Raw genomic sequence first — 44,813 nt, forward strand, 5'->3', positions numbered from 1 at the left:
CTGCCCGACCCCCGATCGCTCCACCAGCCCCACGGCGTCCACGGCCCCAGCCGCGTTTACGACCACGCCGTCTTCGCCTGGACCGACGCCGCCTGGACCGGGCGTCCCCTCGCGGGCGCCGTCGTCTACGAACTCCACGTGGGCACCTTCACCCCCCAGGGCACCCTCGCCGCCGTCGCCGACCGCCTCGACCACCTGGTCGACCTCGGCGTCACCCACGTCGAACTCATGCCGGTCAACGCCTTCGACGGAACCCACGGCTGGGGCTACGACGGCGTCCTGTGGGCGGCCGTCCACGACCCCTACGGCGGCCCCGACGCCCTCAAGGCCCTCGTCGACGCCTGCCACCGCCGCGGCCTGGCCGTCCTGCTCGACGTGGTCTACAACCACCTGGGCCCCTCGGGTGCCTACATGCCCCGTTTCGGCCCCTACTTCCGCGGCGAGAACGCCTGGGGGCCCTCCCTCAACCTGGACGGCCCCGACTCCGACCCGGTCCGCCGCACGGTCCTGGACAACGCCCTGGACTGGATGCGCCACTACCACCTGGACGGACTGCGCCTGGACGCCGTGCACGCCCTGCGCGACGACCGCGCCACCCCGCTGCTGGCCGAACTCGCCGAGGAGGTGCAAGCCCTCGCCGCCGCCCTGAACCGGCCGCTGTCCCTGGTCGCCGAGTCCGACCGCAACGACCCCCGCACCGTCCTGCCCCGGGAGGCGGGCGGCCTGGGCATGACCGCCCAGTGGTCCGACGACCTCCACCACGCCCTGCACGTCGCCCTCACCGGGGAGGCGCACGGCTACTACGCCGACTTCGCTGACCCCGGGGCTCTGCCCGCCGCGCTCACCCGCGCGTTCTGGCACACGGGCACCCGCTCCAGCTTCCGCGGCCGCACCCACGGCGCGCCCGTGGACACCGCGCGCGTCCCCGGCAGCCGCTTCCTGGCCTATCTGAGCACCCACGACCAGATCGGCAACCGGGCCCGGGGCGACCGCATGGGCGAACACCTCTCCCCGGGCCTGCTGGCCTGCGGCGCCGCGCTGGTGCTGTGCTCCCCCTACACCCCCATGATCTTCATGGGGGAGGAGTGGGGGGCCGCCACGCCCTGGCCGTTCTTCGCCTCCTTCACCGACCCCGAACTGGTCAGGGGCGTGCGCGAGGGCCGCCGCCGCGAGTTCGCGGAGCTGGGGTGGGCCGAGGAGGAGATCCCCGACCCCATGGCCCCGGCCACCCGCGACGGCGCCGTCCTGGACTGGTCCGAGCCCGGACGCGAACCGCACGGGCTGGTCCTGGACACCTACCGGGCGCTCATCGCCCTGCGGCGCGTGGAACCGGAGCTGTCCGACCCTCGTCTGGACCGCTCCGCGGTCCAGACGGGGGGCGGCGGGCGCCAGCTCGTCCTGGTCCGGGGGGACCTGCGGGTGGTGTGCAACCTGGACGCCGAGGGCGCCGAGGTGGAGCTGGACGCGGCCCCGCGCGAACTCCTGCTCGCCAATGGCGAGCCCAGGACCGCGGGGACCACCGTCACCGTGCCGGGGGAGTGCTTCGCCGTCCTGAGGGTGTGAGCAGTGCGCGGCGGGGCCGCCCCGCGCGCGAACCCGCCCCGGAGCACCGGAACGTCACCGCGGCCCCCTAGCCTCGGTACGGCCCGCGACCCCGTGACGGAAAGGCACCACATGAGCGGCGACGCCTGGACACTCGACCGGAGCTTCGAAGCGCCCAACGGAACCGTGCGCTGGGCCCGGTTCGGGGACGGGGACCCGGTCGTGCTGCTGCACGGCACGCCCTTCTCCTCCCACGTCTGGCGCCACGTCGCCCGCGCCCTGAGCTCCCGGTTCACCGTCCACGTGTGGGACATGCCCGGCTACGGGGCCTCGGCCAAGCACGAGGGGCAGGACGTGTCGCTGGCCGCCCAGCAGGCCGCGTTCACCGCCCTGCTCGACCACTGGGGGCTGGAGCGCCCGGCCGTGGTGGCGCACGACTTCGGCGGCGCGGTGGCCCTGCGCTCGGCCGTCCTGGACGGGGCCGCCTACGACCGCCTCGCCCTGGTCGACGCGGTCAGCGTCCGACCCTGGGGAAGCGACTTCTTCCGCCTCGTCAACGCCAACGCTGACGTCTTCGCCGCGCTGCCCCCGCACCTGCACGAGGCGCTGGTGCGCGCCTACGTCTCCTCGGCGGCGCACCGCGCGCCCCGCACCGACGTCCTGGACGCGCTCGTGCGCCCCTGGCTGGGCGAGGACGGGCAGCCCGCGTTCTACCGGCAGATCGCCCAGGCCGACGAGCGCTACACCGCCGAGGTCGAGGACGCCTACGCCGAACTGGACCTGCCGGTGCTGGTGGTGTGGGGCGAGGAGGACACCTGGCTCCCCCTGGACCGGGGTCGACGGCTCGCCGCCGCGATCCCCGGGGCGCGGTTGCGCGTCCTGCCCGGGGCCGGGCACCTCGTCCAGGAGGACGCACCGGCCGAGCTGACCGCCGCCCTCCTGGACTTCCTGGGCTGAGGGCGCCCGGGCCGGTCAGCCGACCGGCCCGGTGGACACCGTCTCCTCGCCGTCGTGGCGGTCGCGTGACGCGCGGGCTCAGCCCTCCAGCGCCCGGAAGACCTCCAGCCACTGCCCCGGGTCCACGTGACCGACGGGGGCATTCGGCGCGATCCCGGCCCGGGCCAGCGCCCGGTCCACCCGCCGGACGGGGTGGGCGCGGCGCAGCGACGCGCCCAGCGATCCGCCCGCGCCCCCGAAGCCCAGCTCGACCAGGCGCCGGTAGCCGCTCATCCGCACCGGATCCACCAGGGGCGTCCGCCGCCTGCGCAGCACCAGGATGCCCGAATCCACCCGGGGCACCGGACGGAACCGCTGCCGGTCGATCCGCCCGGCCAGCGACCACGACCACTCCGGCCAGGTCATCACCGTCAACCGGCTCCACCGCCCGAACCCGCCGGTGCGCTTGCGCGCGTACTCCAGCTGGGTGACGAGGGTGGCCGAGGCCAGGCCCCGCGCGCCCAGGCACCAGCGCACGATGTCCGCGGTGCGCGCGTAGGGGATGTTGCCCACCAGGTGGAACTCGCCCCGCGGCGGGCGCACCCGGGTGAAGTCGGCCCGCACCACCCGCACCCCGCTCGCGGGGTCGCGGTAGCGCGCGGAGAGCCGTTCGGCCAGGCGCGGGTCGATCTCGTAGGCCAGGACCCGGCGGGCGGCCGGGGCCAGGAAGCGGGTGAGGGCGCCCTCACCCTGTCCCACCTCCACCACCAGGTCGGCGGGGCCGATCCCGGCCGCCGCCACCACGCGGCGTGCTGAGCCCGGGTCGGCGAGGAAGTTCTGGGAGAAGCGGCGCCGGTTGTCACCGGCACCCGTGCGACGGGAGCGTTCGGTACGTGCCACGGAAGGTCCGTTCCAGCCACCATGCGGTGGCCGACGAGGACGGGCGGCACGGACGGGCGCGCGCCACAAGGCGCGCGACAGCGCGAAAGGAGGTCCGGGCAGCCCGTCCGAGGGAAGAAGGGACGCGACTGTGCCTGGACCGGAGGGTCACACGGGGAGGAAGAGGTGTCGTCCGCGGTCGTCGCCGGGCCGACCGCCGTGCGGGCGCGCACGGGCGCGCCCGCGCCGAAGGCGGCGGCGGGCGGCGCACCCCTCCCGGGCCGTCCGGGCACGCCGTGGGGACACGCGCGCGAAGCGGAGGACGGGGAGGGGCTGGGCCCCCGGCGGGCCGGACGGACCCCGCGGGCGGGGTCTGCCGGCTGCCGGGACGGCGGACTACCGGCCCAGGCGCGGGGACCGGGGCCGGACGACGTGGGTGTGGCAGCTCACCGGCCAGGCGTGGGCCCGGCGGATGATGGCCTGGAAGCAGCACATGGCGACCAACCTAGGAGTCCCCACGCGTCAACGGCAACCGGTTTTCCCGGCCGCTGGCCCGTGCCAAAAAGGGCTCGCCGCCCCCGGGCCGACCACGCCATACTCGCCCCCATGCCCGACTTCGCGGACTTCGACACCCGCCACTACCGCACCGTCGACGTGGCCACCGGCTACGACGGCTGGTCCAGCACCTATGAGGACTCCGTCCTGGACGCCATGGACCTCGCCCTCCTGGACGGCCTGGCCGTCCCCGACTGGCCGGCCGTCGCCCGCGCCGCCGACCTGGGCTGCGGCACCGGCCGCACCGGTTCGTGGCTGCGCGGACGCGGGGCCGGGAGAGTGGACGGAGTCGACCTCAGCCCCGGCATGCTGGCGCTGGCCGACAGGCGCGGCGCCCACGACAGCCTCACCCGGGGCGACGTGCGCGACACGGGCCTGCCCGGCGCCGCCTACGACCTGGTCATCGCCTCCCTGATCGACGAGCACCTGCCGGACCTGGCGCCCTTCTACGCCGAGGCCCGGCGGCTGGTCCGGCTCGGGGGGACGTGCGTGCTGGTCGCCTACCACCCGCAGTTCTCGATGGTCTCGGGGATGCCGACCCACTACACCGACACCTCCGGCGAGGACATCGCCATCGCCACCCACGTCCACCTCATCAGCGACCACGTGCGCGCCGCCTCGGCCGCGGGGTGGCGACTGGCCGAGATGGCGGAGGGCACCGTGGACGACACCTGGGTGGCGGCCAAGCCCAAGTGGGAGAGGTTCCGGGGCCACCCGATCTCGGCGGCCTTCGTGTGGAGCGCGCCCTAGGTTCCGGTTCCGGCCGGTCCGGGAGGCCTGTGCGCCCGCCGTGTCCCGGAGCGCGTCGGGGGCCCGCTCGCGTCGACGAGGCGCGAGGCGGCGCGCGGGTCCTCCGTCAGCGCAGCAGCGCCTCCCGCCACGGCTCGCGGTTGCGCTCGACGTACTCCGACGCCGGGCCCCAGTGGTCGGCGTGCCCCTCCGAGTGCAGGCGCGCCCACGGCTGCTCGCCCCTCCGCGCGCCCTCCGTCAGCAGGTCGTACATACCGTGCACGCGCTCCAGGACAGCGTCGGGCAGCTCACGGCGCTGGGCCCCGTCGCACCCGTACCCGTCCGCCAGGGCGCGCAGACGCCGCGCGTCGCGCCGGGGGTCCCCGCCCTCGTGCAGCGGCACGAACCCGTGCGCGGCGTACCCGAGGTCGCCCATGCGCGTGCCCGGACCGGCTCCGTCCCAGTCGATGAAGGTCCAGGCGTCGCCGTCGCGCACCAGGTTCCACGGCGCCAGGTCGTTGTGGCAGACGAGGTCCTCGCGCTCGTGGGGGATGGGCACCTCCCACACCGGCTCCTCCCGGGGCCGGTACACGGCGGTCAGGTCGTGGAGGCGGCGGATCGTCCCGCCCAGCCGGTGCAGTTCCTGCTCCGTCAGCGGAGCCGTCCGGTCCGCCAACGTCCCGGGCACGTACCCGAGCACCTGGCGGCCCCGCCCGTCCCTGCCGACCGCGGCAGGGGACGCCTCGTAGCCGCTGGCGTGCAGGTACGTGAGCAGGTGCAGCACGGAAGGGGAGGAGCGCCGCCACGGTTTGCGCACGGTCCGGCCCACGCGCACCACCTGGTCGGCGACGTTGCCGCCCTCCAGCACCTCTTCCTCGGGTGGGGTCATGGTTCCCCATGCTCCACCGCGCGTCCGGGGGAGTCCACCGGTTTTCACCGGCCCCCGAGGGTTTCCCGGTCCTCGTCGGCCCGGCGCTCCGCCGCGGCCAGGGCCGCGTCGTCCAACCTGGCCAGCCCGGCGAGCAGCCCCAGGCACAGCAGCCCCATGGACGCGAACACCCAGGTCAGGCCGAGGAACTGCGCGAGGAGGCCGCCCGTGGCGGCGCCCAGCGGCATGGTGCCCCAGGCCAGCAGCCGGTAGGCGCTGTTCACCCGGCCGAGCAGGGGGTCGGGGGTGATCCGCTGGCGCAGCGACACCGTGACCACGTTCCACACCGCGATCCCCACCCCGCCCGCGAAGAGGCCCGCCGCGACCGGGACGGGTTCGGCGGTCAGCGCGGGCAGGCCCACGAGCACGGCGAAGGTCAGCACGCAGGTCCGCAGCGCCCGGGTGCGTCCCACCAGTCGCTCGATCCGCCCGGCGCACAGGGCGCCGATCACGCTGCCCGCGGCGACGGCGGTCATGAGCAGGCCGTAGGCGGGCTCGGACAGGCCCATGGGCGAGTCGGGGCCCACCGCGAAGAGCACGAAGACGGTGAAGGCCGCGTTGCTGGCGAAGTTGCTGGCTCCCACCATCGCCGCGAACGAGCGCAGGATTCGGTCGCGCCACAGGAAGCGCAGCCCCTCGGCGATGTCGTCGCGCAGGGCGGCGGGCACGGCCCGCCCGGTCCGGAACCGGCCGCGCACCAGCAGCAGCGCGCCCACGGCGGCCAGCCACAGCGACGCCGGGGCGGTGAAGGCCGCCGCCGCGCCCACCGCCACCAGCAGGCCGCCGAGAGGAGGCCCGAGGAACTGGTTCGCGGTCAGCTCGGCGGCGTGCAGCCGCCCGTTGGCCCGGGGGAGCCGGTCGCGGCCGACCACCTGCGGCAGGATCGACTGGGCCGAGGTGTCGTAGAGGGTCTCGGTGACCCCGACGCACAGCGCCACCGCGTACAGCAGCCAGACCGAGCCCAGGTCCAGGGCCAGGGACAGCGCAAGGCCGCCGAGCAGCAGCGCCCGGGCCAGGTTGGCGCCGAGCATCGTCCGGCGCCGGTCGAGCCGGTCGGCCAGGGCACCCGCCGGGAGCGCGAAGAACAGCCACGGAAGGGTCAGCGCGAACGTCACCCCGGCGATGAGGGCGGGGGAGTCGGTGAAGCGCAGCGCCACCAGCGGCAGAGCCGTCTTCAGCACGCCGTCGGCGAGGTTGGACAGGGCGGAGGAGGTCCACAGGTTCCAGAAGGCGGCGCCCATCGGCGCGGGGCGCGGGCGCGGTACCGGAGGGGGAGGGATGTGCGGGGGGTCGGCTTCCGTCATGCGGTCGAGAATGGCAGATCGATTGATAAAACTCAATCGATCGCCGGAAACCGACCGTTGTTACCCTCGGGACATGGGAGAACCGGAACAGAGCGGGACCGCCCGCCGCCCGCGCACGCGACGACCGGCCACGGTCCAGGAGGCCAAGGCCCTGGCCCACCCGCTGCGGGTCCGCATCCTGCGGCTCTGCCTGACCCGGGAACTCACCAACAAGGAGCTGGCCGACCGTCTGGAGGTCACCCCGGGCACGGTCCTGTACCACGTCCGCCAGCTCGTGGACGCGGGCCTGCTACTGGCCGCGCCCGTGCGCACCGGGGCCAGCGGCGCGCTGGAGAAGCCCTACCGCGCCACCGGGGAGACCTGGTGGCTGGACAGCCCTCTGGCGGAGGCCGACCCCGCCTCCGCCTCCGCTCCGGTGGAGGCCTTCCAGCAGGAGCTGAGCGAGGCCGGACCGGACTCGGTGCGCAGCTACGCGCGCTTCGCGCTGCACCTGTCCGACGAGGACGTGTCGGAGCTGGACCGCCGCATCGTCGCCGTCCTGGACGAGTACGTGGCCACCGAGGACCAGCGCGCGGACCAGCCCCTCTACTCAGGGGTGTTCCTGCTGCACCGACCCGCCGACTGACCGCTGCGCGGCGGCGGGTGCCGTGCCCGGCCCGGTGCCCGTCGGGTCCTGTGACGGTCCCCGAACCCCTCCGGGCCGGGCCGCCGGGTCAGCGCCGGTGGATCTGCCGTCCGCTCAGCCTGCCGGGCGTGATCCTCAGGACCTGGTCGCGCGTCCCCTCCGCCCAGGGCCGGGGCAGACCGCCCTGCGGCAGGCGCGCCAGCCGGGCGGCGTCGCGGATCCACGCGCACGGCCCGCTGGCCAGCACGCTCCACCCCTCGCGGCGCTCCTCGTCGAGGCTGTCCACCTGGAAGGCTGCGTACCCGCGCGCGTGGCGCATGATGGCCCCGGCCAGTGTGGAGCGGAACACGATGCCGTCGTCGACCATCGTGTAGTTCACCGGCAGAACCGTGGGTGCCGCGTCCCCCTCGATGGTGAAGGCCACGCGCCCGAGGTCGCGCGTGGCCAGCAGGTTCAAGCAGGTCTGGCGCTCCAGGACGGTGAAGCTGGCCCCGTCGTCGCCTTCGATGATGTCCGCGCCCTCCAGCAGCTCCTGCTCGTCGGCGAGGCGGTCGGTCCCCGCGTACTCGTCCGTCGGACCCCGCTGCTCCGGCGGCGCGGCCGGTCCCGTGACCGACACCGGCGGCGGTTCCATGCGGTCTGCGCCCTCTGATCCAGCCATCGCTAGCCCCCCGAGAAGAGTGTCCCCGTGTCCTTCCTCCGCCGTCGGCGAGGTTCGCGGGCCCGGGGACGCGGCCCGCGCGTCGTCGGCGAAGGTCCCCGCTCTCCGACTACCCCCCGGGGCGAGCAGCGCAAACAGGTCGTCGGCCCCTCCAGGGCCGGGGCGCTGGCGGGGACGGAACCGGATGTTTGATCCCCTTGGGTAGTGGTCAACTTACTTAGGGTGAGCGCCAGGCGCCTGTCAGGAGGCATGACGTGCCCGTTCGACACACCGACGCCGAAACCCGGCGCCCCCTGATCCTGGACGTCACCCTGCGCGACGGCGGCTACCTCAACGACTGGCGCTTCAGCGGAGCCACGGTGCGCGAGCACGCCAAGGTACTCGGCGAGGTCGGCGTTCCCTACGTGGAGGTCGGCTACATCAGCGACGACCCCGGGCGCGAACCCACGCTCCGGTGCCCGCCCGAACTGCTGCGCCGGGTCGGCGAGGACGCCGGACCGGCCCGCGTCGTCGCCATGCTCGCCGTGAACGGCAGGAGCCCCGGCGAGGTCGCCGCCCTGCTGCGGCCCCGTGCCGAGGTACTCGACGTGGTCCGCCTGACCTGCCTCCTGGAGAGGCTGGACCACGTGCTTCCCGCGGCGGAGGCGGTGCGCGCCACCGGCGTCACCTGCTCCCTCAACCTCATCAGCGTCACCGCCTACGAACCCGGCGAACTGGCCGAGGCGGCCGAGCGCGTCGCACGGGCGGGCGTCGCCGACTGGCTCTACCTGGCCGACTCGCGCGGCGCGCTGCTGCCCGAGCACGCCGCCGAGCTCTTCGCCGGGGTGCGGGCCGCCTGGCCCGGACCGGCGGGCTTCCACGGCCACGACAACCTCGGCCACGCCGTCGCCAACTCCCGGATCGCGCTGGAGGCGGGCTTCGACCTCGTGGACGGCTCCCTCCACGGGTACGGCCTGGGCGGCGGCAACACCGACCTGGCCGAGGCCCTGGCACTGGTCGGTGAGGTGGACCGCCCGCGCCTGGCCTCCCTGGCCGAGCGCGTGGCGGCTGAGATGCCCCCGCCGCCGCCCTTCCAGCACCTGTATCCCCTGACCGGCTGGCGCAACCTGGAACAGGAGTGGGCTCCCGACGTCTGGGAGGCACACGGTGAGGGATCCGGGGAGTTCCTGCGCGGCTTGGCCTGGAAACGTTACAAGGAGGTCGGGGAGGTCCTGGGCGATGCGTCGGCTCCCCGGCCCTGAACACCCTGTCGGCGGCGGGGGCCCGGCCCGGGCCGCGGCCGCGCATTCCACCACCCCCTGGAGGAACGGTTTGACCCGGCCCGTCCGCTGTCTCGTGCTCAACGACCGGCACCCCCTCCCCACTGACACCCTGGACCACCTGTCCGACGCGCTGGAGGCGCACTGGGTCCAGACCGCCGACGGCGGCCTGGACCCGGCCGAGGAGTTCCGGCGCCGCCCGGACACGCGGGTCCTGGTCACCACCTACGCCGACCTGGGCGCACGGAACCTGAGCCTGCTGCCCGACCTGGAGCTGGTGGTGGCCACCACCACGGCCGTGGAGTACGTGGACCTGGAGTACTGCCGCGAGCGCGGCGTGGCCGTGTGCAACACCGCCGGGTACACCGGCCCCGCGGTGGCCGAGCACGCCGTCGCGCTGATGATGGCCGCGGCCAAGAGGATCGTGCCCGTCCACGCACGCGTCCGGTCGGGCGACCTGCTCTGCGCGGGGGAGCAGGGAATGGAACTCGCGGGCGGCACCGCGGGGATCGTGGGCATGGGCGGCATCGGCGCGCGGGTGGCGCGCATGGTGCGCGGCCTGGGCATGGAGGCCGTCCACGCCAACCGCAGCCCGCGTCGGGCCGAGGGCTCGGTCCAGGTGGAGCTGGACGAGCTCCTGGCGGTGTCCGACGCGGTCTTCCTCACCCTGCCGCTGGACACCGCGACCCGCGGCCTGCTGGGCGCGGCCGAACTCGCCCTGATGAGGCCCTCGGCGGTCCTGGTGAGCATCTCACCCAACGAGGTCATCGATTCCGGGGCGCTGACGGAGGCGCTGCGAGCGGGGCGCCTGCGCGGCGCGGGGCTGGACCTGGTAGGCGAGCGCAACCCCTATCCGCCGCTGGACAACCTGGTGCTCAGCTCACGGTTCGCCGCCAACACCCGCGAGTGCCAGGAACGGCGCCGGGGGGTGTGGGCGGCCGCGGTGGCGGCCTTCGTCGAAGGCCGGGAGCCGCCGAACCGGATCGTGTGAGGACGGGGACGGGCCGGGCGGCACGCGCTCGCCCGACCCGTCCCCCGGGGACAGACCCCCTAGCGCCCGGTCACCCGCACCGGGGTGTCGTCCAGGGAGTCGTCGCGCGTCTCACGGCTGATCAGCAGCGCCACCAGGGTGATCACGCCGACCAGGACCAGGTAGCCGCCGACCCAGTTCAGTCCCAGGGTGCCCGCCAGCCACGTCGCGATGTAGGGGGCGAACGAGGCGCCCAGCAGGCCGGCCAGGTTGTAGGCCACCGAGGCGCCGGTGTAGCGCACCTTGGTCGGGAACAGCTCCGGCAGCACGGAGGCCATCGGGCCGAAGGTCAGGCCCATCAGGCTCAGCCCCACGATGAGGAAGGCCAGCACGCCGACCGTGCCGCCGCCGCCCATCAGCGGGCCCATGGCGAAGCCGAAGACGATGATCGCGACGGTGACCCAGACCAGGACCGGCTTGCGGCCGAACCGGTCGGCGAGCAGGCCCGCGACGGGGGTGAAAACCCCGAAGAACACCACGCCCACCAGCAGGAACACCAGGAACTGCGACCGGTCGTAGCCCAGGCCCGCCACCGGGTCGGTGCCGAAGCCCAGGGAGAACACGGTCATCAGGTAGAACAGCACGTAGGTGGCGAGCATGATCAGCGTGCCCAGCACCACGGCGGGCCAGTTGGTGCGCAACACCTCCGCCATCGGAGACTTCACCCGCTCGCCTGAGGCGACGATCTTGGCGAAGGCCGGGGTCTCGTGCAGGGTCAGGCGGACCCACAGGCCGATCACGATCAGCAGGGTCGAGAGCAGGAACGGCACGCGCCAGCCCCAGGCCAGGAAGGTCTCGTCACTCATGAACTGGCTCAGGGCCAGGAACACGCCGTTGGCGAGGAAGAACCCGATCGGCGCGCCCAACTGGGGGAACGAGCCGTAGAAGCCGCGCTTCCCCGGAGGTGCGTTCTCGGTGGCCAGCAGGGCCGCGCCGCCCCACTCCCCGCCCAGTCCCAGGCCCTGGCCGAAGCGGCACACCGCCAGCAGCAGCGGGGCCAGGACGCCCACCTGCGCGTAGGTGGGCAGCACGCCGATGCCGACGGTGGCGATGCCCATGGTCAGCAGGGACGCCACCAGGGTGGCCTTGCGCCCGACGCGGTCGCCGAAGTGGCCGAACACCCAGGAGCCGATGGGGCGGGCGACGAAGGCGATGGCGAAGGTGGCCAGCGACTGCAGCCGCGCCGCCAGCATGTCGCCCTCGGGGAAGAACAGCGCGGGGAAGACCAGGACCGCGGCCGTCGCGTAGATGTAGAAGTCGTAGAACTCGATGGACGTCCCCACGAGGCTGGCCGCGAGGACCTTCCTCTTGGGATTGGCCGGTGGCTCGGCCTCTTCTGGTGCGCGTGGGGCGACGTCCGTCATGGGACTTCTTTCCAGGTCAGCGGGTGCGGATGGCTGGATGCTAGCTCCGCTCGCCACTGCATGAAACATTTGTCTCACTATGTGGACATGTGTGATCTCTGTGTCCTTCTGGGGTTTTCCCGGGCCGAGGAGCCCGGAACCCGCGCGCACGCGGGCCTCCGCGTCCCCGGGCCCCGCGCACCCGGGCCCGGCCGCGTGCGGTGGCGATGCGCACACCGCGACCGGCGGGCAGGGCGAGGCCTCTGGTGCAGGGGCGGCGGTACGCGGCCGTGCGCGGGACGGCGCGCTGGCGGATCTCAGCCCTCGGGAAGAGTGCCCGGGCGCACCACCCGCGTGCAGTTGTCCCGGAAGCGCTTGACCAGCTCCCCGTTGGGGCGGTCGCTGCGCTCCACCCACTCCCGGGCGGCCTCCGCGGTCGCCCCGACCGCGAGCTGGCGCCGGTGCAGCCTGCGCTCGCGCAGGTCGTCGTCGGCCTCCACGTACCATAGCTGCGCGAACAGCCCGCGCAGCCCGGCCCAGGGCTCCTCGTCACCGGCCAGGTAGTTGCCCTCGGTCACCACCAGCCGTGTGTGCGGCTCGATGACGTGCCGCGCGGCGACGGGTTCGTGCAGCACGCGGTCGTAGTCGGGCACGTAGACGGGGTGGTCGGTCTCGGCGAGCAGGCGGCGCACCAGGGCCGCGTAGCCGTGCGCGTCGAAGGTGTCCGGCGCGCCCTTGCGGTCGCGCCGCCCCAGCCGGTCGAGCTGGGCGTTGGACAGGTGGAAGCCGTCCATGGGCAGGTACCCGGCCGCGCCCGGGCCCAGCGCGGCGTCGACCCCGGCCACCAGGTGGCGGGCGAGCGTGGACTTGCCCGCGGCGGGTGCGCCGACCAGGCCGAGCACGCGACGGCGGTGCGGGCCGGTGGCGGCGGCCAGGGCCAGGGCGAGGGCGTCGGCGACGAGCGGTTCGGACATGGCACGAGCCTACGCACCCCGGGGCGCCCGCGCCGGGGCGGTGCCGGGTCCGCCCCGCCGGGCCCGCCGGAGCGGACCCGGCGGGCGCGGAGGTCCCGGTCAGGGGACGTGGCCCACGTGGGCCAGCGCCTGGCGCAGCAGCACGTCCTGCCCGCCCGTCATCTCCGCGCGCAGGTGTGCGCCGGCCGCCTCCTCCGGGGTGAACCACACCAGGTCCAGGGCGTCCTGGCGGGGCTGGCAGTCCCCCGAGACCGGGACGATGTAGGCCATGGCCACCGCGTGCTGGCGGGAGTCGTGGAACGGGGTGACCCCCGGTGTGGGGAAGTACTCGGCCACCGTGAACGGCTGCGGCGAGACGGGGACGCGGGGCAGGGCCACCGGGCCCAGGTCCTTCTCCAGGTGGCGCAGGAGGGCGTCGCGGATCCGCTCGTGGTAGAGCACGCGGCCCGAGACCACCGAGCGGTTGAAGCTGCCGTCGGGCGCGGCCCGCATGAGCAGGCCGACATGGGTCACCTGGCCCACCTCGTCCACCCGTACGGGAACCGCCTGGACGTAGAGGACTGGCATGCGGCCGCGGATGCTCTCCAGCTCCTCGGGGGAGAACCAGCCGGGCTGGGTGTCGGCGGTTTCGGTCATCGGGTGCGCGGCGGAGCGCCGCGGCCGTCGGCCGGGGCCCGCCGCTCCCTCCCTTCTCGTGGGCTGTCCCTGGGGTCGGCCCCGGGCCCGGCCCGTGGGCGCGGGCACACGGGGGTGCCACCTGTACCGCTTCTACCGCACTCGGGCGCGGAAGGCCACGGGCGGGGGTGCGCCCGGAGTGTCCGAGAGGAGAAGTGAGGGGTTCGGGCCGCGGTCGCGCGCGGCGCGTCCCGCCGCCCGCCGGACGGGGTGACACGGGACTGTCCCCACGGTCACATCGGCGAGATTTCGCGGGTTTTTCTCACGAAAAACCCCCACGGTCTCTCTGCAGAGGTTACGATCTCCTACGCGGTTGCGTAGTGGAAAGGTTACGTCCGGTGAGAGGTGGCCCGCGTGGCGAGGAATGCCCGGTTCTCTGCCCAGGAGCGTTTCCCCTGTACGGGTGTGACGGTGGTGCCCGTCCACGGCGAGGTTGACCTCGCCACCGCCGACCGCCTGCGCGATCGGCTGCTCCAGGCCGCGCACGCCTCACGCTGCGACTGCCTGGTGGTGGACATGTCCGGGCTCGACTTCTTCGACGCGAGCGGTGTCAGCGCCCTGGTCGCGGTCTACAAGAGCCTCACCCGCGAGGGGCGGCACGTGGTCCTGGCCGAGCCCGCGCCCATCGCCGCGCGTGTGCTGGAGGCGCTGGGCATGGGGCGCGTGTTCGAGATCTACCCGTTCCTGGAGATGGCGCTCACGCACACCAGCGGCCTGCGGGTGGACGGCGATCCGATCCGCAACACGGTGCCCGAACTCCCGTGACCGGGTCCCGGCCCCCGCCCCGCGAGGGGGAGGGGGCCGGGACCGCGCGGCCCGCACGAGCCCCCCGCTTCAGGGGCGGAACGCCCCGCCTTCGCGCTCCTGCCCGTCGCGCACCAGGAAGGGCGCCAGCAGCTCGGGGACGGCCTCGTCCGCCCAGGCCAGGCCCTGGCCCAGCCCCACGTCCCTGGCCGCGTACATCCCCTGCCCCGCCGCCGTCGTGGCGGCCACGTCGGCCAGACCCAGCCTGCGCTGGAACGGTGAGCGGTTGATGCGCCAGCCGATCACCGCCGACCGCTCCAGGGTCACCGTGTCGCGTACCGCCATCCCCTTGCGCACCACCAGGTAGCGCGGGTGCAGCCCGTGGCCCAGGCCCCGGTAGGAGCCCACGGCGTACCAGAACGCCGCCGCCGCGATCGCCGCCGCCAGCACCGCCCACGCCCAGCTCGGCGTGACCTCCACCGTGCTCGTGGCCAGCGGCACCGGGATGATCTCGCGCTCCACCTCGTGCACCACGTCCCACCAGGCCTGGGCGATCAGCGTGTGCAGCCAGGCCAGCGCCCCGGAGAGCACCGCGCCCAGCACGGTGACCACGGCGGCCCGCGTGAAGCGGCGGCGCAGCGCGGTCCGGGGGTGCACGGCCAGGGCCGCGTCCAGGGGTGAGTCCGGCGTGCCCATCAGGTCGGCGGCCAGCCTCCTGGCCCGGTCCCGCGGCATGCCCGGGGACAGGCGGCTCTTGGCGCTGGTCTTCTGGTCGTCGGCCGCGGCCAGCCCGGTGGCCACCGCGCGCACGTCCGCTCCGCCCGACAGCCGCAGCACGTACGGCTCGTGCAGCGTGACCCCGTTGAGGCGGCGCCCCTCCACCGACAGCGACACGCTGGTCAGCAGGCCCCGGCGCAGCCGCACGGTCCCGTCTGCCTCCCGGGTGAGGCGGTAGTTCCACCAGGTCTCCACGGCCACGGCGGTCGTGACCACCACACCGGACACCAACAGACCCAGCAGCATCAGGGGCACCACGATCAGGATCTGCCCCATTACGAACGAGGACATCTCCTCCACGCTGGGCAGGCCGGCCTGCTCGGAGAGCCAGTCCCATCCCACGCCGCCGGTCTGGGCGTTCAGCCCCAGAAGACCGGCGATGGCGCCCAGGCCCACGCCCAGGGTCGCGGTGGTCGCGGGGGCGTAGGCGAACCAGCGGCGGTCGAGGCGGGCCAGTTCGGTCTCGCCCTCCTCGCCCGCGCCGTCCTCGGCGGCCCCGTCGGCACCGGACACGGCGCCGCCGGCGGGCGCGCCCCGGCGCAGCAGGTCGCGGCGCAGCCACTCTCCCTGCCCCGCGGTGACGTAGAGCAGTTGGAGCTGGTCGGCCCCGGCCCCCACCTTCTCGCCGGTGCCGACCGTGACCGAGCACAGTCCGAAGACCCGCACGTAGATCGGCGCCGCCACGTCGACGCTGCGCACGCGTTCGCGCGGGATGGAGCGGTAGGACTTGGCGATGACGCCCGAGCGCATCTCCATGCGCTCGTCGGTGACCCGGTAGCGGGTCGCGCGCAGGCGCAGCAGGTCGATGTAGGTCATGAGCGCCACGAAGGCCAGCGCGGCGGGGACCGGGAGCAGGGCCCACGCGGCCTGCCCGGCCACCACGAGCACGACGCTGGCCACGACCGCGCTCGGGACGAGGAACAGCCCGATGACGAGGGCGCTCGCCCACACGCTGAGCGGGTGCGGCCGCTGCCAGTCGGTGACCGGGTCCTCCCCGGCGGGGACGCCCCCCTGCGCGGGAGCCGTCCGGGGTCCGGCGTCCGCCGGGACGGGGCCCGGGTCGGCCGGACCGGCCGGGACGCCCTCCGCACGCGCGGCGGGCGGTCCGCTCCGCCCGGGCGCCGGAGGGGACTCCTCGGGGCCGGGCCGGTGTCCGTCGCTCATTCCGTCGCTCATGTCGCGTCCCCCGGGGTCGCCTGGGTGGTGTCGGTGAGCTGGTCGGCCACGCGCGTGGCCAGTTCGTGGTCCAAGCCGGTGATCTCGATCGGGCCGGCGGCGGAGGCGGTGGTCACGGTGACGCTGGAGAGCCCGAACGCCCGCTGGAGGGGGCCGCGCGCGGTGTCCACGGTCTGGATGCGCGACATCGGGGCCACCCGCCACTCCTGCCAGAGCCAGCCGCTGGAGGTGTAGACGGCCGTGTCGGTGACCTCCCAGCGGTGGACGCGGTAGCGCCACTGCGGCATGACCGCGGTGACCAGCAGTCCGATCCCGCCGATCACCCCGGCGGCGGCCAGGAACCAGGCGCGCGGCGGCTCCCAGATGATCGCGGGCACCACGGGGACGGCGGTGAGGAGGACCGTCACGGTCAGGGACCGGGTCGTCCACCAGCGGACGGCACGTCCGTCCACCCGGTTGCGGGGCGGGCGCAGGCGGGGGGTGTCGGCGCTCATCGCGTCCACTCCTCCTTCGGTTCGGGGCCCTGGCGGGCCGGGTGTCTTTTAAAAGTGATATCACAATGCTATTCTCGCGTCATCACCCGACAGAGAACGGAAACCTCAGATGACCGCCACCGGCCAGGCCCCCGCTCCTGCTCCCCAGTACAGAGAACACCCCGCCGCCAGCATCAACGGCATGGTGATGGCGGTGGTCAGCGTCCTGCTCTTCCTGCTCGGCGTCGCCGTCGCGCTGTCGCCCGTCGTAGGACTGCCCGTGCCCCTGGTGGCGGTCGGCGCCGTCCTCGCAGTGGTCGGCTTCCTGCTCTTCATCGGGCTGGAGATGGTCGCGCCCAACGAGGCCAAGGTCGTCCAGCTCTTCGGCCGCTACGTCGGCAGCGTCCGCACCGACGGCCTGCGCTGGGTCAACCCCTTCACCGTCCGCAAGGGCGTGTCCACCCGCATCCGCAACCACGAGACCTCCGTGATGAAGGTCAACGACGCCTCCGGCAGCCCCATCGAGATCGCCGCCGTCATCGTCTGGCAGGTGGAGGACACCGCCCGCGCCTCCTTCGAGGTGGACGACTTCGTGGAGTTCGTCTCCATCCAGACCGAGGCCGCCGTACGCCACATCGCGGGCAACTACCCCTACGACTCCTACGACACCGACACCAGCCGCTCCCTGCGCGGCAGCGCCGACCTCATCACCGAGCAGCTGTCCCGGGAGGTCGGCGAGCGGGTCGAGGCGGCGGGCGTGCGGATCGTGGAGACGCGCTTCACCCACCTGGCCTACGCCTCCGAGGTCGCCCAGGCCATGCTCCAGCGCCAGCAGGCCAGCGCGCTGATCGCCGCCCGCCAGGAGATCGTCGAGGGCGCCGTGGGCATGGTCGACCGCGCGCTCGCCCGCCTGTCGGAGGAGGACGTGGTGGAACTGGACGAGGAGCGCAAGGCCGCCATGGTCAGCAACCTGCTCGTGGTGCTGTGCTCCGACCGCCCCGCCAGCCCCGTCGTCAACGCCGGAACCCTGTACCAGTGACCGCGTGAGGTGGCAGTGCCCGAGCGCAAGAAGGTGCTGCTGCGGCTCGACCCCGCCGTCCACGACGCGCTCGCGCGGTGGGCCGGGCAGGAGTTGCGCAGCACCAACGCCCAGATCGAGTTCCTGCTGCGCCGCGCGCTGGACGACGCGGGGCGGATGCCCAACGAGGCGGGGGCCATCCCCCGCCGAGGCCGACCGCGCAGACCCGAGCCGGAACAGCCGGAGCCCGAGCAGGAGGACGAGGGCCCGGGGAAGTGACGGCGCCGCCGGAGCCGCGGAGCCCGGGCGGGGGGACGAAGTCCACCCCGCCCGGGAGGGCATGCGCTAGCCCAGAGCCGCCGCGGCGGCCCGACCGGCCGTGCGGCCCGAGAAAAGGCAGCCGCCCAGGAAGGTGCCCTCCAGCGCCCGGTAGCCGTGCACCCCGCCGCCGCCGAACCCCGCGACCTCGCCCGCGGCGTACACCCCCGGCAGCGGTGTGCCGTCCGCGCGCAGCACGCGGGCGTCCAGGTCGGTGTGCAGGCCGCCCAGGGACTTGCGGGTGAGCACGTGCAGGCGCACCGCGATCAGCGGGCCCGCCTTGGGGTCCAGGATCTGGTGCGGGGCCGCCACCCTGGCCAGGCGGTCGCCCCGGTAGTTGCGCGCCCCGTGGATCGCCGTCACCTGGAGGTCCTTGGTGAAGGTGTTGACCATCTCCCGGTCGCGGGCCACCACCTCGCGGGTGACGGTGTCGGCGTCGAGCACGCCGTCGCCCGCGATCTCCTTCATCCGCCGGATCAGCTCGGGCAGCCGGTCGGCCACGGCGAAGTCCGCGCCGTTGCTCTTGAAGGCCTCCACCGGCCCCGGCGCGCCCGGCAGCACACGCTTGAGGACGAGACCGAGGTCCTTCCCGGTCAGGTCGGGGTTCTGCTCCGACCCCGACAGGGCGAACTCCTTCTCGATGATCCTCTGCGAGAGCACGAACCACGTGTACTCGTGGCCGCCGCGCATGATGTGCTCCAGGGTTCCCAGGGTGTCGAACCCGGGGAAGTAGGGCGCGGGCAGCCGTTTGCCGGTCGCGTCCAGCCACAGCGAGGAGGGCCCCGGCAGGATGCGGATGCCGTGCCGGGCCCAGACGGGGTCCCAGTTCCGGATGCCCTCGGTGTAGTGCCACATGCGGTCGGGGTTGACGATCCGCCCGCCCGCCCGCTCGGTGATGGCCAGCATGCGCCCGTCCACGTGCTCGGGCACACCCGAGAGCATGTGCCGCGGCGGGGTGCCCAGGCGCTCGGGCCAGTTGCGGCGCACCAGGTCGTGGTCGCCGCCGATCCCGCCGGAGGTGACGATCACGGCCTGGGCGGAGAACTCGAAGTCGCCCACCGCTTCGCGTCCGCTGGCCTCGCCCCGCCTGACGTCGCTGGGGGCCAGGACCGCGCCGCGCACGCCGGTGACCGTCCCGCCCGCGACCACCAGCTCGTCCACCCGGTGGCGGAAGCGCAGCGAGACCAGGCCGCGCTCGGCCGCCGCGCGCACCCGCCGCTCGAACGGCGCGACCACGCCCGGGCCGGTGCCCCAGGTGATGTGGAACCGGGGCACGGAGTTGCCGTGGCCGTCGGCCAGGTAGCCGCCGCGCTCGGCCCAGCCCACGATGGGGAAGAACCGTATCCCCTGCCGGTGGAGCCAGGAGCGCTTCTCCCCGGCTGCGAAGTCCACGTAGGCCTCGGCCCACCGGCGGGGCCAGGCGTCCTCGGGACGGTCGAACCCCGCGGTGCCCGACCAGTCCTGCATGGCCAGCTCAGCGGAGTCCCTGACGCCCATGCGCCGCTGCTCCGGGGAGTCCACGAGGAACAGCCCGCCGAAGGACCAGAACGCCTGCCCGCCCAGTGACTGCTCGGGCTCCTGGTCCAGCAGGAGCACGTGCCTGCCCGCGTCCGCGAGCTCGGCCGCCGCGGTCAGGCCCGCCAACCCGGCGCCGACGACGATGACGTCGGCGCGGTCGTCTCCGCTACCACCCATGCTGTTCCCTCCGGTCGGCCGTGCCCGGGGCACGGCGTGCGCGTCGGTGACGACTGTGCCGCCGTCGCGGCGGCACGGCAAGGGCAGAGTGTGTCTTGCGCCACAGGATTTATCAGGAGGTGACAAACCCTTCCAGTTCGCCCGGAATCGTGCGACCCATGCGCGCCGGACCCCTCCGGCCCCGTTCGCGCTGTTCACACCGTGTTCAAGGCGAAGGACTCCGCGTGTGCTTCCATCCCCCGACCCTCGCCCCCGGCTGCCTCGCCGCACTCATCGGGCTCGCGACCCTCACACCACGGGCTCCGGCGGTACCGCGCCAGCACGGCGCCGCCGGAGCCCGCCGGGTTCAGCCCCCGAAGCGCACCAGCGACCGGCCGCCCCGACCTCCGGCCATGCGCTCGAAGGCCTCGGGCACGCCTTCGAGCGGGATCTCGTCGGTGACCATGGCCGCCAGCTTCAGATCCCCCGACCGCACCCGCTCGGCGATGAGCGGGACGTCGCGCACCGGGTCGCTGGAGCCGTACACGCATCCGCGCAGAGTGCGCGCCTGGTGGAACAGCTCCAGCGCGTTGAAGGAGACCTCGTCGCCCACCCCGCCCACGCCCACCACCGTGACCGTGCCGCCTCGCCGAGTCACGTCCCAGGCCGAGCGCACCGCCTTCGCCGACCCCACCACCTCGAAGGCGTGGTCGGCGCCGCGCCCGCCCGTCAGCGCGCGCACGGCCCTGACCAGGGTCTCGTCGGCGAGCAGGAACTCGGTGGCGCCGAGCGAGCGGGCCAGCTCCTCCTTGGCGGGGGAGACGTCCACCGCGACCACCGGGTCGGCCCCGGCCAGGTGCGCGGCCTGGAGCACCGACAGGCCCACCCCGCCCAGGCCCAGCACGACGGCGGACTGGCCCCCGCGCACGCCCGCGGAGTTGTTGACCGCGCCCCAGCCGGTGAGCACCGCGCAGCCCAGCACGGCGGCCGCCGCCGGGTCGATCCCGTCGGGCAGCGGCACGAGGGCGGAGGCGGGCACCACGGTGGCCTCGGCGAACGCGCCGCACCCCAGCCCGGGGTAGACGGGCGTGCCGTCGGCGAGCTCGGCGTAGGGCTGCGCGGTGCGGTCCAGCGCGTGCTCGCACAGGTACGGCTCGCCCTGGCGGCAGAACCAGCACTCGCGGCAGGAGGGGGCCCAGTTCAGGATCACCTGCTGGCCGGGGACCACCTCCGTGACGCCCCCGCCGACGGCGTCGACGGTTCCGGCTCCCTCGTGGCCCAGCACGGCCGGCCACTTCTGCGCCAGGGTGCCGTCGGACAGGGACAGGTCGGAGTGGCACACCCCGGCCGCGGCCAGGCGCACCCGCACCTGGCCGGGGCCGGGGTCGGGCAGGACCAGGTCGCGGATGCGGGGAGGGGCGCCGCGCTCGGAGAAGACGGCGGCCCTGACGGTCGTACTCATGGGAGGCTCCAATCACGGACTGCCGCGACAGTAGCAATACCGACTGGTCGGTCAAGGGCCCGGGGTGCGCGGACCCGTGTTCTCCCGGACGGGCGCGCTCCTTTCCGCCTTGGGGGTCCTTTGCCGTCGTCTGCCGACATTTTGCCTGGTAACGGTAAGGATGGGGGCAGAGGGAGGGGTCATGGTCAATCCGGTCTGGGTGGGAACCCTCATGTTCGGCAGGGTGCCCGTCGGCGTGCGCCTCTACAGCGCGCGCGAACGCAGGGGTCCCGTGCTGCACCAGTTCGAGCGGGGCACGGCCGACCGCGTCCGCTACGTCCGCGTCAACGAGCGCACCGGTGAGGAGGTCGCCAGCGAGGACGTCGTGCGCGGGGCGCGCACCGGGGTCGAGGACGAGTACGTGGTCCTGGAACCGGAGGAGCTGGAGGAGATCCTCCCGCACGGCTCGCGCACCATGGAGCTGACCGGCTTCCTGTCCCAGGGCGCCGTCGACGCGCTGTGGTACGCCTCCACCTACTACGTCGCGCCCCGGGCCGCGGTCGACGCCAAGGCCTACCAGCTTCTGTACACGGCCCTGGAGCAGACCCGCCGCGCGGGCGTGGCCACCATCGTCCTGCGCGACCGCGAGTACCCCGTCCTGATCGAGCCGAACCGGGGCGTGCTGTCGGCCTCCACCCTGTGGTGGCCCGACGAGGTCCGCGAACCCGACGACGTGATGCCGCCCGTGGCCCGCGCCGCGCTGTCCAAGAGCGAACTCGAACTGGCCCGCGAGCTGGTCGGGTCCCTGTCCATCGAGTGGGACCCCGAGGACTACTCCGACAGCTACGGCCAGCGCCTGACCGAACTGGTGCGCGCCAAGGCCGGGGGCGGGACGTTCACCCACCGGCCAGAGCAGACCGCGCCCCCAGAGGACGCGGACGGCCTCGGCGAGGCCCTGCGCCAGAGCCTGCCCGCCCAGCGCACCCGGGGTACGCGGTCGCGGGGCCCGCGCGCGTCCACCGGCGCGGAGGGGGCCCGGCGGGCCGCAGCACGCGGTACCCGGGTCGAGCGGCGGAGCGAGGGCAGGGTCACCAAGCGCGAACTGCTCCAGCGGGCCTCGGAACTGGACGTGCCGGGCCGGTCCAAGATGAGCCGGGACCAGTTGGAGGAGGCCGTGGGGCTGAGCGGTTCCGAAGCCCGCCGCTGAGGACCGGGCCGGACGGGCCCTCCGCCGCCGCCCGGCCGCTCGTGCCGCGCCGCCGACGCCCCCGCCGCTCCGCCGCCGGAGGGCTCACCGGGTTGACGGACGGCCCGTGCGGCCGGACGGTGTTGGGACCGCTCCCGACACAGGCGGCGACACCGCCCCAGCGCTCGTGCCCTTCGGCTGCTTCGCCACCACCCACGGCTCCGGTTGGAACAACGCCTGCTCCACAGGCGCGATCGACCGCACTTCGCGGGAGCGGTGCGGCCTGGTCCGCGCCTCCCACCCCGGTTACACCGGACCGCTGCTCCGCATGCAGTTGTGGCACGGGACCGAGGAGATCGAACAGTGGACCGAAGTCCACGGCCTCGGCCGGACACCCGCTTCCACCGACCAGCCCCAGCCCGGCTGGACCCGCACCCGCCACGGCGCCACCGGCGGCCGTGCCCCGGTGGAGGCCGTCAGCATGCGCGGCGTGGGCCACACCCCGTGGCCGACGGCATGGCGGCCCACGCCATCATCTTCACGGAAGGGCCGCGCCGCGTTGCACTCGCGCCGTAGAGGGGTATGTCCCTTTTCGTCCGTGCGGACCCGAGGCGCGGTGAACCCACGCGCAACCGGGGCCGCCCAGTGTCCCGCGCGGTGTACGGGAGGTCCCATGGCTCGACCGGTCGGTCCGGCGGCGGTTCCGCGGCACTACCTCATGTGCCGCCCCACCTACTTCGCGGTCGAGTACGCGATCAACCCCTGGATGGACCCGGCGGCGGGCGTCGACCGCGCACGCGCCATCCGCCAGTGGGAGGGGCTGCGCGACCTCTACCTCTCACTGGGGCACCGCGTAAGCGAGATCGCCCCGGTCGACGGTCTGCCCGACATGGTCTTCGCCGCCAACGGCGCCCTGGTCGTGGACGGCAGGGTCTACGGGGCGCGCTTCGCCAGCGCCGAGCGAACCCCGGAGGGCCCGGCCTACCTCGACTGGTTCCGCCAGGCGGGCTACACCGAGACCCGCGAGCCCAAGTACGTCAACGAGGGTGAGGGCGACTTCCTCACCCTGGACGAGATGGTTCTGGCGGGCACGGGGTTCCGGACCGAGGCCGCCGCGCACCAGGAGGCCGAGCGCTTCCTGGGCCGCCCCGTCGTCACCCTCCAGCTGACCGACCCGCGCTTCTACCACCTGGACACCGCGCTGTTCGCCCTCTCCGGTGACCGGATCGCCTACTACCCCGGTGCCTTCTCGGCCGGAAGCCGACGGGTTCTGCGCTCGCTCTTCCCTGACGCGCTCCTGGCCACAGAGGAGGACGCCGCCGTGCTCGGCCTCAACGCCGTGTGCGACGGCCGCAACGTCGTCATCGCCGCCGAGGCCACCGCCCTGGCCGACCGCCTGCGGGCCCTGGGCTACGCCGTCCACCCCGTGGAGCTGGACGAGCTGCGCCGGGCCGGGGGCGGCGCCAAGTGCTGCACCCTGGTGCTGCGCGACGCCCCCGTGTGAGGGAGCCCCGGGCCCCGGCCCGCCGATGCTCGAACCCGTCGCGGTCCGCTCCGCTCCGACGCCGGAAGGATGTGGGAAATACCACCGCGAAGCGGACCCGCCGGGCCGACGCCACAGGTCACGTGCGCGCGCCCGCCCCGGACCGAGCGCGGGCCCGCGTACGGGGGACCAGCGCCCCTGGCCGGACACCGCCGCCGCAATAAAGTCTGGATGCGTGAAGAGCACACAGCGCAGACTCCCGCGTCAGCTCAGGGAAGAGCAGATGATCGACGCCGCCGTCACCGCGTTCTCGCGCGGCGGTTACCACACCGTGAGCGTCGAGGAGATCGCCGAGGCGGCCGGGACCTCCAAGCCCACCGTGTACCAGTACCTGGGCTCCAAGGAACGGATCTTCACCGCCTGCGTGCGCCGTGAGACCGACCGGCTCATCGAGGCCGTGCGCGCCGCGGCGCACGACCCGCACGCCCCGAAGGGGGAGGACCCCCTGCACCGGGGCATGCGCGCCTTCTTCGTCTTCGTCACCGGCAACCGGGCGAGCTGGACCGTGCTGTACCGGCACGCGGACCTGCGGGGCGAGCCCTTCGCCGGGGAGGCCGTGCGGCTCAGGAACCGCGTGACGGCCGAGGTGGCCGACCTCGTCACCGAGTGCACGCGCCGGGGTTGCGGCGACCTCGACCCCAGGGACGCCCAGTTGTTGGCGCGCATCGCGGTCAGCACCGCCGACGCCTTCGCCGACTGGTTCCTGGAGCACCCCGAGGAGAGCCCCGAGACCATGGCCCGGCACGTCACCGACCTGACCTGGGCCCACCTGCGAGCCCGCCGGGAGGGCGCCGAGGTCTGAACCCCGGCGCCCCGGGCGCCGCCCCGCCGCGGCGCGCGGGATCAGCGCCCGTGGTTCAGCGCCAGGACGCTGACCAGGTCGTAGGCCACGTGCGAGGCGGCGGTCGCGGTGATCTGCGCGTGGTCGTAGGCCGGGGCGACCTCCACCACGTCGGCGCCCACCAGGTTGCAGGAGGCCAGTCCGCGCAGGATCTCCAGCAGTTCGCGGCTGGTCAGACCGCCCGCCTCCGGGGTGCCGGTGCCGGGCGCGTGCGCCGGGTCGAGCACGTCGATGTCCACCGACACGTACAGCGGGCGGCGGCCGATGCGCTGGCGCAGCGCGTCGGCGACCTCGTCCACGCCCCTGCGCATGACGTCGGCGGAGGTGACGATGCCGAAGCCGAAGCGGCGGTCCTCCTCCAGGTCCTTCTTGCCGTACAGCGGGCCGCGGGTGCCCACGTGGCACAGGGCCTCGGTGTCCAGGATCCCCTCCTCCACGGCGCGGCGGAACGGGGTGCCGTGGGTGTAGGGCTCGCCGAAGTAGGTGTCCCAGGTGTCCAGGTGGGCGTCGAAGTGCAGCAGGGCGATCGGCCCGTGCCGGCGGTACAGCGAGCGCAGCAGCGGCAGCGCGATGGTGTGGTCGCCGCCCAGGGTGACCAGGCGGGTGCCCGCCCGCACGAACTCGGAAGCGCATTGGTCCAGGGTCTCCACCGCGTCGCCGATCGAGAAGGGGTTGACCGCGACGTCGCCGCCGTCGACGACCTGGGCGGAGGCGAACGGGGACACGTCCAGGCCCGGGTTGTAGGGGCGCAGCAGGCGGCTGGCCTCGCGGATGGCCGAGGGGCCGAAGCGCGCGCCGGGACGGTAGGACACGCCGGTGTCGAAGGGTACGCCGACCACGGCGATGTCGGCGTGCCCGACCTGGTCGATGCGCGGCAGCCGGGCGAAGGTGGCCGGTCCGGCGAAGCGCGGTACGAGGCTGGAGTCGGTGGGGCCGATCGGTGCGTTCACGGGTGTCCTTCTCGTCGTCGGTGCGGTGTTCGGTGCGGTCCGCGGGCGGGGAGGCGCTGTGGGACGAAAGCGGCCGCGTCGGTGCGGATGACACGAGCCCCGGTCAGGTTAGGCAGCCGACGCGGTCTCCTCCAGTGGACGAACCGTCCACAAAAGTGCGTTGTACTGGATGAGGTATCCAAAACACGCGGTCAGCGCGCCCGCACGGGGACAACCGTCCTCTCCGATCCGCCGGGCGGGGGCGCGGGCCGGTTCGAGAAGGGGGTCCCCGGGTTGGCGGGACAGAGCCGGGCACAGGGACACACGGTCCCGTTGAGCACCGTCGTGGGCCGCCGCGACCTGGGACTGACCGCCCTCGTGGACGCCGGGGACCCGGGGATCGGCTGGGCGGTGGCCAGCGAGCTTGCCGACCCGGCCGCCTACCTGCGCGGCGGCGAACTGCTGCTCACCGCGGGCGTCAACCTGCCCGCGGCCCCCGCCGGTCTGCGCGGCTACGTGGCCTCCCTGGTCGGCGCGGGGGTCAGCGCCCTCGGCTTCGGCGTCACCCCGGTGCACGACACCGTCCCCGCCGGGCTTGTCGAGCAGTGCCGCGCGCGGGGGCTGCCCCTGGTGCAGGTGCCCCGCCCCACGCCCTTCGCCGCCGTCAGCCAGGCCGTGGGCGCCGAACTCCAGGAGCTGCACCTGCGCGACCTGCGCCGCCTGGGCGAGGCGCACCAGGCCCTGGCCCTGGCCGTCACCGCCGACGCCCCCGTGGACCGGGTCCTGCGCGTCCTGGCCGAGGCCCTGGGCGGCTGGGCGGTCCTGAACCGCCCGTCGCCCGCCGTGCCGGGCGGCGCCCACCGCACGGCGGGCGCCCCGGCGGAGCTGGACCCCGAACTGCACGGGCTCGCGGACCGGCTCACCCGACCGCACGGCCCGCGCAGCGCCAAGGCCCGGGTGCGGGGCGAGGAGGTCTTCCTGCACACCGTCGGCGCCCCGCCGCGCGAGCACGGCGTGGTCCTGGTCGGCCGCCCCGAACCGCTGGGCGTCACCGACCGGGCCGTCCTGCGCACCGCCACCGCCCTGTTGGAGCTGCTCGCCCGCGCCTCCCGGGGCGCCCCGCCCGCCCCGGGCCGCCTGATCACCGGCCTGCTCCTGGACGGCGGGCTCACCGACGCGGCCGTGCCGCTGCTGGCCGAACTCACCGCCCCGACGCACGCCCCCGCCGGGACGGCGCTCCCCGGCGCCTACCGGGTCCTGCGCGCCAGGCCCGCAGGGCGGGGCCGCCACACCGCCCCCGCCGCGCTGCCCCTGGGCACCAGGCTGCTGGACGCGGGCCCCGGTGAGGACCTTCGCGCAGTCCTCGCCGACCGGGGCGAGGACGCGCACCGGGCCCACCTGGAACGGCTGCTCGACCACGGCTGGATCGCTGTGCTGAGCGGATCGGCGGACCCGGCGGAGCTGGCCGCCGCGGACCGCCGGGCCGCCGCCCTGCTCACCCGCGCCCGCGCGGTCGGCGGGCCGCTGCTGGAGGAGGAGGCCGACCCCTTCGACGCCCTCCTGGCGCCGGGGGCAGGCGAGGACCTGGCCCGGAGCGTCCTGGGACCGCTGGCCGAGGACACCGACTCCGCGCGCACGCTGCGCCGCACACTGCTGGTCTGGCTCACCCGGCACGGCAACTGGGACCGGGCCGCCGCCGACCTGGGCGCCCACCGCAACAGCGTCCGCTACCGGATCGGACGCGTCGAGCGCGACCTGGGCGTGGACCTGGCCGACGCCGAGCAGCGCATGCGGCTGTGGTTCGCGCTCACCCGCTGGCGGCACTGACCCGGCCCCCGGCGGCCCCGCGCGGCCCGCGCGTGGCGCGGACATGTGTCCGGGAAAGTGTCGTTGCGGCATTACCGGCCGTTTTCGGCAATTCCGCTGTTCCGTTCGAACCCGGCCCCCTTTTCGAAGACGTGTCCACGGCCTTTCGGCGGTCGCCGAGCCGGGCGCCGCGTCGGATACGCGCGGACGCCAAGGGGTTTGCGGCTTCCCCGCGCCCACGAGATCCCCGTCCTCCCCTGGGTGCGGGATGGGGCATAATCCGGTGATGAAACGGAAGCGGAAGCGAGAGCGGCCTCCGAAACATGGGTGTATTTCCGTTCCCTCAACCCTGTCGAAGTCGAACCGAGAAAATTGATGAACGCCGTTGCGAACGCGAGCTCAGGGGACCGCATGTCTTTTCCGTCGCTGGACACGGCCCTGCCGGCCGGGGCCGACGCCCGTGAGCACGCCCGCCTGCTCCGGCGCGTGCACGAGGCCTCGCTCTCCGGCCGCCCGGCGCCGGCCGCCCTGCGACCGGTCATCGAGGACTCCTGGTCCCGCAGCCGACGATTCGGGATCGATCCCGACAGCGCCCCGCCGCCCCGCACCGCCCGCCCGGACGAGCTCCAACGGCACCGGGACGCCTCCCCGATCGCCGAGGTCATGCCGCTGATCCGCCGCTCCCTCGTCTCGGTCGCGGACGAGGCCGACCACATCATGCTGGTCACCGACGCCTCCGGCCAGATCCTGTGGCGCGACGGCTCCCACCGCATCCGCTCCCTCGGCGACCGCGTAGGGCTCGTCGAGGGCGCCTTCTGGAACGAGGGCAGCACCGGCACCAACGCCATCGGCACCGCCCTGGCAGTGGGACGGCCCGTGCAGGTCTACTCCGCCGAGCACTTCGTGCGCAACCTGCACGCCCTCACCTGCGCCTGCGCCCCCATCCACGACCCCCGCGACGGCCGCCTGCTCGGCGCCGTCGACGTCACCGGCCCGGTCTCCACCATCCACCCCTCCACTCTGGCCCTGGTCAGCGCGGTGTCCCAGCTGGCCGAGGCCCACCTGCAGAGCATCCACCACACCCACCTGGAGCGGCTGCGCTCGGTGGCCGCGCCCCTGCTGGCCGGGATGAGCGAGCGGGCACTGGTGGTGGACGAGGCCGGGTGGACCGCCGCGGCCGTCCACATGGAGCCGGTCCGCAGGGTGCTGCTGCCCAAACAGCGCGAGAGCGGCACCGCCTGGCTGCCCGCCCTTGGGGAGTGCGCCCTGGAGCCCCTGCCCGGCGGATGGCTGCTGCGCCCGCGTCCGGCGTCGGAGAGCGCGCCCTCCACGGTCACCCTGGACCTGACCCGGCCCTCGCCCAGGATGGTGGTCGCCGGGCCCAGCGGGGAGTGGGCGCACCGGCTCACCCCGCGCCATGCGGAGCTGCTGCTGCTGTTGGCCGTGCACCGGGGCGGGCGCACCGGCGCTCAGCTGTCCCAGGACGTGTTCGGCGCGGGCGGGCACGTGGTGACGGTGCGGGCCGAGCTCTCGCGCGTGCGCCGCCATCTGGGCGGCATCATCCAGAGCCGCCCCTACCGGTTCAGCGGTGAGGTGCGGGTGCGGGTGGTGCGGCCACCCTCGCCGGTGGACCTGCTGCCCGGGTCGGTGGCCCCCGGGGTGCGCGCGGTGCGGGACGCGCTCCGCGACGGAGACTGCCCCATGGCACTGTGCGACGGAACCGCAACCTAGTGCAACCGTTGCCGTGTCGTGCGGCGTGCGATGGACTGTGCGTGCGCGGCCCAGAGTCGGCGGCCGCCGCGGGGCGAGAGAGGGCCCGGCGGCGGACCGCGGACGGAACGCGTGGCGCGTCCACGGCCTTGGGACCTTGAGGGGGGTTCCGGGGGAGAGTAACGCAGAGGCGCCACCGGGCTCGGATGGCCGACCACGGGGATTCGGGGGAACCCCCTGGTGCCATCGCGCCGACGGTACGCCCCTCGCGGGAGTTCGGCTCCCCGGGGCGTGCCGATGCGTGGGGGACGGGTTCAGGGGGACCCGCCCCCACGCCGTGTTCCCCGAGGTGAGCCGCCGTCCCGGCGGGCGGACGGGGCTTCACCGGGGCGGTCCTGCGGGAGTCCGCCTCCAGCGGCCCGTGCGACCCGCTCCGCGCCGCGACCCCGTTCCTCGGGCGCCGACCGACGACAGGGGAAAGAACGGACCATGTTCTGTCCCCCTCTCCGTGAACTCCGCCGCGGACGGGTAGTCCAGCGGAAGAGACGGGACGAGGGGAGCGGATGTGACCGGTGTGGCGAACAGCACGCGCAGGCCCGTTCCGTGCCCGTCCTCCGACGCTGGGCTAGACTCGGTGCATTTACCGGGTCGTGTTCACCCGCGACCCAGCCCACCCGACCGCCCCGTCCACGACCCAGGGCAGCGCGCCCGCTCCCGTGGACGGGGTGTGAACCGCGGGGACGGCGAGGGCGTCGAACCCGGGAGCGCCGAGAGTTCCCGGACGGCCCCCCGTCCTGCCCCACAGAACGACCTTCCTTCGGAGGTGGACCGTGTCCGCTGACCACCGAGAGCAGCAGCCCAGTCAACAGGGTTCGCGTATCGACCCGCACTTCGGCCGCTACGCACGCCGAGCACAGGGCATGGTCGCATCGGAGGTCCGCGCACTGTTCGCCGTCGCCTCGCGCCCCGAGGTGGTCTCCCTCGCCGGGGGCATGCCCAACGTCGCGGCGCTGCCCCTGGAGCAGATCGGCGAACTGGTCAAGGACGTCGTCTCCGAGGAGGGCGCGGCGGCCCTCCAGTACGGTTCCGCCCAGGGCGACCCCGTGCTGCGCGAACAGATCTGCGACTACATGACGCTGGAGGGCATCACCTCCAGCCCCGACGACGTCATCGTCACGGTCGGCTCCCAGCAGGCCCTGGACCTGATCACCCGCGTCTTCGTCGACCCGGGCGACATCGTGTTGACCGAGGCCCCCACCTACGTCACCGCGATCAACACCTTCGCCGCATTCCAGGCCGACATCCGCCACGTCGGCATGGACGAGCAGGGCGTGATCCCCGAGGAGCTTGAGGAGGCGCTCGTCCGCGCCGAGCTGGACGGGCGTCCGGTGAAGTTCTTCTACACCGTCCCCAACTTCCAGAACCCCGCCGGGATCACCATGACCGCAGAGCGGCGCGCGCGGGTCACGGAGGCCTGCGAGCGCCACGACGTGCTCATCGTCGAGGACAACCCCTACGGCCTGCTGCGCTACGACGGCGACCCCGAGCCCACCCTCTACTCCCAGAGCGAGGGCAACGTCATCTACCTGGGATCGCTGTCCAAGACCCTCTCCCCGGGTCTGCGCATCGGCTGGGCGCTCGCACCCGCCGCGGTGCGCGCCAAGCTCGTCCTGGCCGCCGAGTCGGCGATGCTCAGCCACTCCACCTTCAACCAGCTGGTGGTGCGCCGCTACCTCAACACCTTCCCCTGGCGCGAGCAGATCAAGTCGTTCAACACGATGTACGGCGAACGCCGCGACGCGATGCTCAACGCGCTGACCGCGATGATGCCCGCGGGCTGCACCTGGACCCGCCCCCAGGGCGGATTCTTCGTCTGGGCCACCCTGCCCGAGGGCATCGACTCCAAGGCCATGCTCCCCCGGGCCGTCACCGAACGGGTCGCCTACGTGCCCGGTACCGGCTTCTACGCCGACGGACGCGGCCGGGCCGACATGCGCCTGAGCTTCTGCTACCCCACACCCGAGCAGATCCGTGAGGGCGTGCGCCGCCTCGTCGGAGCCATCGAGGGTGAGATCGACCTGCGTGATACGTTCGGCACCACCCTGGCCCCGAGCACCGACGGCCCACAGGCCCCCGCTCCGGACCTGCCCTGACACCCCATGAGGGCACCCCATCATGACAGCAGCACAGAAGGAGGTCCGCGCCGTGGCAGACCTTGACCGGGTTCTCGTCCTGGCCGGGGGCCTGTCCCCCGAACACGAGGTGAGCGTCCACTCCGGGCGCGGCGTCGCCGAGGCGCTGCGCAGGCTCGGCGTGGAGGTCCAGGTCGCCGACGTGGACTCCACCCTGCTGGACCGCCTCGTCCAGGACCCGCCGCAGGTGGTCTTCCCCGTCCTTCACGGGGCCGCGGGCGAGGACGGCGCCATCCGGGAGGTCCTGGAACTGGTCGGGGTGCCCTACGTGGGCGCCCGGCCGGGGGGCTGCCGCCTGGCCTACTCCAAGCCCGCCGCCAAGGCGCTGCTGGCCGCCGAGGGCGTGCGGGTGCCGCGCGGCGCCGCCCTGCCCAAGTCGGCCTTCCACGACTTGGGCGCTCCGGCGCTGATGGACCGGCTCGCCGACCGACTGGGCCTGCCGCTGTTCGTCAAGCCCGACCGGGGCGGCTCCGCGTTCGGCGCGGCGCCGGTCGGCTCGGTGCAGGAGCTGTCGGCGGCCCTGGTGTCCTGCTTCGCCTACAGCGACTCGGCCCTGGTCGAGGAGCAGGTGCAGGGCACCGAGCTGGCAGTGGGCGTCCTCGACACCGGCGACGGGCCGACGGCGCTGCCGCCGGTGGAGATCGTCCCCGACGGCGGGGTGTACGACTACGCCGCCCGCTACACCGCCGGGCGCACCGAGTTCTTCTGCCCGGCGCGCCTGGACCCCGCCACTGTCGCCGAGGCCACCGAGGTGGCGCTGACCGCGCACCGCGTCCTGGGGCTGCGGGACCTGTCCCGCACCGACGTCATCGTGGGGGCCGACGGCCGCGTCACCTTCCTGGAGACCAACGTGGCCCCGGGCCTGACCGAGACCTCCACCTTCCCGATGGGGGCAGCCGCCGCGGGGCTGGACTTCGCGGTCGCGTGCCGGGAGCTGGCCCACCAGGCGCTGCTGCGCGGCTGACCCCGCCGACGCGTCCGGGCCGGACGCCGCCGTTCCCGGCGGCCCCGGCCCGGCCCCGTTCCCGGGGTGTCCACCACCGGCCTCAGCCGCCCGGGGCGTCCAGGGCACGCTCCAGGGCGTCGCGCACGGTGGCGCCCAGCAGCTCCACCTTGTACCCGGTCGCGGGCAGCGGCGAGCACAGGTCGGCCAGGCCCTCCAGGGCCTCGGCCACGCCCCCGTCCAGCGCCAGGCCCGCACGCGCTCCCACCAGGGCGGACTCCACCTCCGGCAGCCGCAGCGGGGTGCGGGCCACCCCGCCCACGGACACCGCCGCCGAGGTCACCGCGCCCCCGTCCCCCATGGCCAGGCGTACCACCGCCTCCACCAGCGGCCACTCCGCGCGTGAGCGCCCGGTGGCACGGCGGTAGGCGTACCGCTCACCCGGGGTCGGGACCGGCAGCCCGACCGACACCAGCACCCGGCCCGGTTCCAGCACGTGGTCGCGGGTCGGGTCGGCGGCGTCGTACAGGTCCGCCACCGCAGTCTCGGTCCGCTCCCCGCCCGCCACGAGCACCGACGCGTCGTGGGCCAGCAGCGCCACCGCCAGCGAGGACGGGTGCGGGGCCGCGCACGGGCCCCGGTCCACGACCACCCCGTACAGGTGGTCGCCCCCGCGCGCGGGGCAGGAGTCCCCGCCCGTCTGGAAGCAGTCGAAGGCCGGGTTGCGCAGGTACCAGCACCGGTTGCGCTGGAGCAGGTTGCCGCCCAGCGTCGCGGCGTTGCGCACCTGCGGCGTGGCCAGCGCCCGCGCCGTGGCAGCCAGCGCCGGATAGGCCGCGGCCAGCGCGGGGTCCGCGGACAGCTCGGCTACGCCGGTGAGCGCGCCCACCCGGGCCGAGCCGTCGGGGCGCCACTCCACGCCGCGCAGCTCGCGCACCCCGGTCAGGTCGACCACGGGCGCGGGCTCCAGGACCCCCGAGGCCAGGCACGCCGTCAGGTCGGTGCCCCCGGCGCGCGGGCGGGCGCCCGTGCCCTCCAACCGGCTCAGGGCCTCCTCCAGCCCCGCGGGGCGTGTGGTCGCGGTCATCGCAGTCCCTCCAGCAGTCGGTCCGGGCGGATGGGCAGGTCCAGGGGGCGCCAGCCGGTGGCGTCGTGCACGGCGTTGGCCACGGACGCGGCCACGCCCACCAGCGAGATCTCGCCCAGGCCGACGCCCGCGCCCGCGGCGTGCTCGAAGCCCTCCCGGTGGAAGTGCACCTCGGTCTCGGGGACGTCGCCCATGCCCGGGAGCCGGTAGTCCTCCAGGTTGTCGGTGAGCACCACCCCGGTGACCGGGTCGTGGCGGCGCTCCTCGAAGAGCGCGTACCCCACGCCCTGCACCACGGCGCCCTCGGCCTGGTTGCGGGCCAGCCGCTCGGCGTAGACGCGGCCCACGGCCAGCCCCGCCCAGCAGCGGGTGGGGCGCACCCGGCCCAGCAGCGTGTCCACCTCCACCTCCATCACGTGCACGGCGCCGGTCATGCCCCGGCCCACGGCCAGGTCGTCCATGTTCGGGGTGAGCGCGCCCCGGCGGTCCCGACCGCGCTCACCGACCACCCTCACTCCCTCGGCGGCGGCCAGGGCGTCCTTGAGGGCGTGCTCGGGGATCGGCCCCGAGGCGGGAACCCCCGGCTCGCGTTCGCGCAGCTCGGCGCGGAGCCGGTCGGCGGCGTCGGCCGCCGCGGGACCCATCGAGGTGGTCGTGCGGCTGCCGAAGGAACCGGTGCCGTGCACAGAGGAACTGTCGCCGATCTCCACGCGCACGTCGGCCGCGGACATCCCCAGCCGCTCGGCGACCACCTCGCCCAGGACCGTGCGGATACCGGTGCCGATGTCCTGGGTGGCGGAGCGCACCACCACCGCGCCGTCGCGGACCGACAGTTCGACCCTCGCGCCCGGGCCCATGAGGTAGAGCCAGTTGGAGGCGGCGACGCCGACCCCGCGCCGGAACCGGCCGGTGCGCGGCCCGCGCGGGCGCCCGCGCCACAGGTCCAGGGCGGCGGCCCGGTCGTACAGCGCCCGGCGCCTGTGGTTGCCGTCCCAGCGGCGGCGCAGGTCCAGGGGGTCCTCGCCCAACCGGTGGGCCATCGTGTCCACGGCCTGCTCCACGGCCCAGGACATCGGTGCGCCGCCGGGAGCGCGCATGGGCAGGCCCGGCGGGCGGTGGGTGACCACGTCGAAGTCGCGGGCCCGGCGCGGTGAGCGCCCGTACATCAACAGCCCGAAGACGGCCGTGGTGGATCCCACCGAGACGCCGCCGTCGCCGTGGGAGTCCACGGTCAGCGCCGCCAGGTCCCCGGATTCGTCGGCCAGCAGCGCCACCCGGGTCCGGGTTCCGGGGCGGTGCCCGGCGTCGGTGAGCTCCTCGGCGCGGTCGAAGGACACGCGCACCGGAGCGTGGGCCAACCGGGCCAGTTCGGTCGCCGCGACCATGTCGACCGACAGGTTGGCCTTGGCGCCGAAGCCGCCGCCGACGTACTCGCTGAGCACGTGCACCCTCTCCGGCGCCAGCTCCCAGCGCTCGGCGGCCTTGCGGGCGACCTTGGCCACCGCCTGCGTGGACGCGCGCAGGGTCAGCGATCCGTCGCGGTCCCAGGAGGCCACGCACACGTGGGGTTCCAGCGGACTGTGCACCTGCGCGGCGGTGGTGTACTCCTGGGCCACCAGGCGCGGATCCCGGCGTTCGGCGGCCGCGCGCAGGCGCCGCACCGCGGTGGCGCCTCGCCAGCCGACGGTGGTGGGACCGCGAGTGTTGCCGTCCCAGCGGCCCGGGAGACTGGGTCCCTCGGCGCTGGAGGGGGCGGCCCGGCGCTCGGCGCGCGTGGGGTAGACCCGCGGGGCGTCCTGCGCGCGCGCCTCCTCGACACCGAGTACGGCGGGCAGGGGTTCGTAGTCCACCCGCACGGACCGGGCGGCGGCGCGGGCCAGAGCCGCGGTCGGTGCGGCCACCGCGGCGACGGGTTGTCCCACGTAGCGCACCGTGCGCTCCTGCCCCAGCAGGTCGACGAAGACCGGGTGCGGGTCCACGGGCTGTCCGGGGCCGGGGCGGCGGGCGGCCGCGCTCCGCGCCCCGCCGGGGTCGACGGAGCGCACCCGCGCGTGGGCGTGGGCCGAGCGCACGATCACCCCCTCCCAGGTGCCCTCGGGGGCCAGGTCGGCGCTGAAGCGGGCCCGGCCGGTGACCTTGGCGAGGGCGTCCGCGCGCGGCGGCGCATGCTCCGGCTCGGTGTCGAACTCGCCCGCGCAGGCGGCGTCCACGGCGGCGAAGATCCCCTCGTAGGCGCCGCAGCGGCACAGGTGCCCGGCCAGGGCGTCGGCCACGCGGTCGCGGCCGGGGCGGACGTCGCCGTGCTCGGCGCGCCAGGAGTCGACGAAGGCGGAGGCCTCCACCACGAACCCGGGCGTGCAGTAGCCGCACTGCATCCCGTCGTGGGCGGCGAAGGCGCGCTGGACGGGGTGGTCGCCGCCCAGGCCCTCCACGGTGGTGACCTCCCGGTCCTCCATCCGGTCGGCGGGCAGCAGGCACGAGGCGGTGGGCGAGCCCTCCACCAGGACGGTGCAGGCGCCGCAGACCCCGGTGCCGCAGGCGATCTTGGTGCCGGTCAGGCCGAGGCGGTCGCGGATGTGCTCGGCCGCCGTGGTGTCGGGGGAGTCGGGTGCGGGGGAGGAGAGGCCGTTGACTCGAACGTTCATGGGGTGGCTTCCCTCGATACGAAGTTGACATTGTCAACTTAGGGGTGCCGTCGACCGCTGTCAACGAGGTACCGCGCCCCCCGTACCCGTCCCTTCCGCCCGGGACGGCTCCGTGGCTGCTCCGGGCACGCGCGGCCCCGCCCGGCCCGCGGTGAAAAAGGGGGAGGCCGGGCCGCCCCTCGCCGGCCCGGCCTCCCCCTGGTGCGGATCCGGCTCACAACCCCAGCGCGTGCATGGAGAAGTGGAACGCGAACACGGCCGAGAGCACCCACATCAGCCAGCCCACGTCGCGCACGCGCCCCCGGGCCGACCCGACCAGCGTGTAGGAGATGACGCCGATGCCGATCCCGCTGGCGATGTCGAAGGTGAACGGCATCATCGCGATGGTCAGGAAGGCCGGGATCGCCACGGCGATGTCCGACCAGTCGATCTCCCTGATGTGCATCATCATCATGGCGCCCACCATTACCATCGCCACCGCCGCGGCCTGCGCCGGGACCACACCGAACACCGGGGCCAGGAAGATCGCCGCGAGGAAGAACAGCCCCGTCACCACGCTCGCCAGGCCGGTCCGGGCCCCCTCGCTCACCCCCGCCGTGGACTCCACGAACACCAGCGTCGCCGAGGAGCTGGTCAGACCCCCGGTCACGGCGCCCGCGCCGTCGGTCACCAGGATCTGGTTGACCCGGGGCATGTGCCCGCCGGCGTCGGTGATGTCGGCCTTGGTGCCGATGGCCAGGATGGTGCCCAGGGCGTCGAAGAACCCGGCCAGCACCAGGGTGAACAGGATGACGCCCGCCGTGGTCGGGCCGGCCGAGGTCCACGCGCCGAACACGTCCACCTGGAACAGCAGGCCGAAGTCGGGGACCGCGAAAGGGTTGCCGGGCAGTTCGGGGCTGGCCCCGCCCCAGTCCCCGGCCTCCAGGCCCGCCGCGTAGTGCACGACGATCGCCAGGACCGTCGCGCCGACGATGCCGTAGAAGATCGCACCGGGCACCCCGCGCACCAGCAGGACGCTGGCCAGCACCAGGCCGCACACGAAGACCAGGATCGGCCACCCGTCGAGGTGGCCCCCGGCCCCGGCCGCGCCGATCTGGAGCAGGCCGCCGCCCTCCCCGGCGCTGACGAAGCCCGCGTTGTCCAGCCCGATGAGGGCCACGAACAGGCCGATGCCCACGCCGATGGCCATCTTGAGGTTGTGCGGAAGCGCGTTCATCACGGCGGTCCGCACACCGGTCACCACCATGAGGATGATGGCGACGCCCTGCCACACGACCAGGCCCATCACCTCGGGCCAGGCCATCACGGGAGCGGCCTGGTAGGCCACGACCGCCATCACCCCCAGGGCCGCGGCGCAGGCGATCGGCGCCCGGCCGACCACCCCCATCATGATCGTGACCAGCCCGGCGGCCAGGGCGGTCATGGTGGTGAGCTGGCCCGCGGACAGGACGTCGCCGTTCACGTCGGAGACGCCGCTGAGGATGATCGGGTTCAGGACGATGATGTAGGCCATCGCCATGAAGGTGGTCAGTCCGCCGCGGACCTCGCGCCCGAAGGTGGATCCGCGCTCGCTGACGAAGAAGAAGCGGTCGAGCCAGGATCGAGCCGTGGGCTTCCGGGCCCCCGAGTGCGGGCCGGAGTCCTTGAGTCGGGTCATGTCCCCTCCTGGAGGGAGATGAGCATGGCGATCATCGCCATGTGTAGGGGGGTTGCAACTCTGGGTGTTCGGTTGAGGGTGTGCGCAGGACGGCGCTGTCCTGCCGTTGGGCACCCGCCCCGGTGTCGGGGCGCCGACGAGGCCGGGGCGGGCGGTACATGGGGGCGGCGCTGCGGGGGACCGCGCCGCCGGTCGCGGCTACAGGTCGATGCCCACGATGTCCTCCGGGCGCACCGGAGCGTGGGTCAGCGCCCTGCCGGTGGCCGCGCGCACCGCGGCCACGACGGCCGGGGTCGAGGACAGCGTCGGCGGCTCACCGGCGCCGCGCAGCCCGTAGGGCGCGTGCGGATCGGGGCGCTCCAACACGTCGATGCGCATCGGCGGCGTGTCCAGGATGGTGGGGATGAGGTAGTCGGTGAACGAGGGGTTGAGAATCTTCCCATCCCTGACCTGCACCTCCTCCATCAGCGCCAGGCCCAGACCCTGCGTGGAGCCGCCCTGGATCTGCCCGGCCAACTGCTGGGGGTGCAGCACCCGGCCCACGTCCTGCACCGCGTCTAGCGCGACCACCTTCACCAGGCCCAGCTCCACGTCAACGTCCACCACGGCCCGGTGCACGCACATCCCGAACTGGTTGTGCGAGGAACCCTGGCCCAGCTTGGGGTCGAGCATCTCGGTGGGCCGGTGGTGGTACTCGCGGGTGTGCTCGACCACCGTGCCGCCGCGCGCGGACTCCCCCAGCAGGTCCGCCAGGGACACCAGCGCGCCGACCGTGGCCGACACCAGCTTGCCCCCGTCCAGGGACAGGTCGGTGTCGGGCAGCGCCTCGGGCACGATCCCGCGCTCGCGGGCCAGCGCGAACACCTCGGCGCGCACCGACGCGCACGCGGTCATCACCGCGCCGCCGGTCATGTACGACTGCCGCGAGGCGGAGGAGGAGCCCGCCGAGCCGACCTGGGTGTCGGCGGGGGCGATGACCACCTTCTCCACGCCCAGCTCGGTCCGGGCGATCTGCCCCTTGACCGTCACCAGGCCCTGGCCGACCTCGGCCGCCGCCGTGTGCACCAGCACCACCGGCTCGCCGCCCACGACCTCCAACCGCACCCGCGCGGTGGAGTAGTCGTCGAACCCCTCCGAGAAGCACAGGTTCTTCAGCCCCAGACCGTAGCCCACACCGCGCACCACGCCCTCGCCGCGCGTGGTGCCCGCCACCCCGCCCGGCAGGGTGCGCTGGTCGGCGGGGTCGGCCAGCGCGTCGCGCTCGGGCGGCATCGGCAGGGCGCGGCAGCGCTCCAGCATCTCCGCCATCGGCAGCGGCATGTCGATCTCCTGGCCGGTGATGATCCGCGAGCCCTGCGACATGGCGTTCCTGATCCGCAGGTCCACCGGGTGCATGCCCAGCTCCTCGGCGAGCCGGTCCATCTGCGACTCGTAGGCGAAGCAGGCCTGCACCGCGCCGAACCCGCGCATCGCGCCGCACGGCGGGTTGTTGGTGTACACCCCGTAGGCGTCCACCAGCACGTTCTCCACCTCGTAGGGGCCGATGCCCAGGGAGGAGGCCACACCCACCACCGCGGGGGTCGCCGACGCGTACGCGCCGCCGTCCACGATGATCTCCGCCGTGGCGTAGAGCAGCGTGCCGTCCGCACGCGCCCCGTGCTCGTAGCGCATCCTGGCCGGGTGCCGGTGAACGTGCCCGTAGAAGGACTCCTCGCGGTTGTACACGAACTTGACCGGCCTGCCCGTGCGCAGCGCCAGCAGGGCCGCGTGGATCTGCATCGACAGGTCCTCGCGGGCGCCGAAGGCCCCGCCCACCCCGGCCAGGGTCAGCCGCACCTTGTCCTCGGGCAGCCCCAGCGCCGGGGCGATCTGGCGCTGGTCCACGTGCAGCCACTGCGTGGCCACGTAAAGGTCCACCCCGCCGTCCTCGGCCGGGACGGCCATGCCCGACTCCGGGCCCAGGAAGGCCTGGTCCTGCATGCCCACCTCGTACTCGGAGGACACCACCGCGTGGGCCTCGGCGCGCAACCGCTCCAAGACCCCGCCCTCGCGCTCGGCCGAGCCCGCCACCTCAGCGAACGCGCCCGTGCGCACCGGCTGGTAGCGCAGCCGGTTGCCGCGCGGGTTGTACTCGGGGTGGTCGGGGACCGTGCCCGGTTCGTGCACCGGCGGGCAGGCGGGGTCCAGCGCGGCCCGCCTTGAGTCGCTGATCGGCTCCAGCACCGCGTAGTCCACGCGGACGCGCTCCATCGCTCGCCGAGCGGTCTCGGGGTGGTCGGCGGCCACGATCGCCACCGCCTCGCCCTTGTAGCGCACCTTGCCGAAGGCCAGCACCGGCTGGTCCTGGTACTCCAGCCCGTAGCGCTTGTTCCCGGGCACGTCCTCGTGGGTGAGCACCGCGTGCACCCCGGGCACCTTCAGCGCCTCGGTGACGTCGATGCCGCGGATCTCGGCGTGCGGGTGGGGGCTGCGCAGGGTCGCCCCCCACAGCATGTCCTCCATCCACATGTCCGAGGAGTAGGCGAACTCGCCGGTGACCTTCAGGGTTCCGTCGGGGCGGCGCGGGCTGGAGCCCACCCCGTCCCTGGTCGTGCTGCTCAGGTCCGTCACGGTACGGGTCGTCGCCGCCATCAGCGGCTCACCTCCTGTGTCAGGGCGCGGTGCGCCGCACGGCCGCGCGCGGCGGCGGTCTCGGCGGACAGGGTGCGCAGCTCACCGCGGTCGACGACGGTGCTCCCGCCGACCCAGAGCCGCTCCAGGGGCGGGGTGGGGCCGAAGACCGCCGCCACCACCGGGTCCCCGATCACGTCGTAGCCGAACCCGTCCACCCGCCACAGGGCGAGGTCGGCCAGTTTGCCCACCGCCAGGGAGCCCAGCTCGGCGTCGCGGCCCAGCACCCTGGCGCCGCCCAGAGTGGCCATCTCCAGCGCCTGGCGGGCGCTGAGCGCCGTGGGTCCCCCGCGGGCGCGGGCCATCAGCAGCGCCTGGTGCATCTCACCGGCCAGCGGCGTCAGCTCGCTGGAGGCCGGGCCGTCCACGCCGAGGCCCACCGGCACGCCCGCCTCCAGCAGCTCGGGGACCCGGCAGATCCCCGCGCCCAGGCGGGCGTTGGAGGTGGGGCAGTGCGCCACCCCGGTGCCCGTGGACGAGATCCGCTTGATCGCCGCGTCCGACAGGTGCACGGCGTGCGCGAGCCACACGTCCGGGCCCAGCCAGCCGAGCTTCTCGGCGTACTCCACGGGGGTGCACCCGAACTCCTCCAGACACTGCTGCTCCTCGTCGAGCGTCTCGGCCAAGTGGGTGTGCAGCCGCACCCCCCGGTCCCGGGCCAGCTCCGCGCTCTCCACCATCAGCGCTCGCGAGACCGAGAACGGCGAGCACGGGGCCACCGCCACCCGCGTCATCGCGTCGGGCGCGGTGTCGTGGTAGGCGTCGATGGCGTCGGCGGTGCCCGACAGCGCCTGCCCCAGCGACTCCACGACGGCGTCCGGCGGCAGCCCGCCCTGGCTCTGGCCCCGGTCCATCGACCCGCGGGCCAGGTCCAGGCGGACGCCCACCTCGCGGGCGGCCTCCACCTCGGCGGCCACGATGTCGCCGCGGCCCGAGGGATGGACGTAGTGGTGGTCGGAGGCGGTCGTGCACCCCGACAGCGCCAGGTGTGCCAGACCGGCCGAGGTCGTCCCCGACACCACGTCTGCGTCCAGGCGGCCCCAGATCTCGTAGGAGCCCACCAACCACTCGAAGAGCGTGCCGTCGGCGAACAACCCCTGCGTCGCCCACTGGTAGAGGTGGTTGTGCGTGTTGACCAGACCCGGCGTGACCAGGCACCCGCGCCCGTCCACGCGCTGAAGCCCCTCGGCCCCGGGGGCCGGTCCCGCGCCCACCGCCGAGATACGGCCCGCGCGCACCACCACGTGGCCGTCGGCGTACTCCGCGCCGTCCACGGTCACCACGTGGGCGCCCTCGATGACGAAGCCCTCCGCCGTGTTCAAGAGCCGCCCCCGACCCGCCGCGAGGCGGCCAGGCGCACCGCGTCGAGGATCTTCTCGTACCCGGTGCACCGGCACAGGTTGCCCGCCAGCGCCTCACGGATCTCGGCGTCCTCCGGCGCGGGCAGCCCCGCGCCCACCGTGCGCTCCAGCAGGTCGTCGGTCTGCACCACCAGGCCGGGCGTGCAGAATCCGCACTGCACCGCGCCTGCCTCCACGAAGGCGTCCTGCACGCAGCCCAGTTCGCGCTCGGCCCCCCCGCCTTCGGACAGGCCCTCCACGGTGCGCACCTCGCGCCCCTGCGCCTGCCCGGCGGCGATCATGCACGAACACGCCGTCACACCGTCGAAGTAGACCGTGCACGAGCCGCACTCGCCCTGCTCGCAGGCGTTCTTGCTGCCCGGCAGCCCCAGCCGCTCGCGCAGCACGTACAGCAGGCTCTCGCCCGCCCACACGTCGTCGGCGGTGACGTCCTCGCCGTTGACCCTGAAACTCACGCGCATCGCGTGGCTCCCTTCCGGTAGTCGGTGACCGACCAGCTCAGTGCGCGGCGCGCCATCACCGACAGCGCGTGCCTGCGGTACCCGGCGCTGCCCCGCTGGTCGTCGATGGGGCGGGCGGCCGCGGCCACCAGCTCGCCGAACTCGCGCACGACCGGCTCCGCGAGCGGGCGGCCGTCCTCCCAGTCGAACTCCGCCGCCAGGAACTCCTCGGCGGCCTCCGCGCGCAGCGGCGTGGGTCCGGCCGAGCCCACACCCGTCCCCACGGCCCTGCGCTCGGTGTCCAGGGCCAGGGAGAAGGAGGTCACCGCGATGACCATCGCGTTGCGCGTACCGATCTTGGCGAACTGCTGGGGGCCGGTCGGCTCGGGCAGCAGCACCGCCGTGATCAGTTCGTCGGCCTGCCGCGCGGTCGTGCGCAGCGACAGGTAGAACTCGCGGGCGGGCACCCGGCGCCTGCCCCGCACCGACGCCAGCTCGATGACCGCGTCGGTGGCCAGCAGCGGCGGGTGGGACTCCCCGGCCGGCGAGGCGCCGCCGAGGTTGCCGCCCACGGTGCCGCGGTTGCGGATCTGAGGGGAGGCCACCGAGCGTGAGGCCCTGGCCAGGGCCGGGGCCCGCTCCGACAGGTGCTCGATCACCTTGGTGTAGGGCACCCCCGCGCCCAGGCGGGTGCGCCCCCCGTCCGGCCCGAACTCGGCCAGTTCCGGGATCCGGGTCAGGTCGATCAGGGCGGGCGGCCGCCTCTTGTCGAAGTTGAGCTCCACCATCACGTCGGTGCCGCCCATGATGGGCACCGCCTCGGGCAGGGCGCTCTTCGCCTCAAGGGCCTCCTCCAGTGTGGAGGGGCTCAGGAACTCCATGCTCGGTCCTCTTGTCGCCATGGTCGTGCCGCCGCTCGCTCGCGGCCCGGCGCGGTCTGTCGGTCGCGTCTTCCCCGGTGGGTCTCGCCGATGCTGTGAAGTACACCACTGCGAGCGCGGCCGCTACCAGCAAGTGATGACATGAAGTGTCCGCGGAACGAACGGTTATCGTTGGGCGTTTCCTACAAGTGGCGTCACCGGAGTAACATCCACCGCCTCACCACCCGGGGCGCCCGCCGCCCACACGAGCGACAGAGGGACGTTCATGCGGATCAGCGAGCTGCTCGCGGTCACACGGCTGCACCTGAGATTCCTGTCGGGGGCCGAGCACGCGCACCGCACCCTGCGGTGGGCCTACACCACCGACCTGCTCGAACCCGCCCGCTACCTGCGCGGCGGCGAGTTCGTCCTCACCGGGATGATGTGGCGCACCCGACCCGAGGACTCGCGCACCTTCGTGGCCTCCGTCGCGGGGGCCGGGGCGGTCGCCGTCGGCGCCGGGACCGCTCTGGGCGAGGTCCCCGCCGACCTGGTCGAGGCCTGCCGCGAGCACGACCTGCCCCTGGTGGAGGTGCCCCCGGAGACCTCCTTCGGCGCGGTCACCGAGGAAGTGCTGCGCTCCCTGACCCAGCACCGCTTCACCACCATCGCCGAGACCCGCGACCGCCACCGCCGCATCATGGCCGACGTGGCGGCCGGTGCCGACTTCCCCCGGGCCTTCGCCGAGGCCGCCGCGCAGACCGGGCGGGCCGCCTGGGCCCTGTCCTGCACCGGCCGCCACATCGCCGCCTCCGGCGGGCCCCTGCCCGAGAACGAGCGCGAGTGGATCGCGGCCCGTGCCCTGACCGGCCCCACCCCGCCGCACACCGTCCGCACCCCCCAGCGGGAGGACCGCGCCCTCACGCTCCTGCCCGTCCAGGCGCGCGAGTCCCACCCCCTGGCCGCCTGGCTGGTGGTCTGCGAGGGAGACCACGCCTCCTGGACCGAGGAGGAGCACGAGTCGGTGGCCGAACTCGTCTCCATCGCCGGGCTCGCCCGCAGCCGCGCCGAGGAGCGCGCACTGACCGACGCACGCCACCTGGAGGGGCTGCCCCGGCTGCTGGCCGCCCAGCGCTTCGACGAGGTCACCGAACTCCTGCGAGGCACCGACCCCAGCGGCGGCCAGGGCAGCCACGTCGTGGTCAGCGCCGTCATGCTGCCCGAGCCCCGTGTGCCCGACCTGGCCCGGCGCGTGCTCTCCGAACTGGTCGCCGACCGCCCCGGCGCCGTCGTCACCGGCGACGAGGACGCCCTGGCCGTCGTCCCGGTGGCCGGTACCGACGCCCGGGCCCGCGCCGAGGAGGTCCGCGCCGCGCTGCTGCACCGCGCCCGCGTCCTGGAGGGAGGTCTGCTCGACCACCGGCTGGCCATCGGCCTCAGCTCGGCAGTGCGGGGCGTGCCCGACCTGCGGGGCGCCGCCGTGGAGGCCCGCCACGCCCGCCGCCTGGCCGAACTGCGCGGCGGCCGGTCCCGGGTGATCGCCGGGGCCGAGATCGACTCCCACGAACTGCTGCTGGCCTCGGTGCCGGAAGAGGTGCAGTCCTCCTACCGCGAGCGGCTGCTGGGCCCGCTGCTGGCCTACGACCGCGACCACCGCTCGGAGCTGGTGCGGACACTGGAGCAGTTCCTGGCCCACTCGGGGTCCTGGCAGCGCTGCGCCGCCACGATGCACGTGCACGTCAACACGCTGCGGTACCGGATCGGCCGCGTGGAGGAGCTGACCGGGCGGGACCTGAGCAGCCTGGAGCACCGGGTGGACCTGTTCCTGGCGCTCAAGCTCCGGGACTGACCCGGTCGGGGGAGGGGCCGCGGGGCGGGGGAG

At 74.3% G+C, this 44,813-nt stretch carries 36 protein-coding genes; 17 read left to right on the forward strand and 19 right to left on the reverse strand.

Annotated elements, in window-relative coordinates; genetic code table 11:
* Together treZ and ABD54_RS08005 are read left to right on the forward strand one after the other, a co-directional pair.
* On the forward strand, positions 1 to 1,563 hold a 1,563-nt coding region (gene treZ, locus ABD54_RS08000; RefSeq protein WP_047868792.1), incomplete at its 5' end, for a malto-oligosyltrehalose trehalohydrolase.
* 111 nt (positions 1,564 to 1,674) lie between these two features.
* Positions 1,675 to 2,499 (forward strand): alpha/beta fold hydrolase, encoded by an 825-nt coding sequence (locus ABD54_RS08005; RefSeq protein WP_047868793.1) that lies wholly within the window; start codon positions 1,675 to 1,677, stop codon positions 2,497 to 2,499.
* Positions 2,500 to 2,577: 78 nt separating this feature from the next.
* Here the strand turns inward: ABD54_RS08005 and erm are convergent, their stop codons facing one another.
* Positions 2,578 to 3,378, reverse strand: coding sequence for an ErmE/ErmH/ErmO/ErmR family 23S rRNA (adenine(2058)-N(6))-methyltransferase (gene erm / locus ABD54_RS08010; protein ID WP_047868794.1), 801 nt, complete (start codon positions 3,376 to 3,378; stop codon positions 2,578 to 2,580).
* Between the two features lie 585 nt (positions 3,379 to 3,963).
* Between erm and ABD54_RS08015 the strand changes: the two genes are divergently transcribed.
* Positions 3,964 to 4,662, forward strand: coding sequence for a class I SAM-dependent methyltransferase (locus ABD54_RS08015; protein WP_047868795.1), 699 nt, complete (start codon positions 3,964 to 3,966; stop codon positions 4,660 to 4,662).
* 106 nt (positions 4,663 to 4,768) lie between these two features.
* Here ABD54_RS08015 and ABD54_RS08020 read toward each other — a convergent pair whose 3' ends face one another.
* Both ABD54_RS08020 and ABD54_RS08025 read right to left on the reverse strand, forming a co-directional pair.
* Positions 4,769 to 5,530: a phosphotransferase gene (locus ABD54_RS08020; protein WP_047868796.1), complete on the reverse strand. Its 762-nt coding sequence runs from the start codon at positions 5,528 to 5,530 to the stop codon at positions 4,769 to 4,771.
* Positions 5,531 to 5,574: 44 nt separating this feature from the next.
* Positions 5,575 to 6,810, reverse strand: coding sequence for an MFS transporter (locus ABD54_RS08025; RefSeq protein ID WP_047868797.1), 1,236 nt, complete (start codon positions 6,808 to 6,810; stop codon positions 5,575 to 5,577).
* Between the two features lie 136 nt (positions 6,811 to 6,946).
* Here ABD54_RS08025 and ABD54_RS08030 point away from each other — a divergent pair, with 136 nt between their 5' ends.
* Positions 6,947 to 7,498 (forward strand): transcriptional regulator, encoded by a 552-nt coding sequence (locus ABD54_RS08030; RefSeq protein ID WP_047868798.1) that lies wholly within the window; start codon positions 6,947 to 6,949, stop codon positions 7,496 to 7,498.
* An 88-nt stretch (positions 7,499 to 7,586) separates the two neighbouring features.
* On the opposite strand, the gene ABD54_RS08035 is transcribed toward ABD54_RS08030, so the two are convergent.
* Positions 7,587 to 8,159: a pyridoxamine 5'-phosphate oxidase family protein gene (locus ABD54_RS08035; RefSeq protein ID WP_047868799.1), complete on the reverse strand. Its 573-nt coding sequence runs from the start codon at positions 8,157 to 8,159 to the stop codon at positions 7,587 to 7,589.
* A 254-nt stretch (positions 8,160 to 8,413) separates the two neighbouring features.
* Between ABD54_RS08035 and ABD54_RS08040 the strand changes: the two genes are divergently transcribed.
* Both ABD54_RS08040 and ABD54_RS08045 read left to right on the forward strand, forming a co-directional pair.
* Positions 8,414 to 9,400, forward strand: coding sequence for a pyruvate carboxyltransferase (locus tag ABD54_RS08040; RefSeq protein WP_047868800.1), 987 nt, complete (start codon positions 8,414 to 8,416; stop codon positions 9,398 to 9,400).
* Positions 9,401 to 9,470: 70 nt separating this feature from the next.
* The gene (locus tag ABD54_RS08045) at positions 9,471 to 10,409 is read left to right on the forward strand and encodes a 2-hydroxyacid dehydrogenase (RefSeq protein ID WP_235432008.1); all 939 of its coding nucleotides are present in this window, start codon (positions 9,471 to 9,473) and stop codon (positions 10,407 to 10,409) included.
* A gap of 59 nt (positions 10,410 to 10,468) precedes the next feature.
* On the opposite strand, the gene ABD54_RS08050 is transcribed toward ABD54_RS08045, so the two are convergent.
* The 3 genes from ABD54_RS08050 to ABD54_RS08060 all read right to left on the reverse strand — a co-directional run bounded on the left by ABD54_RS08050 (position 10,469) and on the right by ABD54_RS08060 (position 13,401).
* Entirely contained in the window at positions 10,469 to 11,812 is a 1,344-nt protein-coding gene (locus ABD54_RS08050; protein WP_200904066.1) for an MFS transporter, read from the reverse strand.
* Between the two features lie 296 nt (positions 11,813 to 12,108).
* A complete protein-coding gene (locus ABD54_RS08055; protein WP_047868803.1) occupies positions 12,109 to 12,765 on the reverse strand; it encodes a nucleoside/nucleotide kinase family protein in 657 nt (218 codons plus the stop codon).
* 99 nt (positions 12,766 to 12,864) lie between these two features.
* Entirely contained in the window at positions 12,865 to 13,401 is a 537-nt protein-coding gene (locus tag ABD54_RS08060) for an NUDIX hydrolase family protein (protein WP_047868804.1), read from the reverse strand.
* Positions 13,402 to 13,845: 444 nt separating this feature from the next.
* Between ABD54_RS08060 and ABD54_RS08065 the strand changes: the two genes are divergently transcribed.
* On the forward strand, positions 13,846 to 14,205 hold the full coding sequence (locus tag ABD54_RS08065; protein ID WP_047868805.1) for an STAS domain-containing protein: 360 nt from the start codon (positions 13,846 to 13,848) through the stop codon (positions 14,203 to 14,205).
* Positions 14,206 to 14,274: 69 nt separating this feature from the next.
* On the opposite strand, the gene ABD54_RS08070 is transcribed toward ABD54_RS08065, so the two are convergent.
* Positions 14,275 to 16,125 carry a PH domain-containing protein gene (locus tag ABD54_RS08070; RefSeq protein WP_047868806.1) on the reverse strand — a complete coding sequence of 617 codons (1,851 nt, stop codon included), beginning with the start codon at positions 16,123 to 16,125 and terminating at the stop codon, positions 14,275 to 14,277.
* 8 nt (positions 16,126 to 16,133) lie between these two features.
* Positions 16,134 to 16,631, reverse strand: a complete 498-nt coding sequence (locus tag ABD54_RS08075) for a PH domain-containing protein (protein WP_047868807.1) — start codon at positions 16,629 to 16,631, stop codon at positions 16,134 to 16,136.
* 109 nt (positions 16,632 to 16,740) lie between these two features.
* Here ABD54_RS08075 and ABD54_RS08080 point away from each other — a divergent pair, with 109 nt between their 5' ends.
* The gene (locus ABD54_RS08080; protein WP_047868808.1) at positions 16,741 to 17,649 is read left to right on the forward strand and encodes an SPFH domain-containing protein; all 909 of its coding nucleotides are present in this window, start codon (positions 16,741 to 16,743) and stop codon (positions 17,647 to 17,649) included.
* A 15-nt stretch (positions 17,650 to 17,664) separates the two neighbouring features.
* Positions 17,665 to 17,907, forward strand: a complete 243-nt coding sequence (locus ABD54_RS08085; RefSeq protein WP_047868809.1) for a hypothetical protein — start codon at positions 17,665 to 17,667, stop codon at positions 17,905 to 17,907.
* Between the two features lie 66 nt (positions 17,908 to 17,973).
* Here the strand turns inward: ABD54_RS08085 and ABD54_RS08090 are convergent, their stop codons facing one another.
* Both ABD54_RS08090 and ABD54_RS08095 read right to left on the reverse strand, forming a co-directional pair.
* Positions 17,974 to 19,641: an FAD-binding dehydrogenase gene (locus tag ABD54_RS08090; protein WP_047868810.1), complete on the reverse strand. Its 1,668-nt coding sequence runs from the start codon at positions 19,639 to 19,641 to the stop codon at positions 17,974 to 17,976.
* Positions 19,642 to 19,987: 346 nt separating this feature from the next.
* Complete coding sequence (locus ABD54_RS08095; RefSeq protein WP_047868811.1) at positions 19,988 to 21,082, reverse strand: zinc-binding dehydrogenase; 1,095 nt, start codon at positions 21,080 to 21,082, stop codon at positions 19,988 to 19,990.
* A gap of 181 nt (positions 21,083 to 21,263) precedes the next feature.
* Here ABD54_RS08095 and ABD54_RS08100 point away from each other — a divergent pair, with 181 nt between their 5' ends.
* The 3 genes from ABD54_RS08100 to ABD54_RS08110 all read left to right on the forward strand — a co-directional run bounded on the left by ABD54_RS08100 (position 21,264) and on the right by ABD54_RS08110 (position 24,592).
* Entirely contained in the window at positions 21,264 to 22,268 is a 1,005-nt protein-coding gene (locus tag ABD54_RS08100) for a Ku protein (RefSeq protein ID WP_047868812.1), read from the forward strand.
* 652 nt (positions 22,269 to 22,920) lie between these two features.
* Positions 22,921 to 23,751, forward strand: a complete 831-nt coding sequence (gene ddaH, locus ABD54_RS08105) for a dimethylargininase (protein WP_047868813.1) — start codon at positions 22,921 to 22,923, stop codon at positions 23,749 to 23,751.
* Between the two features lie 214 nt (positions 23,752 to 23,965).
* Positions 23,966 to 24,592 carry a TetR/AcrR family transcriptional regulator gene (locus ABD54_RS08110; protein WP_200904067.1) on the forward strand — a complete coding sequence of 209 codons (627 nt, stop codon included), beginning with the start codon at positions 23,966 to 23,968 and terminating at the stop codon, positions 24,590 to 24,592.
* Positions 24,593 to 24,633: 41 nt separating this feature from the next.
* On the opposite strand, the gene speB is transcribed toward ABD54_RS08110, so the two are convergent.
* Positions 24,634 to 25,581 carry an agmatinase gene (gene speB / locus ABD54_RS08115; protein WP_047868815.1) on the reverse strand — a complete coding sequence of 316 codons (948 nt, stop codon included), beginning with the start codon at positions 25,579 to 25,581 and terminating at the stop codon, positions 24,634 to 24,636.
* 312 nt (positions 25,582 to 25,893) lie between these two features.
* Here speB and ABD54_RS08120 point away from each other — a divergent pair, with 312 nt between their 5' ends.
* The 4 genes from ABD54_RS08120 to ABD54_RS08135 all read left to right on the forward strand — a co-directional run bounded on the left by ABD54_RS08120 (position 25,894) and on the right by ABD54_RS08135 (position 32,232).
* Positions 25,894 to 27,387, forward strand: a complete 1,494-nt coding sequence (locus ABD54_RS08120; RefSeq protein WP_235432009.1) for a PucR family transcriptional regulator — start codon at positions 25,894 to 25,896, stop codon at positions 27,385 to 27,387.
* A gap of 390 nt (positions 27,388 to 27,777) precedes the next feature.
* Complete coding sequence (locus tag ABD54_RS08125) at positions 27,778 to 29,097, forward strand: GAF domain-containing protein (protein ID WP_047868817.1); 1,320 nt, start codon at positions 27,778 to 27,780, stop codon at positions 29,095 to 29,097.
* Positions 29,098 to 29,996: 899 nt separating this feature from the next.
* Complete coding sequence (locus ABD54_RS08130; protein ID WP_047868818.1) at positions 29,997 to 31,229, forward strand: PLP-dependent aminotransferase family protein; 1,233 nt, start codon at positions 29,997 to 29,999, stop codon at positions 31,227 to 31,229.
* A gap of 52 nt (positions 31,230 to 31,281) precedes the next feature.
* Entirely contained in the window at positions 31,282 to 32,232 is a 951-nt protein-coding gene (locus ABD54_RS08135) for a D-alanine--D-alanine ligase (protein ID WP_047868819.1), read from the forward strand.
* 82 nt (positions 32,233 to 32,314) lie between these two features.
* On the opposite strand, the gene ABD54_RS08140 is transcribed toward ABD54_RS08135, so the two are convergent.
* The 7 genes from ABD54_RS08140 to ABD54_RS08170 form a co-directional block, all read right to left on the reverse strand.
* The gene (locus ABD54_RS08140; RefSeq protein ID WP_047868820.1) at positions 32,315 to 33,298 is read right to left on the reverse strand and encodes a xanthine dehydrogenase family protein subunit M; all 984 of its coding nucleotides are present in this window, start codon (positions 33,296 to 33,298) and stop codon (positions 32,315 to 32,317) included.
* Positions 33,295 to 35,943 carry a molybdopterin-dependent oxidoreductase gene (locus ABD54_RS08145; RefSeq protein ID WP_047868821.1) on the reverse strand — a complete coding sequence of 883 codons (2,649 nt, stop codon included), beginning with the start codon at positions 35,941 to 35,943 and terminating at the stop codon, positions 33,295 to 33,297. The genes ABD54_RS08140 and ABD54_RS08145 overlap by 4 nt, the downstream gene beginning before the upstream one ends.
* A gap of 214 nt (positions 35,944 to 36,157) precedes the next feature.
* Positions 36,158 to 37,600, reverse strand: a complete 1,443-nt coding sequence (locus ABD54_RS08150; protein WP_047868822.1) for an NCS2 family permease — start codon at positions 37,598 to 37,600, stop codon at positions 36,158 to 36,160.
* Positions 37,601 to 37,798: 198 nt separating this feature from the next.
* A complete protein-coding gene (locus ABD54_RS08155; RefSeq protein ID WP_047868823.1) occupies positions 37,799 to 40,231 on the reverse strand; it encodes a xanthine dehydrogenase family protein molybdopterin-binding subunit in 2,433 nt (810 codons plus the stop codon).
* Positions 40,231 to 41,592, reverse strand: coding sequence for an 8-oxoguanine deaminase (locus ABD54_RS08160; RefSeq protein ID WP_047868824.1), 1,362 nt, complete (start codon positions 41,590 to 41,592; stop codon positions 40,231 to 40,233). The genes ABD54_RS08155 and ABD54_RS08160 overlap by 1 nt, the downstream gene beginning before the upstream one ends.
* Positions 41,589 to 42,092 (reverse strand): (2Fe-2S)-binding protein, encoded by a 504-nt coding sequence (locus ABD54_RS08165; RefSeq protein WP_047868825.1) that lies wholly within the window; start codon positions 42,090 to 42,092, stop codon positions 41,589 to 41,591. Before ABD54_RS08165 ends, ABD54_RS08160 begins: the two co-directional genes overlap by 4 nt.
* Entirely contained in the window at positions 42,083 to 42,952 is an 870-nt protein-coding gene (locus ABD54_RS08170) for a xanthine dehydrogenase family protein subunit M (protein WP_047868826.1), read from the reverse strand. The genes ABD54_RS08165 and ABD54_RS08170 overlap by 10 nt, the downstream gene beginning before the upstream one ends.
* A 265-nt stretch (positions 42,953 to 43,217) precedes the next feature.
* On the opposite strand from ABD54_RS08170, the gene ABD54_RS08175 reads away from it, so the two are divergent.
* Positions 43,218 to 44,780 (forward strand): PucR family transcriptional regulator, encoded by a 1,563-nt coding sequence (locus ABD54_RS08175; protein ID WP_047868827.1) that lies wholly within the window; start codon positions 43,218 to 43,220, stop codon positions 44,778 to 44,780.
* Positions 44,781 to 44,813 lie beyond the last annotated feature (33 nt).

It is taken from the genome of Nocardiopsis sp. RV163, assembly GCF_001029525.1.
GTDB classification, from domain to species: Bacteria; Actinomycetota; Actinomycetes; order Streptosporangiales; family Streptosporangiaceae; genus Nocardiopsis; species Nocardiopsis dassonvillei.

Excerpts from the sequence above, each read along its gene's own strand:
- ABD54_RS08005 (WP_047868793.1), top strand. The coding sequence starts at position 1,675 with ATGAGCGGCGACGCCTGGACACTCGACCGGAGCTTCGAAGCGCCCAAC.
- ABD54_RS08015 (WP_047868795.1), top strand. The coding sequence starts at position 3,964 with ATGCCCGACTTCGCGGACTTCGACACCCGCCACTACCGCACCGTCGAC.
- ABD54_RS08020 (WP_047868796.1), bottom strand. The coding sequence starts at position 5,530 with ATGACCCCACCCGAGGAAGAGGTGCTGGAGGGCGGCAACGTCGCCGAC.
- ABD54_RS08025 (WP_047868797.1), bottom strand. The coding sequence starts at position 6,810 with ATGGGCGCCGCCTTCTGGAACCTGTGGACCTCCTCCGCCCTGTCCAAC.
- ABD54_RS08030 (WP_047868798.1), top strand. The coding sequence starts at position 6,947 with ATGGGAGAACCGGAACAGAGCGGGACCGCCCGCCGCCCGCGCACGCGA.
- ABD54_RS08035 (WP_047868799.1), bottom strand. The coding sequence starts at position 8,159 with ATGGCTGGATCAGAGGGCGCAGACCGCATGGAACCGCCGCCGGTGTCG.
- ABD54_RS08050 (WP_200904066.1), bottom strand. The coding sequence starts at position 11,812 with ATGACGGACGTCGCCCCACGCGCACCAGAAGAGGCCGAGCCACCGGCC.
- ABD54_RS08055 (WP_047868803.1), bottom strand. The coding sequence starts at position 12,765 with ATGTCCGAACCGCTCGTCGCCGACGCCCTCGCCCTGGCCCTGGCCGCC.
- ABD54_RS08060 (WP_047868804.1), bottom strand. The coding sequence starts at position 13,401 with ATGACCGAAACCGCCGACACCCAGCCCGGCTGGTTCTCCCCCGAGGAG.
- ABD54_RS08070 (WP_047868806.1), bottom strand. The coding sequence starts at position 16,125 with ATGAGCGACGGACACCGGCCCGGCCCCGAGGAGTCCCCTCCGGCGCCC.
- ABD54_RS08075 (WP_047868807.1), bottom strand. The coding sequence starts at position 16,631 with ATGAGCGCCGACACCCCCCGCCTGCGCCCGCCCCGCAACCGGGTGGAC.
- ABD54_RS08080 (WP_047868808.1), top strand. The coding sequence starts at position 16,741 with ATGACCGCCACCGGCCAGGCCCCCGCTCCTGCTCCCCAGTACAGAGAA.
- ABD54_RS08090 (WP_047868810.1), bottom strand. The coding sequence starts at position 19,641 with ATGGGTGGTAGCGGAGACGACCGCGCCGACGTCATCGTCGTCGGCGCC.
- ABD54_RS08095 (WP_047868811.1), bottom strand. The coding sequence starts at position 21,082 with ATGAGTACGACCGTCAGGGCCGCCGTCTTCTCCGAGCGCGGCGCCCCT.
- ABD54_RS08100 (WP_047868812.1), top strand. The coding sequence starts at position 21,264 with ATGGTCAATCCGGTCTGGGTGGGAACCCTCATGTTCGGCAGGGTGCCC.
- ddaH (WP_047868813.1), top strand. The coding sequence starts at position 22,921 with ATGGCTCGACCGGTCGGTCCGGCGGCGGTTCCGCGGCACTACCTCATG.
- ABD54_RS08125 (WP_047868817.1), top strand. The coding sequence starts at position 27,778 with ATGTCTTTTCCGTCGCTGGACACGGCCCTGCCGGCCGGGGCCGACGCC.
- ABD54_RS08130 (WP_047868818.1), top strand. The coding sequence starts at position 29,997 with ATGGTCGCATCGGAGGTCCGCGCACTGTTCGCCGTCGCCTCGCGCCCC.
- ABD54_RS08140 (WP_047868820.1), bottom strand. The coding sequence starts at position 33,298 with ATGACCGCGACCACACGCCCCGCGGGGCTGGAGGAGGCCCTGAGCCGG.
- ABD54_RS08145 (WP_047868821.1), bottom strand. The coding sequence starts at position 35,943 with ATGAACGTTCGAGTCAACGGCCTCTCCTCCCCCGCACCCGACTCCCCC.
- ABD54_RS08150 (WP_047868822.1), bottom strand. The coding sequence starts at position 37,600 with ATGACCCGACTCAAGGACTCCGGCCCGCACTCGGGGGCCCGGAAGCCC.
- ABD54_RS08155 (WP_047868823.1), bottom strand. The coding sequence starts at position 40,231 with ATGGCGGCGACGACCCGTACCGTGACGGACCTGAGCAGCACGACCAGG.
- ABD54_RS08165 (WP_047868825.1), bottom strand. The coding sequence starts at position 42,092 with ATGCGCGTGAGTTTCAGGGTCAACGGCGAGGACGTCACCGCCGACGAC.
- ABD54_RS08170 (WP_047868826.1), bottom strand. The coding sequence starts at position 42,952 with ATGGAGTTCCTGAGCCCCTCCACACTGGAGGAGGCCCTTGAGGCGAAG.
- ABD54_RS08175 (WP_047868827.1), top strand. The coding sequence starts at position 43,218 with ATGCGGATCAGCGAGCTGCTCGCGGTCACACGGCTGCACCTGAGATTC.